Genomic DNA, 43,501 nt, shown 5'->3' with positions numbered 1-43,501 from the left:
CCCCTCGGGCACCAGGGCTATTCCTGTTGCTGCTATCTCATGTGCCTCTTTCGTGTCGACCCGCTCGCCATCGAGATAGATTTCGCCGCTCCGTATCCGCTCAAGTCCGGAGATAGCCTTCATAAGGGTTGTCTTTCCGGATCCGTTCGGGCAGAGAACAATAGTGGTCTGTTTGGACTTGACCTCGAGGGAGACATTGGAGAGCGCCTTAAACTCACCATAGAAAACACTGACATTCTGAACGCTTAACACGGTAGCTTCCTTCCTTCTTTAGTCTTAGCCAAGGTATGCCTCCAGTACACTCGCATCATTTGCTATCGATTGAGGTGTCCCGTCTGCAATCAGGCGTCCGTAATCAAAGACCACCACCCGATCCACGAGACTCATGAGAACGGAGAGTATATGCTCGACCCAGATGATGGTGATGCCCATCTCTTCCCTTATTTTTTTAAGGACGGTTGATGCCTCTCCCAGTTCGTCATGGTTCAGTCCGCTTAAGATTTCGTCGGCCAGAAGGAGTCTCGGCTTTGTAGCCAAGGCCTTTGCCAGTTCGAGCTTTCTGAGGTCGACGGCGGTAAGTTTGTCCGGCATGGCATCTTTGTCGAGCTTTAGTCCTACGAAGTTGATCAGTTTCTCTGCTTCATCCTTCATGGCTTCATGGGCATGTTTCTTGGGTCGCTCGGCATTGCCAAAGACGAGACCCAGGAGCACGTTGTCCAGAATGCTCATGCCCTTGATGGGTCGAGGAATTTGGAAGGTGCGGGTTATCCCCGCGTGACATATGCGATCAGGGGTAAGGACAGTCATGTCATGGCCTTCGAATATCACGTGCCCGGACGTAGGTTTATATGCTCCGGATATGATGTTAAAAAGGGTGGTCTTGCCTGAACCGTTGGGTCCGATGAGGCCTACAAATTCGCCTTTCTCCACCCCAAAGGAGACATCACTTAACGCCCGTACACCGCCAAAGTTTTTCACAATCTCTTTAATTTGCAGCATTAACGGACCTCTCGTTAAAATCCGGAGGGCGGGTTTTACCTCGCCCTCCGGTTCCACCTACACTATTTTACCGCATATGGAGAATCTGCGGGTATCGGGAGCTTGGGTTCGGCTGTCCGCAAGGTTGCCGGCCATACGATCTCCACCTTGCCATTGACCCACTGGCTTACCACGGGATAAGACCTCAGGTTCTGCCCGGCAAACTTGTGTTCGGGGGGTGCAAATTTAACCCCGTAGCCGCTTGGTGTTCCACCCTCAGGTATATCGAGATCGAGGGCTGCCTGCCGTATCGTATCCGGTGTGATCTTTCCATATTTCTCCAGTGCCACAGGCATAACATTGTTGAGGAGAACCCATGTATGCGAGAAACCTTGCGTAGCATGGGTTTCCGGGTCGGATTCTTTATATTTTTCCTTGTATCTCTTCAGGAATTCACCAATCAAATCACCTATGCCAGGTTTAAGCTTTTTTAAATCAAGGAGTTGCGCAGGGGCAGGGTCTACATTGCATACATAGTTTACCATGGACCTCCCCAGGGATTTTTCCATTTCACGAAAATTGGCGTAACCCGCACCGTGGCCTATGAGGCCTTTCCACTTAAGACCGAGCTCTCTTGACTGCCGGAGGAAGAGTACCACATCGGGGAAGTAGCCGGTATGGAGCACCACATCAGGTTTGGCCCTTTTTACCTTAAGGATCAAAGATGAGAGATCTTTCGCAGTATGGGTGTAAGCCTCGGTAAGGCCGACAGACATCTGATATTTCTTTGCCCTGTCGAGGTTTGCCTTCGATACGATCGTTCCATACGGTCCATCCTCATAAGCAACAGCCAATTTTACCTGGTTCGGATTGCTGTAACCAAATTTTCCGTAAATCTCGGACAGCATATCAACGGAGGAGTTACCCCACTGGGAACCCATTGGCTGGATACGAAAAACATATTTCAGGTGTCTGTCTTCAAGGACTTTATCGGAAATGGCGATGGTGATCCAGAAGATGGTCTTATTCTTATCGGCAATCGGAGCCAGAGGCACTGCAATGGAACTTGAAAAAACCCCGACAATAACAGGTACTTTTTCAACAGATATAAGCCTCTCCGCTTCACGGATCGCTACTTCCGGGTTGCTCTGGGCATCGGCCTCTACAGCCTTTACCTTATATTTCCCTGCCACCCCTCCTCTTGCATTTATCATGTCGATTGCGACCAAAGAGCCTCTCTGTCCGGAAAGACCACCGGCCGGAGCGAATGGCCCTGTCAGGGAGTGTAAAACCCCAAGCTTAATATCTTCCGCTGCGAACGATACGGCAAAAGTCGACAATAATACCAGACTAAAAACAAAAAGCAACACTGAACACCTCTTCATAAAACCCTCCTTAAGTTTATTTAATAGGTTGGTGGGCTAATTACCCACAGTATCTCTGCCACTTCCTCTCCATTGTTGACGAACCCGTGAGGCCGGCTTGAGTTAAAATAAAAACTGTCACCCTTCCTCAAGGTGTCAACATTCTCCTCAATCATTAAATCGAATTCTCCCGAAAGCACATATCCGAATTCCTGACTGCCGTTGTGGGAATATAGGCCGTCACTGCCTTCCTTCGGTTTCAGTATCTTTATCAGCGGTTCCATAAACTTACCATCAAGGTGCTTGACAAGAAGATAGATGGACGAATCCCCTCGCGGGTATCGTATTTCGTACCCATGACCGTTTCTTACAATAACATCATCTTCTTGTTGGTCATCAGTGAGAAACAGGTCTACGAGGCGAACCCCGAGGGCGTTGGCAATATTTTTTAGGACCGATATAGATGGACTTACCAGACCCCGCTCAATCTGCGAGATATAGGCGCTTGTACATGATGAATGCTCGGAAAGATCGGAAAGTTTAAGTTTCCTGCTGAGCCGAAAGGTTTTGATCTTACTCCCAAGAATCTGCAACTCCCGAATATTGTCTCTCATTACTAACCCCTGAGAAAAAGTATGGTGGAGCTAAAATGAAATGTCAAGAAAAAAATTAAAACATACTTTATCAATTTAACTACCACTTTATTTTTTAATGAGTTTTGCTAACATAATTGTGTAAATTTCTTATAGAGGGGCAAATTAGGACGGAAATTCATTTCTTGCTTTTCTATTTCTTTTAAATGTTATAAAAATGCAACAAATTTTTGTCGGTTACCAAATATAACATTAATTTACTTGTAAATTTGCGTTAAGCATATTTACACATCGGTGTGTAAATCTTATTCCCTCACCGACCTCAGAGGGTAATTCAAGCAAATCGAACAACGCCGTTCAAAATAGTCAACAGCGTATGATTTATCAGTCCCTAAGACCTTTCAGGAGGGTAGATATGGACAAAACAATTTTAATTGTAAAACATATAGCGCAAGAAGGCCCAGGACTCATCGGTCAGTTTTTCAGAGATGACGGTTGGGAACTCCGCACCATAGAACTAGGTAACGGCGAAAAATTGCCTGATTCCCTCCATGATGTTTCGGCTGTCGTTATCCTTGGCGGACCGATGAACGTTGACGAAGAGGAAAACTATCCTTTTCTGAAAGAAGAGGAAAAGCTCATAAGAAAAGCACTGATAGAAGAAATTCCCATGCTGGGCATATGTCTTGGCGCTCAACTGATAGCAAAAACATGCAGCGCAGCCGTTACAAAAGCATCCGAAAAAGAGATAGGCTGGTACCACGTAACACTTACAAAGGAAGGACAGAAGGATTCACTGTTCCGGGGGTTGCCAAAAAATATCCCTGTTTTTCAATGGCATGAAGATACATTTGAATTACCTGCCAACGGCATGCTTTTAGCGCAATCAAAGAAATGCAGGAACCAGGCATTCAGGATTGAAAATAATGTTTACGGCCTTCAATTCCATATAGAAGTTACAAATGATATGATAGAGGCATGGATGAAAGACGAGGCGGGGAAGGTCGATATTGAGAAGATAATGAGGGATACGGAGAAGATGAGGGATGATTTTGAACAACAGGCAAAACAGATTTTTCTCAATTTCAAGGGTCTCGTTGAATCGGCACTCCGGATAAAAAGGGTCATGAAATTGTTCGTTGAGGATGAAAAGAATGCTAAAAAGAAGAAGCTTCTATGGTGGAGCATAAAAGAACACGCCTTTATGTCAGCAAAATATGTCTGATCTTGTTTTATTGGCTGTTAACCGCAAATAATATTTGATTGACAGATTTTGTAGAAAAATGTTAAAGGAATACCTCGACACAACGAGGTGTCTAAGAAAGAACTGACAGAGGCGTCCAAAAGGACGCTTTTTTTGTCCCTGAAAGAAGGATATACAAAGGATATACAGAGGATTAAATATTATGGATCAAAAAAGTGCGGGACTGAACATTACGATTTTTTTCTGCCAGCAACTCGATGCGAACCAGGACGCAAACCGTCGTGTCCTCGAAAGAGAGCTTGGCTCAAGGATTAAATTTTTCCCTCTTCCCTGCAGCGGCCGCATTGAACCGCTTCATCTGCTGCGTGCCCTCGAAACAGGTGCAGACAAGGTATACCTCATCATTTGTCCTGAAGGTGCATGCCGCTACCACGAAGGGAATCTCCGTGCCAGGAAACGCCTTGCCTTTGCTCAGGGATTAATCGAGGAAATAGGGCTTGAACCTCAGCGGCTTGAGTTGATTCAGGCGATACAGGGTGATCAGTTGACCATCAACGAGAGGGCACGTGAATTCCTTGCACGCGAAACTGATTTTGGCCCAAACCCGGCAAAAAACAGCGTAGAGCGTATAGCGGATAGCGTTCAGAAGGCATAAGGACTCTACGCCTGTTCCTGTCCTCACGCAGTGGGGGCTCGCAGAGCGGGGGCTAAACGCTCCATGCTCCACGCTAATACTAAAGGAGTAAACGTATGATTACAGCGGAAAGAAAACCTTTATCTGAAATCAAGGAAATGATTGCACCTTACAAGAAGATTCTTGTGGCCGGCTGCGGAAGCTGCGTGGCCGAGTGTGCTTCCGGCGGTGAAAAGGAAGTGGGGCTTCTTGCTTCGGCGCTCCGCATGGACGCAAAGATGGAAGGGCGAAGGATAGAGGTTAATGAGATTACGTTAGACCGCCAGTGCGTCTATGAATTTATTGACCAGTTGACCGGCCTTGTCGGCCAGTTCGATGCAATCCTCTCACTTGGATGCGGTGCAGGTGTTCAGGCTTTGGCCGATGTATTCGCGGGTGTAATTATTCTTCCTGCACTGAATACCACCTTTATCGGTCAGACAAAAGAAGCAGGGCTCTGGATAGAGAATTGCCGTGCCTGTGGCGACTGTAAACTTGGTTATTTTGCTGCGGTCTGCCCCATTACCCGCTGCGCCAAAGGGTTATTTAACGGCCCCTGCGGTGGTTCGAAAGACGGCAAATGCGAGACAGATCCCGATGCCCCCTGCGCATGGCAGCTCATCATTGAACGTCTTGATAAGGCAGGCAGGCTTGACCTTCTGCAAAACGTCTATCCTCCTGCAGACTGGTCAAAGCAGCAGGGCAAGGGACCCAGGAAAATCCACAGGGAGGACCAGAGCATATGAAAACCGATAGTCGTCTCAAAAGGGTTTTAGAAAAAGGGCATTTTGCTGTTACCGCAGAGTGCGGCCCTCCCAAGGGAGCTGATCCGAAGGTCATAAAGTCCAAGGGAAAGATTCTGAAGGGTTTTGTTGACAGCGTAAATGTAACAGACAACCAGACTGGTGTTGTGCGCTTAAGCAGTCTTGCCGCCTGTGTGCTCCTGAAAAAGGAAGGGCTTGACCCTGTGCTCCAGATGACAACACGGGACCGTAACCGTATTGCACTCCAGTCTGATATACTTGGCGCTTCTGCACTCGGTATCCGCAATGTCCTCTGTTTGAGCGGCGACCACCAGTCTTTCGGCAATCAACCCCAGGCAAAAGGGGTATTTGATGTAGATTCTGTCCAGTTAATACAGCTTGTCCGGCAGATGAGGGATAATGGTGTAATACTCGGAGGAGACAAGCTTTCAGAGCCGCCACGCCTTTTTATCGGAGCTGTTGCAAACCCCTTTGCCGATCCTTTTGCGTACAGGGCAATCCGCCTTGGCAAAAAGGTGGCGGCCGGTGCAGAGTTTATCCAGACACAGTGCATATACAATCTCACACGCTTCAATGAGTGGATGGATAAGGTCAGAGACCTTGGCCTTGACGAAAAGGTGTATATATTGGGCGGTATCACGCCGTTAAAATCTGCCCGTATGGCAGAATTTATGAGTAAACAGGTGGCAGGCATGGATGTCCCCGATGAGATAATCAACCGGATGAAATCCATACCGGCCAGGGAACAGCGTCAGGAGGGGCTTAAGATAGCTATTGAGACCATCCAGGCATTGAAAGAGGCCCAGGGCGTTCACGGGGTCCATATCATGGCGATCGAGTGGGAAGAAGCGGTTCCACAATTAATAGAAGCGGCCAAACTTTTTCCACGGCCCCAAGTGTAAGAGGAGTGACGATATGCCTCCAAAATACAATATCCATACATCACCGGTACCTAACAGATTCCAGGCTATTACAAAATCCGGTGTAATAGCCTGGGAGGAAGGATGTCTTAGATGTGCCCGGTGCGTAAAGAAAGAGTGCGTTTATAAAGTCTATGAAAAACGGAACCTCGATACCCGACAGATGCTCGATACCCTTGACAGTGAGTGTCAGGACTGTTTCAGGTGCGTGCAAAACTGTCCTAACAGGCTGATTCAGAAGGGCCTTAACCCCACCTATAAGGTTTTAGGGGATCATTACTGGACGCCGGAGATTATCTCAAGCCTCTGGTTTCAAGCAGAGACAGGCCGAATACCGGTCTCAGGGGGCGGCTATGGTGGTCCGTTCTCCGGTCCAGGATTTGACGCCATGTGGACAGATATGTCCGAGATTGTTCGGCCCACACGGGACGGCATCCACGGACGCGAATATATCAGCACAAACGTTGACCTGGGTCGTAAGCTCATGTTCCTTGAGTTCGGGCCTGACGGATCGATTGTTTCTCCTGCTCCGCCCCTTGTAGAGATACCATTGCCGGTCATTTTTGACATATTGCCATGGTCTCCTCCACGCGAAAAGATAAACCTTTCACTCCTTGAGTGCGCACAATCATTGGGCACTTTTACCGTGGTCAGGCAGTCAGACCTCACCCCTGATTTGGAAAAATATCTCCCGCATATCATTGTTCATGTTGATGGGAAGCCGGAAAATCTTCCCCCTGAACTGATTAAAAGACTCCGTATGATTGAGATACCGGACAGTGAGAACGCTATGGCTGTCCAGGCCATGCTGAAAGAGGAAAATCCGCAGCTCGTGGTTATTATTAGAATGCCATTAAACTCAAAGGCATCAGAACGGGCGCTTCAACTTACCGGACAGGAAGGGGCCGAGGTCCTTCATCTTTATGCCGATGAATACGGTCTTGAAGAGGTCGATCAACCGCTCTTTATAAAAGAACGCGTGAAGGAAATCCACCTTCGCTTAGTGGAGGAAGGGGTACGTGATCAGATCACACTCATCGCAAGCGGAGGTATTGCCATGGCAGAGCATATGGCGAAACTGATTATATGTGGAGCCGATGCGCTTACAATAGATATACCGCTTCTCGTAGCAATGGAGTGCAGGGTTTGCCGCCGTTGTAAAGAAGGTATTGCATGTCCCGTAGAAATTGACCAGGTTGATCCTGCCTGGGGTTCCGCGAGAATAAGGAACCTTATGGCAGGGTGGCATAACCAGCTTCTTGAAATTTTGGGCGCTATGGGAATGCGCGAGGTGCGGCGCTTACGGGGCGAGATGGGTCGTGCCATGTTTTTTGAAGACCTCGAAAAAGAAATCTTCGCCACTATGGGCAAAAGGGGTTGAGCTAATGTCATTCGAACCGCAGAAATTTGATTTTCCAAGTGTAAAGGAAATCCCGAGCCGCTTCAGGAATGCCCTTGGCAGATACCGCATTGCAATAAACAGATCCTGTAACAACTGCGGGTTATGTATTGAGCTCTGCCCTTATGGTGTCTATAAAAAAGGTGCAAAATGGCCGAAGGCGGCCTGTGACCATTTCTGTACCGGGTTTACGTGCAGCACAAACGAATTCTATTGCGTAAACAGGTGTCCTGAAAAGGCCATCACCGTGACGGTCAATCCTGCCTTTGAGATACTGGGTGACAGACGGTGGACTGGCGACCTCCTTGCCAGCACCTGGCATATGGCAGAGACCGGCGAGATTCCGCATCAGGACTTGAATTACAAAACGGGTGATTCAGAGGGCGGCTTTGATAAACTCCGTTTCATATTCCCAAAGGAAAACAGGGGGAACGAGGAGGGATTTGAGGACGTATCGACAGCAATCGAGTTGAACCGTTCGGACGATTCCCGCCCAAAGATAACGATTCCCGTGCCCTTTTATTTGGGGGGCATGTCTTTCGGCTCGGTAAGTATCATAACGATGCTTTCCCGTGTCAGGGCTGCCGTAGCGCTGGGCACCTTCTGCTGCACTGGTGAAGGGGGCTACCCTGAAGAGCTCATGGACTACGACGACCACATCATTACACAGGTAGCAACCGGACTTTTTGGTGTACGGGAAGAAACGATCAAAAGGGTCCGTATTGTGGAGTTCAAATATGCCCAGGGTGCAAAACCCGGTCTCGGCGGACACCTGCTGGGAGATAAAGTGACCCCCCGTGTTGCACAGATGCGCGAGGCCGTACAAGGCAGTGCGCTCTTTTCCCCTTTTCCGTTCCACAGCGTTTACTCGGTTGAAGATCACAAGAAACATGTGGACTGGATTAAGGAGACCAATTCCAAGGCCCTCGTGTCGGTGAAGGTATCGACACCTACCGATGTGGATATGGTAACCGTGGGAAGCTACTATGCCGGAGCTCATATTGTTCAACTCGACGGAAGCTACGGCGGGACAGGCGCTGCCCCCGATATAGCAAAAAAGAATATCGCCATGCCCATTGAGTACGCACTTCCCAAGGTTCACAAATTCCTCCTGACAGAAGGGATCAGGGACAAGATAACGATTATAGCAAGCGGTGGCATTCGCACGGCCTATGACATGGCAAAGGCTATTGCCATGGGCGCCGATGGAGTTTGCCTCGGTACTGCCGATCTTGTTGCCCTTGAGTGCATCCGCTGTCACCACTGTGAATCGGGCCGGGGTTGCGCACGGGGCATTGCCACAACGGACGAAGAACTTACGGGCCTTATGGAACTTGAATGGGGTAGCCAGCGCATCATCAATATGTATATGGCATGGCGCCATCAGCTTATTGCTATACTGAAGAAGCTTGGCATGAAGAGCGTATCAGAGCTGGTGGGGCGTTTCGATGTTCTCGCCCACCTTGATTATATAAAACAGGAAGAGATTGAAGGAGAACTTGAGAGGTTTTGACATGAGACATAAAAACATAGCTCAGGCAATGATTGATGCACGTTACCATCTCCGGGATGCCGGGAACCTTGTGAAACAGGGTGGCATAGAGGCAGAGGAAGGCGGTTGCGGCGTCACGGGGTTTGCCTGCAGCATACCGGTGAGCGGGCGGCATATATATGAGCCTTCGGTGCAGATGCACAATCGTGGTAACGGAAAGGGCGGCGGTCTTGCCGCTGTAGGTTTAACCCCGGACAAACTCGGTGTAAGCCAGGAGATACTGGATAATGATTTTCTCCTTCAGATTGCCCTTCTCGATGAATCGGTATTACCCGAGATGGAAGCACGCTTTATCCGTCCCCACTTCCGTGTCGACCATGAATCGTTCCTGGACACCATTGACGATTACAGGGATATGCCGGGACTTGAGGTAAAGCCTCCTCAGGTGAAACGGTACTTTGTGCGCGTGAAGCCCGAAGTTCTCGCCCATTTTCGGAAAGAACGCAATCTGGAGATGCTGCCGGCAGATAAGGCAGAAGAGGAATTTATCTATCAGAATACTTACCGGCTTAACCTTGCCCTTTACAGCTCCCTTGGTGAGAAGAGGGCCTTTGTCCTCTCCCACGGCAGGAATATGATGATACTGAAGATCGTAGGATACGCTGAACAGGTGGCCCGGTACTACAAACTCGACAATTTTGATGCGCATATATGGATTGCCCACCAGCGCTACCCCACGAAAGGTCGTGTATGGCATCCCGGTGGTGCCCATCCCTTTATCGGGCTGGATGAGGCGCTTGTGCACAATGGTGACTTTGCCAATTACTACTCTGTCTCCGAATATCTGAAACAGAGAAATATTTACCCCTTGTTCCTCACCGATACAGAGGTTTCCGTACAGGTCTTTGACCTCCTGAACAGGGTATACGGATATCCCCTCGAGTATATCATCGAGGCCTTAGCGCCCACCTCAGAAATGGACTTTGATAAGCTTTCCGTTGAAAAGCAGCGTATATACAGACAGATTCAGGCTGCGCATATTCACGGTTCGCCTGATGGTCCATGGTTTTTTATCATTGCCCGCACCGATGTCCGCAACAAACAGTTTCAGCTTATTGGTATCACAGATACAGCAATGCTGCGGCCCCAGGTCTTTGCTTTGCAGAAAGGAGATGTGGAAATCGGTCTTATCTGCTCTGAGAAACAGGCCATTGATGCAACGCTCGAAAGCCTTGCAAAGGAAGACCCGCGGTTCGGAACGGTGGCCGACCAGTACTGGAATGCCCGCGGCGGCAGCTATACGGATGGCGGTTCTTTTATATTTACCATTAAAGAATCCTCACCAGGGCATATGGACCTTACGTGCACCGATAAGTTCGGACGGGTTATTGATGTGCCGAAAAAGCAAGTCCCTTGTGATTTTACAAAGGAACAGCCTCTTTCAATCATTGACATTGATCTGGTTGGCGAGGTTGAGAAAAAACTTTCTCAAGGCAAAACCGCTGAACTCTTTATATCACTCAAAAAGAATATTGTATCGTGGGATTATGGGGATATGCTTACTATGCTCAACCACCTTACTGTTCTGGCAGAAAATGAACGCATTAAAGGCCCTGTTATTGAACTCCTTACCCTGTTGCTTGACCGTCGATACTCAACGGGTAGCAAAAGACGCCGCTCGATCTTACAGATGATTCTCAATTCCCTTGATACGACCTTCCGGTCGGTGCCCCTTCTGAATGGAGCACCGGCAGGGCGTTATGCACGGATAGATTTTGCATCCCGCGAGAAACTTCGTGCACCGGTGCCAGGCGAAGAGGTGCTCGTGGCAGATGCAGGCCTATTCCAGCCTGAAGGTGATGATTCCTTTGCGCGCATTATATCTGATGCATACCGGCTCGGCTGGAGGCAATTCATCTGTTTCGGTCACCGCGGTCAGCGCTTCCTCGGATGCGGTTTCGGTCCCCAGACAAAAGGTGTGCGCATTGATGTCTATAACTCCAGCGGTGACTACTTTGCATCCGGCATAGACGGGCTTGAAATGTACGTTCACGGCAACGCCCAGGACCAACTGGGGCAGATTTTAAAATCAGGTAAGCTCGTTGTGTACGGCGATGTCGGGCAGACCTTCATGTATGGTGCAAAAGGCGGCGAGGTCTATGTTATGGGAAATGCCGCAGGCCGTCCGCTCATCAATGCAGTGGGAAAACCGAGGGTTATCATCAACGGCACAGCGCTTGATTTCCTTGCAGAATCCTTCATGGCAGGAGACCCTTACAGCGGCGGCGGCTTTGTCATCCTGAATGCATTAACCTTCGACATTGACGGAAATGTGATTCCACAGGAGACACCCTACTCCGGATCAAACATCTTTTCATTAGCATCCGGTGGAGCCATCTTTGTCCGTGACCCCTATGGCAGGATTGTTCCAGAGCAATTAAACGGCGGGCAGATTCTTCCTTTCAACGGGCGTGACTGGGAGCTTATCCTCCCCTATCTTAAAGAAAATGAGAGACTTTTTGGCATATCTATTGATGAGCACCTGCTCACGGTGGATGGGAAAAGGCGTCAGCCGGAAGAGGTATACCGTACCATCGGCGCTGTAAAGCTTTCCGTACTTTCCAGCAGTGCAGCAACGCTTACGATGAACGAGGAGTGGACGACAGGGGATTATGTCTTGTCTTCCATTCTACCACGCACTGCATTATAATACATTCATGAGGTTTTTTTAAGGTTACATGGACAACCTGGAATTTTTGCATGAAACAGAGGAGGCATCGGGAGAGAGCATATCAACATGCTACCAGTGCTATAAGTGCACAAATGGCTGCCCTGTGGCAGCCGAAATGGATGTACTCCCACACAGGATCATACGACACATCATACTTGGCAACAGGGAGAAGGTTCTCGCATCGAAAACCATCTGGACATGCCTGCAATGCGTAACATGCAGTGTCAGATGCCCCAATGATATAGATGTTGCCCATGTCTTTGACGCGTTGCGGAAAATATCGGTAAAAGAGCATCGTGAAGCAGACAAAGACACGTGGCTCTTTGACAGTTTCTTTCTGGACAGCGTGAGAAAGCACGGAAAACTCCATGAACTGGAGGCGATCATGCGCTACAAGCTGGCAAAGAGAGACCTTTTCAGTGATACAAAGATGGGTATAGGCATGTTTTTAAAAGGGAGGATGGGCATCCTCCCGCATAACGTGAAGGACAGGAAGCAGTTGAGGGAGATATTCGAGAAGATAGAAGGTGGGAAGGTGAAAGGTAAAAGGTAAAATGCGGATTGCGGATTGCGGATTGCGGATTGCGGATTTTAAAACGCAGAACATCGGTAAGTTTTCTGTTGGGGTGTTTAACTCAAAACTCAAAACTCAAAACTCAAAACCTTGACTATGGCAACGCTGACCTACTACCCCGGATGTTCATTAAAAACATCGAGTAAATTCTACGAAGCATCGATCAAAGAGGTATTCTCTTTTTACGGGATCGGGTTGAAGGAATTGGGCGATTGGTCCTGTTGCGGGGCCTCTGCTGCGCACACAGTGGATGAAATGCTTGCGCACGCCCTTGCTGCGAGGAATATAGCCATGGCGGAAGCCGACGGCAACCATTTCTTTGCGCCTTGTTCAGCCTGCTACAATAGGTCCAGGATTACCAATGAGAAGATGCTCAAAGATAAAGAACTGAGAGAAGAAGTCAACAAACTGATATCCCCCCTTCAGTGTCTCGGTACGATAGAGATAAAAAATATCATTGAAGTATTTCACGATTATGTCGGGATTGAGCGAATCGCCAGGGGGATACAACACAACCTTTCTGCCATAAAGGTTGTCCCCTATTACGGGTGCGTCCTGACAAGGATCCCAGGTGTGAAGGCCTTCGATGATGTTGAAGACCCCGTGAGCATGGATACCCTCCTCTGGGCAGTGGGGACAGAACTTGTAAAATGGCCTTTTAAAATGGAATGCTGTGGTGCAAGCAAAACCCTCACAAACAAAGACACTACGTTAAGATTATCGAGTAAGATTATGGATATGGCCCGTGCAGTCGGGGCAGACATGATTGTAACCTCTTGTCCGCTTTGCCAGATGAACCTTGACCTCTTGCCCTATCTCGGGACGGCTGAGGATAATCTGCCCGTCCTGTTTTTGTCCGAGGTTTTTGAACTTGCCCTCTTTGGAAAGCTTTCCGGCAGCGGGTCGCACATCATACCGGTGGATGGAGTGGTGAAGAAGGTGAAAAGAGCGAATACATGATGGATGAACTGAAAGAAATTACAGAGAAAATAACATTTATCAGGGCATATGATCCTGACGGAGCGGCGCGACTTGAGCGGCTCATAGGAAAGAAGGATGCCCTGAAAGAAGGAAACGTATATGGTGAACGTTTTACTGACAGGCAGTTCTCGCTCGTTTTTAACCCCCTGCTCGATACTACATTTGAGAGGGCGCGTATACTTGAGGTGTTATCACAGAGTGCGGGTACAGTATCAGGTCTTTCTGAAAAACTGGGCATTGAAAAAGACAGGGTGTTTACCCATATAAAGGAAATGATGAGAAAAAACCTGGTGGAGATAGCCGGACACGATGGAAGAGACCCGAAGTTTCGGAGGAAAATATCTTGATACATTTTACAGAACTCGCACGTATTCAACGGCAGGTTTAAGATATGGCGGATAAGATAGGCAAGGTCCTTGTTATCGGTGGCGGCATTGGCGGGATGGAGGCATCCCTTAATCTTGTTGAGTCAGGTTTCCGGGTTTACCTTGCCGATGAAAAACCGAATATTGGCGGGAATATGTCTCAGCTCGACAAGACCTTCCCAACCAATGACTGTTCCATGTGTATCATGGCCCCGAAACTTGTGGAGGTTGGAAGGAATCCCAACATAGAGCTTCTCATGAATACCGAGGTGGTGGGTCTTGAGGGTGCGGCCGGTAACTTCACGGTAACATTAAAGAGAAGGCCGCGGCGGGTATTGCCTGAAAAATGTACATCCTGTGCACTCTGCGCACAAAGCTGTCCGTTGGAAGTAGATAGCAACTATAACGAAGGGTTGTCAATAAGGAGTGCGGCATTTATCAATTTCCCGCAGGCAATCCCTTCCACATATATGATAGACAGGGAGATCGCACCCTGCGTGAATCATTGTCCTGTAAACCTCAATGCACGTGATTATGTGGGCCTCATTGCCGAGGGCAAGTTCCTCGAAGCCCTTGACCTCATAAGAGAAAGGCTGCCGTTCCCCGGTATTATCGGGCGTATTTGCGCCCACCCCTGCGAGGAGGTATGCCTGCGGGGCCGGAAGGCAGACCAGCCTATTGCAATTTGCGCCTTGAAACGGTTTGTGGCCGATTACGAAAAGGATAAAAGGGAGATACCTGTTCCGGAAACAGGCCCCGATAAGGATAAAAGGGTGGCGATCATTGGCGGAGGGCCGGCAGGTCTGGCCTGTGCAATTGACCTCAGGAAGGCCGGGTATGCGGTTACGATCTTTGAAGCCCACGACAAATTGGGTGGTATGCTCTATCTTGGTATCCCCGCCTACAGGCTCCCCAAAGAAGAGCTTGCCAGGGAAGTTTCCATTGTGGAAAAGATGGGCATCGAGGTTACATACAATACGAGGGTCGGGAAAGATATCCCCGCAGACGAGATCTTTGATACCTTTGATGCCACATTTATCGGGCTTGGCGCCCACGGCAGCAGAGTCCTCGGCATTGAAAATGAAAACGCAGAAGGTGTCATTGGTGGCATAGACTTTTTAAGGGCTGTGAATAAGGGTGAGCCTGTACAGACCGGAAAAATAGTTTTGGTCATCGGCGGCGGTAATGTGGCTATAGATGTGGCATTAACTGCCAAAAGAATTGGAGCGAATGAAGTTCACATGGCTTGCCTTGAGAAATGGGACGAGATGCCGGCGCACACGTGGGAGATTGACCAGGCTGTTGAAGAAGGCATTAAAATCCACACCACATGGGGGCCAAAGCGGATTATCACGTCGAACGGCATCGTATCAGGGGTAGAATGTAAACGGTGCAGTGACGTGTTTGACGAAGGGGGAAGGTTCAGCCCCTGTTATGATGAGTTTACAACACAAAGCTTTCATGCCGATACAGTGATTCTCGCCATCGGGCAAGCCATGGATACGGGGTTTTTAAAAGGCCCGGCCAATATAGAGCTTCTCCGGGACGGCAGGATCAAGACTGACCCGGTGACACTGGAAACCACAGTAAAAGGTGTTTTTGCGGGCGGGGACGCAGTTACAGGACCGAAAGCGGCAATAGATGCGGTCCATCAGGGACAGACTGCGGCAGAATCCATCAAGCGGTTCCTTGAAGGCAAAGGTTTAAAGGAAGGCAGACTTGCGCAGGAAGACAAGCTTGTGGAAGATGTCCCGGCCTTTATAGAAAAGAAGGCGCGGGCTGTCATACCGGAAATACCGGCAGATAAGCGAAAAGGCTTCGACGAAGTGTACCTTGCTTTGAGCGAGAAGGATGCCATGGAAGAGGCAGAAAGGTGCCTCAATTGCAGGAAGTGCCTGGGATGCAGGATCTGTGAAGAGTTCTGCAAGCCTGAAGCAATCGATTACCTCGAAGGACCATCTGAAGAAATAGTTCAGGTGGGAAGCATCATCATTGCAAGCGGCTTCGATGAATATGATGCCCATGCAAAAAAAGAACTCGGCTACGGTATATATCAAAATGTCGTTACCAGTGTCGAATTTGAAAGAATCCTCTCTGCCACGGGACCTACCGGAAGCGTGGTAATGAGGCCTTCCGACGGGAAAATACCCAAAAAGATCGCCTTTATCCAGTGCGTGGGCAGCAGGGACAAGGTGAACGAATACTGTTCTTCTGTATGCTGTATGTATGCAACGAAAGAGGCCATTATTGCCAGAGAGCATCAGAACGATATTGAACCGACCATCTTTTACATGGACATCAGGGCATACGGGAAGGGCTTCGACCAGTACTATGAGCGGGCAAGAAAGGAATACGGGGTAAGGTATGTTAAATCCCTCGTATCGAGGGTGCTTGAAGACCGCCAGACAAAGGATGTTGAGATTGCCTATATTGACGAGGATGGAGAGCTCAAATCGGAAATATTCGACCTGATTGTCCTCTCTGTGGGATTGAGGCCCTCAAAGAACCTTGCGCGCCTTGCAGCAACAATAGGTGTTGAGCTTAACGGGTACGGATTCATCAAGACCAACCCTAAAAATGTACTTCTCGCCTCCAGGGAGGGAATTTTTGTATGTGGCGCCTGTGAATCCCCGAAAGATATTCCTGAGACGGTCATGCAGGCAAGCGCCGCCGCATGTGAGGCGGGATCCGTCATAGCTGATATGCGTGGCAAAGACCTTATTATTAAAGAACTGCCTGACGAGAAGGACGTGGATGCTGAAGAACCAAGGATTGGTGTTTTTGTCTGTAACTGCGGTATCAATATCGGGGGCGTGGTAAATGTCCCGGAGGTACAGCGTTACGCAAGTACCCTTCCCAATGTGGTGCTGTCCGACGAGAACCTTTTCACCTGTTCTCAGGACACGCAGGACAAGATGAAAAAGATGATCGACGAATACAGGCTAAACAGGGTTGTTGTTGCCTCCTGTTCGCCGCGGACACACGAGCCGCTCTTCAGGGCAACGATCCGCGAGGCAGGGCTTAACAAATACCTCTTTGACATGGCCAACATACGGGATCAATGTTCATGGGTGCATATGCACGAAAAAGAGGATGCCACAGAGAAGGCAAAGACCCTCGTGAGAATGGCCGTTATGAACACCAATTTTATAAAGCCCCTCAAAGAGGTAACAATTGACGTGAATAAAAGGGCGCTTGTTGTGGGCGGCGGCGTTGCCGGTATGACTGCTGCATTAAAACTTGCCAACCAGAACTTTGAGGTTTTCCTTATAGAAAAAGAGAATAAGCTTGGAGGTAATCTGCAGCATATTTACCATACCCTCGACGGCACAGACATACAGGAATTTCTGAGAGAAACCGTTGAAAAGGTGACAAGTCATCCGCTCATTCATGTGAAAATGAACGCCACTGTCGTGGAGCATTCGGGTTTCAAGGGGAATTTTAAAACAGTAGTAGGTTCCCACAGGCAAGTTCCTATAGAACATCTAACCAGCGAGCACTGCGAGCTTGAGGGGGAGGCTCCACGAGCTTTGCTTGTGGAGGGGGCGACCCCCTTACGGGGACAGGCGCAAGCCCCGGTAACGATAGAGCATGGTATTATTGTCGTTGCTACAGGTGGACAAGAATTCAAGCCAATGGGTAAGTACTTATACGGCGAAGACAGGAGAATTTTAACACAGGCAGAGCTTGAAAAACAGATCATAGAAGAACGACTTCCCCTGTTCAAACGCTGCACAATGATCCAGTGCGTGGGTTCAAGGGACGAAGAAAGGCCTTATTGCAGCAGGGTCTGCTGCTCGACTGCCATAAAAAATGCAATAACACTGAAGGAGAGAAACCCCGACGGTGATGTGGTGATCCTATACAGAGACATCAGGACTTACGGGTTTCTCGAAAAGTATTACCTCCACGCAAGGCGACTTGGTGTAAGGTTTATCAGATATGACATAGAAAACCCTCCGACCCTTGAACTCAAGGACGGTTTGTTATATATGACCTGCCATGACCCATCGATTATGGAACAGATTATCTTCGAAACCGACCTTGTTGCACTGAGCAGCGCCATTGTCCCTGGAGATAATCAGGGGCTGGCAACGCTCCTCAAGGTCCCGAGAACGAATGAAGGCTTCTTCCTTGAAGCCCATATGAAACTGAGGCCTGTAGATTTTGCCTCGGATGGCATGTTCCTGTGCGGTCTTGCCCATTCCCCCAAGAATATACAGGAAAGTATCACCCAGGCAGAGGGAGCGGTGGCACGGGCAATCACGATCCTCTCAAAAGAGAAGATGGCCGTCGGCGGGGTTGTTGCACACGTGGAAGGTGAAAAGTGTGCTGCATGCCTCACCTGTGTAAGGGTATGCCCCTACTCTGTACCTGTTATTAATACAAAAGGCGAGGCAGAGATTGATATAAGCAAATGCAAGGGGTGCGGCTCCTGTGCTGCAGAGTGTCCTGCAAAGGCAATCGATCTTATGCACTATACGGATGTCCAGTTGACAGAGAAGGTGAAGGCACTGTGTGTGGGAATATAGCGTGGAGCGTAGAGCGTTTGATGGAACATTTTGAACCGGATATTATAGCTTTTTGCTGCGAATACTGAGGGTATACCGCAGCGGACCTGGCAGGTTCGATGAGACTCTCGTATCCGGCAAGCATTAAGATAGTGAAGGTGCCCTGTACGGGCAGGGTGGACATTGTTCTCATCCTGAAGGCCTTTGAAAATGGCGCCGATGGAGTCTGTCTTGTAGGCTGTCTTGAGGGTGACTGCCATTTTCTGACCGGAAACCTGAGGGCAAGAAAACGTGTAGAATACGTAAAACAACTGCTTGATGAAACCGGTATCGGCGGCAACAGGGTGGTAATGTACAACCTGTCGGCGGCAGAGGGTCGGCGTTTTGCAGAAGCGGCGCGTGAGATGACGGAGAAGATAAGGGCCTTGGGGCCGAATCCGGCAAAATTACAGGGGTCGAGGGGCCAAGGGGTCGAGGGGCCAAGCGAACAACACTCGAACCCTTAACATTTACTAAGGAGTACATTATGATAGTAGCGAACCGAAAACCCTTTGAAGAGATCATGGATATGGTAAAACCATATACGAAGATACTGCTTCTCGGCTGCAACGAATGTGTTACGGTCTGCTCTGCAGGCGGGGCGAAAGAGGTAGCGGTCCTTGCATCGGAGATACGACTTGTGAGGGCAAAGGACGGCATCCCTGTTGAGGTGAAGGAACACACACTGGAGAGGCAATGTGACCCTGAATATACAGTAGAGGCAAAATCCTTTGTGGATGAATGTGATGTGGTGATCTCCATGGCTTGCGGGTGCGGCATACAGTCTATGGCCGAAGCATACAGAAACAAGTATGTAGTTCCTGCCGTTAATACCACTTTCATGGGAAGTTCCGAGGAACAGGGGGTCTGGAAAGAAAGATGTCAGGGGTGCGGAAACTGCATACTCGATAAGACCCTTGGTATCTGCCCTGTTTCACGATGTGCAAAGAGTATATTCAATGGTCCCTGCGGCGGCTCCCAGGGGGGTTTCTGCGAGATAAATAAAGATGTGCCCTGCGCATGGCAGCTCATCGTGGACAGGCTGAAAGAGATGAATATGATGGAGAAATATCTTGAGATACAACCGACCAAAGACTGGTCGGCAAGCAGGGATGGCGGTCCGAGAAAGAGGGTAAGGGAGGATTTAAGGATATGAGTACGGGAAGCAATTTGGAAAAGGTGTTGGCAAGCGGCGCCTTTGCCGTCACCTCAGAATGCGGTCCTCCACGGGGCGCTGACCCGGAAGCAGTAAAGAAGAAAGGTGCTTTCCTGAAAGGCTATGTTGACAGCGTGAATGTTACTGATAATCAGACAAGCGTTGTCAGGATGAGCAGTTTTTCGGCCTCCCTCATACTGAAAGAGATGGGCTTTGATCCTGTGATGCAGATGGTTTGCAGGGACCGAAACAGGATTGCTATTCAGAGCGATATCCTGGGGGCGGCAGCATGGGGCATCAATAATCTTCTTTGTCTCTCAGGCGACCACCAGAGCTTCGGCGACCACCCAACAGCAAAAAATGTCTTTGATATCGATTCCATTCAGCTCATCCAGACCGTAAAGCGGATGAGGGATGAGGGGAAATTTATAAGCGGGGAAGAAGTGAAGGGAAGGCCTAACCTGTTTATCGGTTGTGCAGAGAACCCCTTTGCAGACCCGTTCGAGATAAGGGCTATGAGACTCGCAAAAAAGGCGGCAGCCGGCGCCCAGTTTGTTCAGACTCAGTGTGTCTTTAATGTGGAAAAGTTCGAAAAATGGATGGAGATGGTACGCGACCTCGGTGTCCACGAAAAGATGTATATTCTTGCAGGAATCACCCCATTCAAATCGGTCGGCATGGCTCGTTACATGAAGGCATCGGTTCCGGGTATGGACGTACCGGAGGAGATGATTGACCGGTTAAAAGGTGTCTCCAAGGAAAAGGCAGCCGATGAAGGCATCAATATCTGCGTTGAACTCATCGAGAGGGTCCGCGCGATAAAGGGTGTTGCCGGTATCCACATCATGGCTATCGAATGGGAGCAGAAAGTCCCTCAGATTGTTGAAGAAGCGGGACTGTATCCAAGACCGGTAATACATTAGCAACAAAAGAGGTGCTTCAGAAAAAAACGCATGCCCTTGGGGAGAGGGTCAAGGAGCTCAATTGCCTTTATGCAATGTCCATCCCTGTCAGGTTGCCTACTCTACTGCATGGATACGGCGTAATGACAATAAGAAAAGATTATAAGAATTTCCTGATTCTGTCCTCCATTTCTTCAAAACGAAAGAGCCTCTTAAAGTCGATGAGTCCGGCAAGGGCCCGGGAGTATGCCCGTACACCCGTCTCTTCAAGGATGGAGACGGGATTCAGTCCGCCGATTACGATGGCTCCTATCCTGCCTTCGCTTACAGGGATGTCAAAGAGACTCTGGCCCGGCATGCCCACTTTTACAAGCCCTCCGAGCCCTATCCTGTCCAGCATCCCGGCAAGATGTATAACGGTATCCCTGCTCTCTGCTGGAAATTCCCTGAAACTTGCCCCTATCTTGCCGTTACCCGTTCTTATGGCACCCATATAATCAGTCATCCCGCTCCGTATGAATACTTCGAGCGGGTCTATGCTTGTCCCGTCATACATGATGATCTCGACAAATCTGACCGGTTTTTTGTCCTTGAGTTCCAGAAGGCCACCGAAGCGTGAAACAGTAGGAATGCCGTGTTTTAATAATACACCATTAAGGGTAATTGAGCATACAGTGCCTATGCCTATCATTTTTTCCGGTATATTGATGTGCCCCAGGGATTCCCCGGGTTTCAGGAAGGTCATCAGATGGCCCATGGCATACCCGTCTGCATAAACTTTAACGATGTCGGGGATTTTTTTTGCAAACTGGCCTGGCTCCACCAGAGTTACGTTTATAACAACCGTGCCGGAGGTTGTATTCAGGTCAAAATTCATCTGGTACGTCATCCGGTCAATTTTTGCCGATAAAAAGCCTACTCTTTCGATAATTTTTGAAGATTCCAACTCTGTTAAACCAAATTGCGTTATCTGGTGCCCCCTTTTCCCATTGCTTACGGTAAATCCATCCCGATCCAGTTGCTGAAGATACAACCGAACCGTCCTCTCGCTCATCTCGTGGCCAAGCGCTGACAGTTCATCGGCTATCCTCGGGCTGGAAAGGGGGGATTCTGTGTTCTTTAAGACGTTTAATATCAACAACTCTTTCCGTTTCTTTCTCTCAACCATATTTCATTGTCCTTTCGTTATGAACGATGCCACAGTATATCAACCCAAAAGAATAATATCATCCATAATACATGTAAATTAGCGGCAACATCTATTATATATATTGGCAACATTGCCGCTAACTATAGTATAATAAAACATATAAAATATGGCAACATAAATCAATAAATTCTATGAATACAATATATACTTGACAATAAATATTTATTTTGATAAATAAAATAATAGTAATACATTATTTATATGGCAATGTAATGCCGTTAGAATGGCAATATGCTACCAAATAGAAAAAATCAGGAGGAGACACATGATCGAATGGCCAAAATCAAATGATGCGATTGGGACGGTTAACCGTGGCAATCCCGCAGAATCGGGATTATGTACATTATGCCGCGCTGACTGCAAGGGAAGATGCGAAACCTGGATTTCCAGCTTGAAGGGAAGGAAAGTCCTTTACCCGAGAGATTTTGGATATATTACTGCAGGGAGTGCAAACACATGTCACATTGGTGTTTCCTATAACTCATTGAGGATTCAGGGGTACAATTATGGCGTACACGGTCTGCCTAACGGACTATCGAGTTCAGCAGATGACTGCATATTCCCTAATGTAAGCCTGGAAACAGAATTTGGAAACGAAGAGAAGACAAAGTGCCGGATCCCCATTATGACGGGTGCATTAGGCTCAACCTTTATTGCAGCGAAGTACTGGGATTCTTTTGCCATTGGCGCAGCCCTCGTAGGAATACCCATCGTTATCGGCGAAAACGTTGTCGGTATAGATAGAGAGGCCGTAATAAAAAATGGCAAAATCGAAAAGGCACCCGAACTGGACAGAAGGATTGACACATATCTCAAATATTTCGACGGATACGGGGCAATTATTGTCCAGATGAACGTGGAAGACACAAGAAACGGTGTTGCAGAATACGTTATCGGCAAGTACGGCGAAAAAGTAATTATTGAACTTAAATGGGGCCAGGGGGCCAAGGACATCGGCGGCGAGATACAGGTTGACAGTCTCGGGTATGCCCTCTTCCTGAAAGACAGAGGATATGTTGTTGACCCTGATCCGACAAGACCGGAAGTCCAGAAGGCCTTTGAACATGGCGCTATTAAAGCCTTTGCACGGCACAGCAGGCTTGGATATACAGACCTTTCTTCGCCTGATAAAGTACAGGAAAATTTTATGCAGTCCGTTGAGTACCTCAGGAAGATAGGATTCAAGAGAATCTCATTAAAGACAGGTTCTTATGGTATGGAAGCCCTTGCCATGTCGATAAAGTTTGCAACCGATGCAGGGCTTGACCTCCTTACAGTGGATGGTTCCGGCGGAGGCACAGGAATGAGTCCGTGGAATATGATGGAAACCTGGGGCGTACCTTCGATCCTCCTCCACTCAAAGACATATGAATACGCATCAATGCTCGCAGCAAAAGGTGAAAAGGTTGTTGATATTGCCTTTGCCGGCGGCCTCGCACGGGAAGACCATATATTCAAGGCACTTGCCCTCGGCGCACCGTTTACAAAACTTATATGCATGGGAAGAGGCGCAATGATACCGGGGTTCGTGGGTTCGAATATCGAAGGCGTACTGAAACCGGAACGGAAGAAAGCAGTGAACGGTAACTGGGATGATCTTGCCCCAGCCGTAAAAGAACTCGGTTCAACCCCTGAAGAGATATTCGCCGGTTACTATGACGTTCAGAAAAGGGTCGGGGAAGAGGGAATGAAAGATATTCCCTTTGGTGCAATTGCCATGTGGACACTTGCCGATAAACTTGCTGCAGGGCTTCAGCAGTTAATGGCCGGTGCACGCAAATTCAGCCTTCCTGAAATTTCCCGTAATGATGTCTTCTCCGGAAACAGGGAAACCGAAAAAGAAACAAAGATTCCATTCATAACCGATGTTATGGATGAAAGCGCCAAAAGAATCCTCAATACAGATTACAAGGTTTTTGCGAAAAAATCAGGTGCCCGCCCATAACACATATTTTACCCGGGGTCTACCGCGGTAGACCCCATTAAACTATTTCCCAAACAACCTACAAAACGTTCCTACCTTCATACACTATTGCTTGCTGTCTTTGCTCTGCTCATCATGACCATGTTTTTGAACGCAGCCCAGGATAGAAAGTAAAAGTGGACGAATCTAATCGATTGAAAAACTATAAGCTTAAAGCGGTTTAATTTTTTTTCATTTTGACTGTTTTTCATTTATAATACTTTTGAGAGAATAATGGAACAGAAATATATTTCAGAAATATTAAAGAAATTTCAATCAGGGTATGCCCTTCCGTCGCTTTCAGTGATAGCGGTGAAGCTTGTTGAGATTGCATCAGACGACTCGAGTTCTTTGAATGAATTAACCGGCCTAATCGAGAAAGACCCTTCTCTTGCTGTTCGCGTCCTCAAAATGGCAAACAGCGCATTTTTTAAATCCCTTTACCCTGCCTCAACCCTCAAGCAGGCAATTATGAGAATCGGCTTTCACCATCTGCGCGTTTTAGCCCTCTCGTTATCGTTGAAAGATACCTTTCCCATGGGCAAGGTTGGTCAGATAGACTACGGCCAATTCTGGCGGGTTTCCCTCTACCGCGGTCTTCTCGCGAAATCCCTTGCCCAGGAACTAAAGGCTTGTGAACCTGAAGAGGCCTTTGTAGCAGGTCTTACCCTTGAAGTAGGTTTTCTCATCTATTACGATTTTTTTTTGAAAGGAAAAAATGAGACGGTAGACACTGGCGCTTACCCCCTGGAGCTACTTCTCGATACGGAGAAAAAAAGTCAGGGGTTAAACCACAGGGAGATCGGTGAAATTGCACTCAGATACTGGAAGTTTCCGGAACAGATTGTTGAATGCCAACGTTACTATGGATATGAAGATGGCAGCCTTGAAGCGTCGATGTTGTCGAGGATCTGCAGAATTGCCGGTAAGCTCTCGGCCCTTATATGTTACGCAAAGGTCGATTTTCAGGATGTCTTTGCTGCGGCGGCGTCATTGCTGAGGGTACCGAATGGGAATAATCCCCCATGGAGCTTTTCAGACGAAACAATGTACGATGTTGTCATTGGTGCACTGAAAGAGGCTGATGGAATAGCCAGGATCTTCGAAGTAGAAATCGAAAGCGAAAAGGATTTATTGGGGCTCATGGAAAAGGCAAACCGTGCCCTGAGCAGGCTTTCGGAACAGGTGCTGCAAAATCAGCATGGAGAGATAGCCCAGGGACCGCCGTCTTTTGAAGGACTGCGCGCAAGAGGAGACAGGAGTGAGGAGGTAGAGTATACGCTCCAGGCTGTGGCTCACGAAATCCGTAATCCCTTGACGGTAGTTGGCGGTTTTGCGAGAAGGCTTGCCAAAACGATGGATCCTTCTTCGGAGGGATGGCGGTATGTTGAGATAATACTAAATGAAACAAAAAGGCTTGAGGATGCATTGAATGAGGCAACAAAAGACCTTCAGGGCTAACAATGAAAACAGCACTTTAAGCCCAGTGCCAAAAAGTGGATTAAGAATTGATTGTGGGTTTACGTATGTGCTTTTTATCCGCTATGGGCTCGGGCTTTCCTTATAAATTTTTACAATCTTCTTCCAGTGTTTGTAAATTTTGCTTTTTGATGTAATCAATTACGATATTGTGCGATAATATATTTACGAAGGTTGACAGTCTTTTTTGTGGATTTTAACATGAAAATCATCATCTTGCTTTCATCGATTATCGCTGTTGTTCTCATCATAATACTTTTCCGTAAAAACCGGAAAACAGCTTCTCACAAAGACAAAGAGAGGCTTCATGAGCCACCCGGGAAATCCAATGAAAACGAAACGAAAGAGATTGTTCAAAAACAAACATCCGGCCATGATAGCCCATTAAATAGGACCCCCTCAGAATCACACCCTGACCTCAAAGAGATAAACTATTTCATTCCTGCCGAGAACACCTTTCCCACAACCCTTCAAGATCTCGAGGAAAAGACCAGGAAAATTATTGAGGAAAGGCTTTCGGTTCTTCCGCCCATACCCACAACATCCATAAAACTTTTGGATCTTCTGAGAAAGCCGGAGTCAAACCCTGAAAAGATTACGGCATTGGTCTCAACAAACCCTGTATTTTCCGGGAAAATCCTGCAAACCATCAATTCCTCATATTTTGAACTCCCGGGGAAGATCACTTCCGTTGGAAGGGCTATTACCCTGTTGGGATACAACAATGTAAGGACGATTGTCTTTCAGGAGACCATTAAGAATGTAGTTCCGAAACATTTGGATATGGAACCTGACCTGTATATTAAAACATGGGTGCACTCTGCCATCGTATCAACATGCGCAGGGTATATCGGTAAAAAACTCTTTAAATTCTCTGAGTATGACCTTGCTACGATTGGTCTTCTCCACGATATCGGTAAATATTTCCTTGTTACACTGGAAAGCTATTTTGAAATAATTTCCGATATCCCCGCCCTTATTAAGGAAGAACACCAGTATGGCATCAACCATGCAGTTGCAGGAGGCCTTATTGCCAATAAATGGAAGCTACCGCATGTAATCGTTCATGGCATTGAATACCACCACTATCCCTCATTTTTTCTGCCTGAGGCTATTCCGGAGCAATATCGCACACAATGCTTCACGATCTGTCTTGCAGACCTTATAGCAAAGGTCCTCGGTTATCATGGACAGAACGAACAGACGCTGCCCATCAGAGATGAATATTTTGAGATGTATGGAATAAACAAAGATATCCGGGGAATCATAACAACAGATCTCGTCAGAGACGTCGAAAAATCCCGCCTTACGGTCGAGTCCTATACCAATGCAACGTAAATCGTGCTTTGTGCCAGGTTTACCCCCCCCTTCAGCTTGCCTTTATCCAATGTTATCCGTGTTAAATGAAGGTTTTTCATTTGCTATCAACTATAAACTGTTTCTAAGATCGGGGCATTCGAGGTTCGCTGCAAAGAGATACCCCTGAGAAACAGGGAGATTTCCTGCCCGGATCACTGCCTGAATTTCAGGAGAATTTTTTAAAAGTGAAAACCCGTTGTACAGCGTCTTTGCTGTCTTTCCAGAGATTTCCAGAGTCATAGAAACTGTTTCTATTTAATACCTGAAAGTATCGTATGCTAATTTTATAATCAGCCCTGAAACCACGATAAGAAAAAATACCCTTACAAAACGGCTGCCCTTTAAGATTGCAAGTCTCGTCCCCACAAGGGACCCGAGTATGTTGCATACTGCCATGGGTAAGGCAATTTTATAGAGGATATTGTCAGTAAACGCAAAATAGAGCACGGCAGAGAGATTTGTTGCAAAATTTATGACCTTTGAGGATGCAGATGCAGAGAGAAAATTAAATCCAAAGATGCTTATAAAGACAAAGATAAGAAAACTACCTGTCCCTGGACCAAAAAACCCGTCGTAAAAACCGATTACCGTACCGGTAATAATGCTGAATAAAAATTGTCCTCTATGACCCAGTTTTGGTATATGCACCGTGCCAAAGTCTTTTCTGATAAAAGTATAGGCTGCAATTGCAACGAGCAGAAAAAGGATGACCGGCCGCATAGTACCCGGGTTTAACATGCTTACGGTTCTTGCCCCCAGAAATGAAAATATGAGCGCTGCAATTGTGGCCGGGAGTGTTGCCTTCCAGCTTATATCCACATGCATTGCATACTGGAGGGAGGCAATTGATGTGCCGGCAATCGAGGAGAGTTTGTTTGTTCCCAGAAGGAGCGCCACAGGGAGATTGGGAAGAATAATAAAGAGGGCGGGAAGCTGGATAAGGCCGCCTCCCCCCGCCACAGAATCAATCAATCCGGCAAGGAACGAAAATCCACAAAGTAATGTTATTTCAAGCACAATGCCCTTTCAATCGAATATCTTTCGTATAAGACCGGGCCTTTATATGATTCCTGCTGTATAGAGACCTGAAACGATATTGATACCCATCAATAGTATAATGACTCTTCCTGACCAGCGATGGAGAGGCCTTATTTTTGATGCTATCCCGTATATTTTTATCTGCACTAACCCCATCGCAGGCGTAATCAGAGACAGCACAACAACGAGAATACCGAAGTAGGCATGGGCCACGTTAAAATGCCCGGCACTGATAAGGGAAAGGTGGATGGATTCAAAACAAACACCTGCCAACACACAGCATGCACCTGAAATGCCAAGAATCCTGTGTAATTTTAGCCACCATATTTTTTTCTTCAGAAATCTTGCTGTAATAAAACCGGCTGCCATGAAGATAAAACCGGCTGCCATGAAAGATGCATGAACATATGTCAGTAACACTTCAATACCTCCCTGAAGGGCTTAGTCTTTCCTTCCGAAAGACACGAAGGCATTCAAATGTGCAAAATGCGGCAAAACATCCGTGCACCGGAACTTTTATGCGAACCGGATAGGATGCCCGAGCCATAGACTGTCATGATTTTTTAAAAGATCATCTGCTTGAAGTTGAAGTTGTAAGCGTCCTCGTCGAGAAATTCTTCGTAGCTAACCTCTTTGGCAACCATGCTGCTCCCGCATTCAGGGCAGAAAATATTCAACTTCTCTCCGGAAAGGAACATAAACCCACACATATTGCATATATATTCGTCAGGTAATCTCACCTTTTTTCCTCCTCTTTTCAGCGCAGTCAGGGTTTTCCTTACAAAGAGTGTGTATAACACACCGTGTTCTATATTGACAATAATCGTTTGGATGCGGACAAGGTTTTTTATTGATATCTATACGCTCTTTATATTTTTCGCAAAAAAATGTTATATCATCCAATATTTATTTCAAAATCATTATATGCATGGTTTGCCAGAAAGTCAACAACGCATATCATGCTGACATTACTCAAAAAATTCGCCGAGAATTACACTGAAATTTTTATGAATAGCCTTTTCTCCTCTTACGATTTCACCATGTCCGGGAATGAGGTATTCAACAGAGAGTTTTGAAAGCTCCTTAATGCTCCGGGATAGTTCTTCAATGTCCCCGCCCGGCAGGTCGGTCCTTCCAACCCCCATATAAAAGATCGTGTCTCCCGAAATAAGAACCTTCTCCTCTTCCCAGTAAAGACAGACCGAACCCGGTGAGTGCCCGGGGGTAGGGATAACCCTGAATGTCTTGTCGCCCAGCTTTATATTGCCCGGCTTGAGAAAAATCTTAAAGGGCATTCTTGTTACCTGACAGCCGGTAGCGATGAAGAGCTCCTTGCCGCCATTGTTCAAATACTCATATTCAACCCTGCTGATGCCTTTCAAAACACCGCTGTTAAATCTGTCTACAGCCTCGATATGGTCAGGGTGGCCGTGGGTGCACAAAAGGCATTTTACACTATCAATCGGTTTACCATCCCTCGCCATCCCCTCAACGACATGGTTAAAGAGGTGCACATGCCCGGGATCAACGATTATCGGGATTTCACCGTCAATAAAAATCGTATTGCAATTATTTTCCTGAAAAGATGTCCATGGATATACATAAAGATCATCCAATAATCTCATAAGGCCTCCTGAAAATGCGAATCTTGGATCTTGAAACTCGAAACTTGAAACAGCAATACAAGACAGGGGCAGAAATCAAATTTTCAAATCAGTTACATTCATATCAGTTTTGTTTGCAATCCGTTTCTCTATCTGTCCATTGTGCAGCTCAATAGCTATCGTGGGGGATTCGTTTTTTCCATAATGTCCGATTATATTGGCTGCGATGCCAATAGTTTCATCATTAAGTATTCCTTTTAGAAGACCGAAAGGCCCTTTGAAGCCTACAGGGTAACATAGCACATATGGTGATTGCCGCTGAGATTCCAGTTTTTCATTCTCATTTTTATCCCTTCCGATTATCAGTTTAGTCTCTGCCCCCAACCTGAAATGTCTGCCAACGCTGAGAAGCTCAATGTCTTGCATGGTAAATACTTTATCATGCAAGAAAAGGTCCCGTAACTTATGAGAAAAAATAGGGTCTGTAAGCAGACAACCGCCGCCGGGGCATCCGTATTCTTTCAAATTAAACCGCTCTACAAGCCGGTATTGCATCTCCCTTGATCTGCCGACAATATCCAGAAGTTTTGACCTGTCTATGGTGTTTTCCGTCTCGGGGATGGAAGGCGAGAAATGCATGGCAGAAAGAGGTCTTACTATGAGACCTGTGAGCCCGCTTTTCTTCTCTATGATATTAATCGTATCCCTCCGCTGTGACATGGGCCTCTGACCGAGGACTTCCCCTGTAATAACAAAGCTTGCACCTTCGCTGGCCATGACCTCTTTAGTTTTTTTGAGCATGAATATCCTGCAATCGATACAGGGATTCATATTTTTACCGTAACCATGTTCCGGCGCTTTTACAACATCGAGATATTCCGGCCCTTTATACATGAGGATCAGCCTGATCCCCAGTTCCTGAGCTGTTCTCTCTGCCTGCAACCCCCCCTCTTTTTCCCTTTTGCTGCTGAAGGGAGAGGTAAAATGAAGCGCAACAACCTCTATTCCCTGGTCAATAATGAGCTTTGTTGCAAGGGTACTGTCGAGACCGCCGGAAAGCAGTGAAATAGCTTTTTTGTTCATCATACCTCTTTTTTTACACTCAAATGTTCTGTGCGACTTATGTTAATGAGCCGGCGAATCGGCGAAAATGGATTTAGAATCTTTACTTCCCCGATATTCCGCTTCCCCGTTTCTCCGATTCGGTTCTTCCTCAGACAACTCCCGGCACATTCTCCTCCAGTGTATTCAGCCTGATTCCTGAATCCACACCGGGGAGTGGTGTTACGGGGTTTGTAAGGAGAAATGCCCCGGAATGTATCCAGTCTTTGAGGATAGTTGCAATCTCCCGTGCCTTCGAGTAACTCGATATGGGGTAAGTGGGAACTTCTGTGCCGTTTATTGTGACCTTGCCCGATTTCAGCTGGGCATAATTAACTTCGCAAATACTTTTTGGCACCCTGTTCGGGTAATCGTTTCCGTAATCAACGACCTGCGCCCAGAAATCTTCATCGCTCCTTGATGTAAAGTAGGCCATTTCTTCATCGAGAACAGGTATGGGTATGCCGAGACCCACAAACATTGTTACGCCATAACCGACAAAGCTTGCCCCCTTGAGATAATCACCACTCATCTTCTTGGCATCCCCTATAACGGCAATTGTGCCAGCGCCAGCCCTGGGGAGACCATCCGGGCTCCGGAGCGCATCAGGGTTATGTTGTGTTCCGTTCCATGCCACATACCCTACACCGCCTCCGAGGAATATCCTCGTACCGATACCGATAGTTCTGTATTTCGGGTCTTTCAGGAGGGGGGAAAGCTGACCTGCGCTGCAGTAATTTGCACTGAGCATGTGTGGTTTGACTATCCCCATATAGGTGTAAATAATCTTTTTTGAAAGATTCACTGCCACATTGTAGTTCTGGTAGGCATTTCTTGGATTGTAAAGGTATGCCTCATTTACCGTATCCTTATTGATATAGGTCTCTATATGCTTCCTCGGATAACAGTCGGTACCGTAGGCTGTTGCTACAAGCCGTATGTCTTTTCCATTCACAAATTCCTCTATCACATGGGCGCCACCGTATTTAAAGGTCCCCGGATACACCATATTCCTTGGATCATCGTCCGGAATTGCTGTAGCCCCCAAGTATATGTCTACAGCGGCAACTCCGGTATATGCCGGCACATCGTTGAGAAGGCATTTGCCCCCGCCGATCTTTATTCTTGGCTTAGAGTGACCCACATTCATAAACATACCACTGCTGCACATAGGGCCAAAGGTCCCTGTTGTTACAACATCCACATACCCGGCGGCTTTCTTTGTACCCTTATCTTTTGTTATCTCTACCATCTCTTCGGCAGTCACAACGACAGCCTTGCCGTTTTTTATCTTTTCGTTTATCTCATCAATTGTCTTCAATGCAACCTCCTTTCGCCTATAAATTATACACTAAAACAGGCATCTTTTTAAACCTTTTCAGGGTAATTCAGGTCAGCGTGACATTGAATTTGATTTCTGCTTCGGATTTTCTTCCGTAGATGGGTACTATGGTGCCACCCGTGTCTGGTGATAACCTTTTCAGGCCTTCTCTGATGAGGGCCTCACCGGAAACCCTCGTAAAGCTGTCTTTTATAAACGTTATCCCACCATCCATGCGGGGCAGATAGGCTTCGCAGAGATGGACGCCTGTCCCGAAGCATATGCACGGGGTTTTAACGATTCCCTTGATATCTCCAGGTTTTGCAGCCATGTACCCTTCAAGCCTTTCAATTTCACCATGAGACACATAATAGAGCGAGTAGAAGACCTCACCCTTTTTCGCATCTATCAATGGACAGAGGAAGTGTCCCTCCATGAATGCAAAGGGCGATGCGAGCACATCGAGGGTCGGTATCCCGATAAGCGGGATATTTTTACCGGAAGAAATGCCTTTGCAGAATGCAAGGGCTACCCTTATACCCGTAAAAGAGCCCGGGCCAAGCGTGACCACCATGTAATGAACATCATCAATTGTATACCCGTTAGCAGATAGCAGATGGGACACTTCCACGGGAATAATACCGGAAGGTACCCGCTTGTTCCCGATGTTTCTCTCCTCAATGAGTTTATCCCCAGCGGAGATGGCGATATTCAAGAAGTCCAGGGAATTATCGATGCCGAGGATAACCCTATTTTCCATAGAATATACGCATGAGGTCATTGAAAAAGGCAAGCACCATGATTGCTATAAGTATCCCCATGCCTGCTTTTTGTGCAATATCAATGAATCTCTGTGAAATCTTCCTCCTTATGACAATCTCTATCAAATGAAACATGATATGACCCCCGTCAAGGATCGGTATGGGGAGGAGGTTAATAACAGCGAGGTTAATACTGATAATAGCAATAAAGTATATAAGGTTTTTTGTCCCTTCCCTTGCTTGTTTCCCTGCAACCTCAAGGATAAGAAGGGGGCCACCGACCTGTTTCGGCGATATGCTTCCCTCTACCAACTTCACAATACCCATAATAGTTATTTTTGTGAGGTTGTAGGTCTGAAAACCTGCTTTGCCGAAAGCGCCTGACAATGTCTCCTTTTTTGTCAAAAACTCATTCGATGCCGTAACACCGATGACCTTTCTTTTTATCGTTTCTCCAAAGATATTTTTACTTTCGATCTCTTTCGGGGTTATCTGGTAATCTATTAAATCCCCGCCTCTTTTGACGGTAAACTTCAAAGTCCTTTCTTTTGCCCTGGACATGACATCCATTAATTCTCCCCACTCTGAGATGTTCTGCCCGTTAATACTTGCTATAGTGTCTCCTTCCCTGATGCCGGCCTCGTAGGCAGGGTATCCGTTCTCAACGCTTCCCACCTTGGTGGACAGGACGTTGTACCCGCTGAGAAACACGCAATAGAAAAGGAAAAAGGCAAAGATGATATTGAAAAAAGGACCTGCAAAGGCGATCATGATTCTTACAAAAGGCGGTTTATGTGAATACGACCTGTTGATTTCCTCCTCTTTGACCTCATCGTCAGGAGATTCGCCGAGCAGCTTTACATATCCGCCGAGGGGAATAGCTGATATGGCGTATTCGGTCTCGCCTTTTTTGAAATTGATAAGCTTTTTCCCGAATCCGAGGGAAAAGGCCAGTACCTTTACATTCGCAAGCCGTGCAACAAGGTAATGGCCAAACTCATGAACCAGGATGAGAAGGCTCAAAGCAATAAATCCGTAAATTACGTTCATGACAATACTAGGCATATGACTCCTTTAACATTTCTTCTGTATATCTTTTAGCCCATTCATGGATTTCCCAGACAGTCCCGATGTCTTCAATAACAGAAAACCCTTCATGGCGCTCTAACGTCTTCTCGATAAAGAAAGGAATATCCGTAAACTTTATCTTCCCTTCTATGAAGGCATCTGAAGCAACCTCGTTTGATGCGTTTAATACTACCTGTGCCCCATCTCCGGCATGGAGGGCATTGAAGGCGAGTTTCAGAGCGGGGAACTTATTTGTATCGGGAGAATAGAAACTTAATTTCTGCAATTCTTCCAATTTTAATTGAGCAAAGGACAGGGGCTGTACCATTCCCTGGTTTATGGCAAAAGAGATGGGTATTTTCATATCAGGGGAAGCCATATACACAAAAAAGGCGCCATCTACCAACTCAACCATCCCGTGGACTATGCTTTCAGGGTGAATGAGCACCTTTATCCTTTCAGGCTCTATGTCAAAGAGCCATCGCGCCTCGATTACCTCAAGGCCTTTGTTCATCATTGTTGCAGAATCCAGAGTAACCTTCCTCCCCATCTTCCATGTTGGGTGGTCGAGGGCTTCCTCCGGTTTCACAAGGTGTAACGCCTCCTTCATGTGCTTTCTGAAGGGACCGCCAGAGGCGGTTATTGTAATATTTTTTATTTTAGCCGGTCCGATATTTTTCAGTAACTGAAAAATCGCAGAGTGCTCACTGTCTACCGGGAAAAGCTTCGATTCATACGTATCCAGCAACCTTGACACGATCCTTCCTGCCATAACAAGGCTTTCTTTGTTTGCAAGGGCAAGTATCTTATTTAATTTTAATGTCTCAATTGTAGGTTCAAGACCGGCACTTCCCGGCAGCGCATTGACTACAATTTCTCCATCCATGCGCACCATCTCTTTTATACCTTCAACACCAGCAAGGAGCCGTGTTTTATCAAAATGAACTTTACCCCTCATATGCCCCTCATATACACAGACATATTTCGGTTTAAACTTCCCGATCTGTTTGTTCAGGAGTTCCACATTCCCCTTGCAGGCAAGGCCCACCACTTCGAAGGCATCGTTCTGGTTTTCGATTACTTCCAGTGTTGCCTTCCCGATGGAACCGGTAGAACCCAAAACTATTATTCCTTTTCTCATATTTTTACGCCTGCCAGGTAATGGTACAAAAATGGTGCCGTAAATATAAAACTATCCATTCTATCAAGGATGCCCCCGTGGCCGGGGATAAGACGAGAGGAGTCCTTTGTTGCGCAGACCCTTTTCCCGGCAGATTCAAGTATGTCCCCCATCTGTGCAAGGATACCGATTGTGGCGCCGACAATGACTGTTTCCAATATTCCCATGCCCAGGACTTTTCCTGAAAGCACAATAACGACCGTACTGCCCGCCATGGCACCCAACAAACCTTCATAGGTTTTTTTCGGGCTTATATATGGCACAAGTTTTCTCTTCCCGAATCTTTTTCCAAAGAGGTATGCGCAGGTGTCACTTGCCCACATGGTCAGAAGAAGTATAAAAGGGAGTGAGCAACCTGTCTCCTTCAGCAAAGAAAGATAATAAAGGGGTATAATAACAAAAATCTCGCAGAGGAATATGACATATATCCCTTTCAGAATATCTTCATTGATCCCCTCTTTTTTGCTTTCACCCCTCAAAATTTTATATCCCATAAAGATGAATGGCGCAAAAAGGAGACATCCTGTATAGACAAAAAACGATTTGTAATACAACGGGATGATACACAAAATTGCGAGAAGGAGAAGCAAGTATCTTTCCCTGACGCCTGACATGGTAATCAACTCAAGCAAGGCAATGATCGAAACGAGCATGAGCAAGACAAAAAACCATTTTGCAGGCAAAAAATAAAAAGCTGATGCAATAACAGGGGCAATACACAGAGAAGCAACTACCCTTTTTTTAAGCTCTCCCACTTAAGTTTTCCTTCACGCTCCCGAATCGTCTTTCTCTTTTCGCGTATTCCTTTAATGCTTCCGTATAGGCATCTTCCCTGAAATCAGGCCAAAGCGTATCCGTCACATATATCTCGGTATATGCAATCTGCCAGAGCAAAAAGTTGCTTACCCTCATCTCCCCGCTCGTCCGTATGAGCAAATCGGGGTCCGGTATGTCTCTGGTATAGAGATAACTTTGAAAAACCTTTTCATCAATGTACGTTATGTGCCCTTTGTCCATGTCCTTCAGAAGCAGCCTCACTGCGTTCAGGATCTCCTCCCTGCCGCTGTAACTCAATGCGATGTTAAGAGAGAGGGTTTTATTCCCTGCTGTTTTTTGCATCGCAGCATTTAACTGATGCTGTAATTTTTTGGGGAAATCCTTAATGTCGCCCACCACACGAAACCGTATATCCTCATCCATCATCAACGGCAACTCATTCTCAAGGAAAATCCCCAGAAGTTCAAGGAGCCTCCTTACCTCTGCCCTTGGCCTTGACCAGTTTTCCTTTGAAAATGCATAGAGCGTGAGATAGGGGATACGTAGCTCCCTTGTTATGGTGACAATGTTCCGCACAGACTCAAGGCCCTGCGCGTGCCCCTCAACCCGGGGAAGATTCCTCATTTTTGCCCATCTTCCATTTCCATCCATTATGATTGCAACATGTGCGGGGAGTTTAGATTGATCGAGTTTAGACATGGAAGGTCAGATCTCCAGGATTTCCTTTTCCTTGTCGGTGTATATCTTTTCTGCCATCTGGATATACCTGTCCGTCAGTTTCTGGACATCTTCCTGGTTTTTGTGCAAGTCGTCCTTGGAGAGGAGCTTATCCTTTTCCATCTTTTTTAGTTTTTCGTTCATATCCCTTCTGACATTCCGCATGGCCACCTTTATGTTTTCGAGCATTTTGCTCCCCAACTTTGTAAGCTCCCTCCTTCTCTCCTCGGTGAGCTTTGGAAAGACGAGCCTGATTACTTTTCCGTCAGACATGGGGTTTACACCGAGGTCTGATTTCTGGATGGCCTTCTCAATTTCACCTATCACGGCATTATCCCAGGGTTGAATGGTAATGGTTCTGCTGTCCAATACTCCTATCGTGGCAACCTGATTCAATGGAGTGGGCTGGTTATAGTACGCAACCTTTATATCTTCGAGGAGTGAAACAGATGCAATACCTGTTCTCAGCTTTGACAGGTCTTTCTGGAGCATTACGGTTGTTTTTTTTAGTTTGTCTTCGAGTTCATCAACTATTTCGTTCTTCATGATACCCTACCCCCTTCACAACAGTCCCGACACGTTCTCCCAGGACTGCCTTTTTCATGTTGTCTTTTTCTTTTATATTCAAAACAATGATAGGAAGATTGTTATCCATGCAGAGGCTTATGGCAGTGCCATCCATAACTCTCAAACCTTTCTTCAGGACATCCATATAGGAGATTTCAGGGAAAAATATCGCATCATCACAGACCTCGGGGTCTTTGTCGTAGACTCCGTCCACCCTTGTTGCCTTTAAAAGCACATCGGCCCCTACCTCAAGGGCACGCAGGGCTGCAGCGGTATCTGTGGTAAAGAAGGGGTTTCCTGTCCCGCAGGCAAATATGACAACCCTGCCTTTTTCAAGGTGCTTGATGGCCTTTCTCTTCAGGAAAGGCTCCGCCACCTTTTCTATCTGGAGGGCGCTCTGGACCCTTGCAGGGACCCCGATCTTTTCAAGGGCATCCTGAATAACAAGGGCATTCATCAGTGTTGCGAGCATGCCCATATAATCGCCCGTTACCCTGTCTATGCCCTGCTTTTCTGCTCTCATGCCCCTGTATATGTTCCCTCCGCCAATCACAATGGCAATCTCAACGCCAAGCTCCTTCACATCCCTGATTTGAAACGCAGTTTCCCTTACGATTTCCGGATCAATACCATAGCCCTCTTTTCCCATGAGGACTTCACCGCTTAATTTTAAAAGGATTCTGTTGAATCTCATCTTATTCTTCGGCAGTTTCTCCAAGCTGGAAACGTACAAAGCGCCTGATAATAACATTTTCACCGATTTTGACAACAAGATCCTCGAGAAGCCCTTTCATCGTAATATCAGGATTCTTGATAAAAGATTGCTCCATGAGACATACTTCCTGGTAAAATTTCTCCATTTTCCCTTCGGCAATCTTGTCGATTATCTTTTCCGGCTTGCCGGAATCAAGGGCCTGTCTCCGGTATAAATCCTTCTCTTTTACCCTTATTTCCTCAGGGATATCCTCCCTTTTAACATAGAGCGGGCTCGCTGCAGTAACCTGCATGGCCACATCCTTTGTGAATTCCTGAAAATCTTTTGAATTTGCGGCAAAATCGGTTTCACAGTTCACTTCTACCATGACACCCACCTTTCCGCCGGTATGTATGTACGATGCGATTACACCCTCGGATGCTGCCCTGCCAGACCTTTTCTGCAATTTTGCAAGACCTTTTTCCCTCAGGTAATCGATTGCCTTTTCCATGTCACCGCTGGCGTGTTTTAGTGCCTCCTTGCAATCCATCAGGCCAACGCCTGTTTTCTCTCTCAATTTCTTAACAAGTCCTGCAGATATCTCCATCATTATCCTCCTAAACTAACGATCCTGCTAACGATCGAAAAATTCCTCGTACTTCTCTTCTTCAAGCAGACTTTCGTCTACAAAAGGTTTGGGTTCTTCGGTCGGCTCGTCTTTGCCCTGGAATTCTTCAATATAGAGTGCTTTTCCTTCGAGAACGGCGTCTGCAATTTTCATGGTAATAAGTTTGATAGCCCTTATTGCATCATCATTGCCCGGTATGATGTAATCTATATCATCGGGGTCACAATTCGAATCCACAATGCCTACAGTGGGGATGCCGAGTTTTTTGGCTTCCTTCACAGCAATGTATTCCTTCTTCGGGTCAACTATATAGATAGCGCCCGGCAAACGATCCATGCTCTTTATACCGCCGATGTTCCTTTCGAGTTTTGCAATTTCTTTGTCTATTCCAATAGCTTCCTTCTTGGGGAGCGCCTTGAAGATATCGCTGCCTTTCAGCTCTTCGTATTTCCGGAATCTGTCGATTGTTTTTTCAATCGTCTGGAAGTTCGTCATTGTGCCACCAAGCCATCTGACGTTCACGTAAAAGGCGCCGCACCTTTTTGCCTCTTCCCGGATACCCTCCTGGGCTTGTTTTTTGGTGCCCACAAACAGGATATATTCGTTCCGTGACGCAACTTCTCTTACGAAATTGTAGGCCTCTTTGAACATTTTCAATGTCCTTTGCAGGTCAATGATGTATATGCCGTTCCGTGCACCGAAAATGTAAGGTTTCATCTTGGGATTCCACCTTTTTGTCTGGTGTCCGAAATGCACACCTGCTTCGAGTAATTGTTTAATTGTTAAATTAGACATCGATCCTCCTGGTTTTTTTAACTTCCGCCTTTCGCATTTCAGCAACAGACAGATTTACTGCACCCTGCTGCCGATTGAAAGACGTGCGAATTAACTGCGTGGTTTAAATACCATATGATTTCAAATATTTCAAGATAAAATGGAAGAAAATAGTATCCCCTCATCAGTTATTAGACTGGAAAATATCTCTTCCGTTCGCCAACTCAGCATTATTACCCTTTCTATGACTCAAACTCACTCGATGGGCAAGGGCGGAGGCTGCCTGAAGTGGGCTCATCCCTGCCCATCGTCCCTATGGGAACGTTCATTCTCGTCATGATGGGTTACCCGATAATGCTTCGATGCTTACTCCAGAGACAATTTTTCTGACAATATCTCACAAGACTGAGGGCTTACGGAAAACATCCAGCCTCAGAGTTTGGCCTTCAATAACGTGGCTAAAAAGGAATCCCTCCTCCGAGGCTTCCACGATTAGCGGGAGAGATGGCCCTGGTGCACTGTCCTATTGAGTCATCATCGCATTTTTTCCCATCTTCCCAGGTGGTGCCCGAAAGATTGGCACCAGAAAAGTTTGCATCTGACAGGTCGGCATCTGACAGGTTGGCGTTGTTCAACCTTGCTTTTGACAGGTCGGCGCCTGACAGGTCGGCGTTGTGCAGTTTGGCGCCGCGCAAGTATGCGCCGGACAGATTAGCATTGTGGAGGTTAGCGCCGGACATCACAGCACCGGAAAGGTTGGCATCTGACAGGTCGGCGCCGGATAGGTTTGCGCCTGACAGGTTGGCATTGGCGATTTGCGCACCGGAGAGCTGCGCATCAGAGAGGTCAGCGTTTCGCAGGTCGCACCATTGGCACTGTTTTGTTGCCAGGAGTTTATCCAGGTCTGTCTGTTTGAAGGCATACGCCATATCCGGGATAATGAATAATATGATAACAGTGCAGACAATACAAACTATAGTGTTTCTTTTTGTGTCACCAGTTCTTCTCAATGGATTTGCTTCATTAATGGTCAATCAGACTCTCGCCTTGTTTTTTTGGGTATATAGAATTTTTTATCATAAGGAAATGTGGTAATCAACAGCTATTTCATTTTCCGCTCAGTAACCCATTAAGAATTGATGGCTGAAGGGGTAAAGGTTAGAAGATAACAGCCTGTTGCCCAAATATGATATCCGCAGGAACACAGTTTCGCTCCCTGCTCATATTCTATATTATTGGTTATATGTATATTTGGGCAACAAATCATCAACTATCAGCTTTCCCCTTTCATCTTTTACTATCCACTATTTACTATCCACTGCCTTCATTTCGGATTGCCATCTGAATCTCGTCAGAATTTATCAAAAGTTAAACCACGTTAAACATTGTCCGTATTGACTTTCCAGAGATTTTAGCGATGACGGACACCGTGTCCGTCACTTCCTTTGGATAGGTCCTCCGGTCTCCCCTTTACCTGTCATCGCGAGCGACCTCCAGGAAGTGTGGCAATCTCAAAGAATGGTATTTCCGGCGGCAGTGTTGACTTTACAGAGATTTATGATGTTGTTGACACCGTGTCAACAACATCCTCCGGCAGGTCCTCAATGTAATAAAAAGTAAATATTTCAAATTACTATACGTAATAACTGCACCTACAAAGCGTGGGCTTCGCGGTTTCCTAAAAACAAGGATTACCGAGAGAAAGAGAGGGCTATTACTTCCCAAAGTTATTTCTTTCCTTAAGAATATCTCTGCTTCTAACGTGTTCGAAAGGAACGTCAAGCTGTTTCTTGTTTTTTAAAGGATGTCTCCTTAGAACATAAAAGTCTTGTCTGCTCCTATCATAGATTAACTATGTAGATTTCCTTTCAGAGTTACTTTTTTCTGCATTTTTAAGTTTATTTAGTCTATTTTTCAATCTCTTTATATCATGCTTTTCGGTGACCTCTAAGTAATGATCTGCATGTTTTGTTTCTATCTGAAACCTGCCGGTTTGTAATAAGCGCCCATGCTGATAAGACTCTACCAAATAAACGGTCGCTATTGTACCATCAAGTGAGTCACAATAGTAATAAAACCCCAAATTATTAATATAAAATTTCCCCGGTTGCAGAGTCGTATCAATTCCAATTCTGAGTTTACTTCCCTCTACCTCTATCTTTGTTCCTTTGAGAACATCTTTATATTCATAATTGGTAAATAATTTACGTGCGACATGTAAATCAAGGTTCTGATTGCTTTTCAGAGGGCGTCCTATAATCAACTTGTATTTTAATGTAATCTTAGATAGTTGAGCATTGTCTATAATAGTAGGGATACTGACCCTACACGGCAAATCAACAGCTATATGCAAGATCTGCTCTACTTGTTTCGGTATGGCAACATTTTTTCTTAATTCTTTTTCAATGAGTGCTTGTATAGAACAAGTCTTTTCTCCTTGGTAAATAACAGAGTTGTATATAAAATATGTGAATTTGTTGCTTTCTTTAGGAAGTTTTACTTTTTTCCCCTTACTTAGCGTAAGCTCAACATCATAAATATTTAAGGCCGGGGTTAGCTGAGAGCTTAGGAGCTTATCAGGAATTTTGCTTATCTCGTTTAATGTGTAGAGTTCAACATTGTGTATTTTGGCAACATTAAAACAGCCTTCTTGAAAGCCTGACGAAGAAACAACTATTGCTTTATCGGCATTTGCATCTTGGCTTTTTGTGACAAATGCCTCTACTTTTTCTACCGATATTGGGTTGGCATAATTTTTACATTCTATAACCGTGAGATATTCATAAAAGCCATGCTTAAATTTTATGACAACATCAAATTGGCGACCATTTATTTTCTTATCCCAGAAAACTTCTGCGCCCCGACCTTCAGCAACATGAATAGCTGTTACAAGCTTTTCAAATAATTTCCACTTGTGTTCTTTTGAGTTATCCATGTTCCTTTTCTATTTTCTCTAAATCTTTGATAGTATGCAAGTGAAAATCTAATTTATTACCGTCTGAAAGATTTAACATTAAAAGAAAATGGCAAACTATCGACTTCAGGAAGGAGTGCTCAACAGCAATAAAACAGAGCTTCCTTTATTTTGGGGTGCCTTATATCGATTCGCGGTTTTGCTCTCCCCTTCCACGCAGGCTGAAGTCTGCGTCTACCCGCTCTCCGCTCCATTTAAAACTCGTAATTCGTAATTGGTTTGACTAATCACGATTCACGAATCACGGCCCTTTTCACACCTGTGGTGGCTTTTTCTTCTCCGGCGGAGGTTCCGGGGCAATCGGTATCCGCAGTTCCACTAAAGCACAGAAAACATGCAGCTCATCAAGAAGTGTCACAAGGTCAGTTCTCGTGTATGTTGCGAAGCCCATCTCAATGCGTGATTCAAAGGATCGTAAGCCGGCAATCTGCTTCTTCATGGGTAGTGGCTTTGCAACACCCGGGACTGGTTTGACTTTTTTGTATGCTGTGAGCAGATTGTTCAGGACGGGGTTGGTCACTGGTGTCTTCATGATGTCGGTGAATATCTTCGCACGGTCGGGACATTCGAGGTTGGCTGCGAAGAGATATCCCTGGGAAACTTGGAGTGTCCCCTCCGAAATCGCTGCCTGAATCTCAGGGGAAAGTTTTAAAAGTGAAATCGTGCGAGACAGCGTCCGTATTGACTTTCCTACTATTTGAGAAATGACAGACACCGTGTCTGTCATTTCAGGCGATACGGAGTCAGGCTTAAGGTCGTAGCTCACCAACTCACTCATTACCCCATCCACATCATACCCCTTATCAGGATGTCTTGCCTGTATATATGCCAATATCCCCTTTGCCTGATCCATAGGGTTTAAATCTTCTCGCTGGAGGTTCTCTGTGAGTTGAAGGGCTATGGTCTCACCTGATTCCTTACCTGCTTCTATGATCCGCACCGGTACTAATTCAAGTTCGAGCTGCCGGGCTGCTTCAAGACGCCTCTCCCCGCAGATAAGCGTGTATGAGTCGCCATCTCCTCTTGTTACAAGGAGAGGCTCTAAGATGCCTTTGTCTTTAATGGATTGTACAAGAGCTTTGAATGAATCTGATTCAATGTTGACATTCGATCTGACCTGTTCCAACACAACGATATTCCCTATGGGAACATAGAGAAACTCCGGGTTTGTTTCCTGTACGGTACTATTCTTCTTCGTCGCCATATTGCCCCTCTGTGTTTTTTGTTGAAATTCTAACCCTGCAATACGGAAAATTCAAATATATTCTTGTGTTCTACCATCTTAAAGATAAAAATGAACTCTTCGACGGAACAGTGAATATCGATATGGCATGATAGATAAGGATACAATGAATTGCGTTATGGCCGGAAGAACTTTTTGCGAGTCGCGACTTCAAGCATGCCTTGGTGGCCACCCGCAAAAGTTCATGCGGGTTCCCGGCTGGAGGTTAAGCCTGCGGCCAGTGCCGTGTCTGGGCCGGCCTGATTTGTCCGAAGCCGGGTAGAACCTGTGAAATAATCCCCTCATCCGTAACTATTCCGTGGATTAAGTGTGCCGTATATGGTATAATTAACCAGTAAATACAATATGTTGGGGGTATCGGTGGATAATGTGGAGGGACTTTTTCCGGAATATGATT

General features: G+C 46.5%; 41 protein-coding genes. 17 read left to right on the top strand and 24 right to left on the bottom strand.

Annotated features, from left to right (window positions below; translation table 11 throughout):
- The 4 genes from NTX75_17110 to NTX75_17095 form a co-directional block, all read right to left on the bottom strand.
- Positions 1-252, bottom strand: a 252-nt coding sequence (locus NTX75_17110; GenBank protein ID MCX5817935.1) for an ATP-binding cassette domain-containing protein, incomplete at its 3' end; no start/stop codon positions are given.
- 24 nt (positions 253-276) lie between these two features.
- Positions 277-999: an ABC transporter ATP-binding protein gene (locus NTX75_17105; protein ID MCX5817934.1), complete on the bottom strand. Its 723-nt coding sequence runs from the start codon at positions 997-999 to the stop codon at positions 277-279.
- 62 nt (positions 1,000-1,061) lie between these two features.
- On the bottom strand, positions 1,062-2,363 hold the full coding sequence (locus tag NTX75_17100; protein ID MCX5817933.1) for an ABC transporter substrate-binding protein: 1,302 nt from the start codon (positions 2,361-2,363) through the stop codon (positions 1,062-1,064).
- A gap of 20 nt (positions 2,364-2,383) precedes the next feature.
- Entirely contained in the window at positions 2,384-2,956 is a 573-nt protein-coding gene (locus NTX75_17095) for an XRE family transcriptional regulator (protein ID MCX5817932.1), read from the bottom strand.
- Between the two features lie 394 nt (positions 2,957-3,350).
- On the opposite strand from NTX75_17095, the gene NTX75_17090 reads away from it, so the two are divergent.
- The 14 genes from NTX75_17090 (at position 3,351) to NTX75_17025 (ending at position 20,667) form a co-directional block, all read left to right on the top strand.
- Entirely contained in the window at positions 3,351-4,160 is an 810-nt protein-coding gene (locus NTX75_17090) for a type 1 glutamine amidotransferase (protein ID MCX5817931.1), read from the top strand.
- Between the two features lie 181 nt (positions 4,161-4,341).
- Complete coding sequence (locus NTX75_17085; protein MCX5817930.1) at positions 4,342-4,794, top strand: hydrogenase iron-sulfur subunit; 453 nt, start codon at positions 4,342-4,344, stop codon at positions 4,792-4,794.
- A 95-nt stretch (positions 4,795-4,889) separates the two neighbouring features.
- The gene (locus NTX75_17080) at positions 4,890-5,558 is read left to right on the top strand and encodes a methylenetetrahydrofolate reductase C-terminal domain-containing protein (protein MCX5817929.1); all 669 of its coding nucleotides are present in this window, start codon (positions 4,890-4,892) and stop codon (positions 5,556-5,558) included.
- On the top strand, positions 5,555-6,478 hold the full coding sequence (locus NTX75_17075; GenBank protein MCX5817928.1) for a methylenetetrahydrofolate reductase: 924 nt from the start codon (positions 5,555-5,557) through the stop codon (positions 6,476-6,478). Before NTX75_17080 ends, NTX75_17075 begins: the two co-directional genes overlap by 4 nt.
- 13 nt (positions 6,479-6,491) lie before the next feature.
- Positions 6,492-7,877: a glutamate synthase-related protein gene (locus tag NTX75_17070; protein ID MCX5817927.1), complete on the top strand. Its 1,386-nt coding sequence runs from the start codon at positions 6,492-6,494 to the stop codon at positions 7,875-7,877.
- Between the two features lie 4 nt (positions 7,878-7,881).
- On the top strand, positions 7,882-9,408 hold the full coding sequence (locus NTX75_17065) for a glutamate synthase-related protein (protein ID MCX5817926.1): 1,527 nt from the start codon (positions 7,882-7,884) through the stop codon (positions 9,406-9,408).
- A gap of 1 nt (position 9,409) precedes the next feature.
- Entirely contained in the window at positions 9,410-12,097 is a 2,688-nt protein-coding gene (locus NTX75_17060; protein ID MCX5817925.1) for a glutamate synthase, read from the top strand.
- A gap of 28 nt (positions 12,098-12,125) precedes the next feature.
- The gene (locus tag NTX75_17055; GenBank protein ID MCX5817924.1) at positions 12,126-12,671 is read left to right on the top strand and encodes a 4Fe-4S dicluster domain-containing protein; all 546 of its coding nucleotides are present in this window, start codon (positions 12,126-12,128) and stop codon (positions 12,669-12,671) included.
- A 117-nt stretch (positions 12,672-12,788) separates the two neighbouring features.
- A complete protein-coding gene (locus NTX75_17050; protein MCX5817923.1) occupies positions 12,789-13,652 on the top strand; it encodes a CoB--CoM heterodisulfide reductase iron-sulfur subunit B family protein in 864 nt (287 codons plus the stop codon).
- Complete coding sequence (locus tag NTX75_17045; protein ID MCX5817922.1) at positions 13,649-14,020, top strand: helix-turn-helix domain-containing protein; 372 nt, start codon at positions 13,649-13,651, stop codon at positions 14,018-14,020. The genes NTX75_17050 and NTX75_17045 overlap by 4 nt, the downstream gene beginning before the upstream one ends.
- Before the next feature lie 44 nt (positions 14,021-14,064).
- Complete coding sequence (locus NTX75_17040; GenBank protein ID MCX5817921.1) at positions 14,065-18,570, top strand: FAD-dependent oxidoreductase; 4,506 nt, start codon at positions 14,065-14,067, stop codon at positions 18,568-18,570.
- 20 nt (positions 18,571-18,590) lie between these two features.
- Positions 18,591-19,055: a hydrogenase iron-sulfur subunit gene (locus NTX75_17035; protein ID MCX5817920.1), complete on the top strand. Its 465-nt coding sequence runs from the start codon at positions 18,591-18,593 to the stop codon at positions 19,053-19,055.
- Positions 19,056-19,075: 20 nt separating this feature from the next.
- Positions 19,076-19,744, top strand: coding sequence for a methylenetetrahydrofolate reductase C-terminal domain-containing protein (locus NTX75_17030; GenBank protein ID MCX5817919.1), 669 nt, complete (start codon positions 19,076-19,078; stop codon positions 19,742-19,744).
- Positions 19,741-20,667: a methylenetetrahydrofolate reductase gene (locus NTX75_17025; GenBank protein ID MCX5817918.1), complete on the top strand. Its 927-nt coding sequence runs from the start codon at positions 19,741-19,743 to the stop codon at positions 20,665-20,667. Before NTX75_17030 ends, NTX75_17025 begins: the two co-directional genes overlap by 4 nt.
- Before the next feature lie 139 nt (positions 20,668-20,806).
- Here NTX75_17025 and NTX75_17020 read toward each other — a convergent pair whose 3' ends face one another.
- Positions 20,807-21,814, bottom strand: coding sequence for an NrpR regulatory domain-containing protein (locus NTX75_17020; GenBank protein MCX5817917.1), 1,008 nt, complete (start codon positions 21,812-21,814; stop codon positions 20,807-20,809).
- 307 nt (positions 21,815-22,121) lie between these two features.
- Here NTX75_17020 and NTX75_17015 point away from each other — a divergent pair, with 307 nt between their 5' ends.
- The 3 genes from NTX75_17015 to NTX75_17005 all read left to right on the top strand — a co-directional run bounded on the left by NTX75_17015 (position 22,122) and on the right by NTX75_17005 (position 26,636).
- Positions 22,122-23,801, top strand: coding sequence for a glutamate synthase-related protein (locus tag NTX75_17015; protein MCX5817916.1), 1,680 nt, complete (start codon positions 22,122-22,124; stop codon positions 23,799-23,801).
- A 252-nt stretch (positions 23,802-24,053) separates the two neighbouring features.
- Complete coding sequence (locus tag NTX75_17010; protein ID MCX5817915.1) at positions 24,054-25,280, top strand: HDOD domain-containing protein; 1,227 nt, start codon at positions 24,054-24,056, stop codon at positions 25,278-25,280.
- A gap of 219 nt (positions 25,281-25,499) precedes the next feature.
- The gene (locus NTX75_17005; GenBank protein ID MCX5817914.1) at positions 25,500-26,636 is read left to right on the top strand and encodes an HDOD domain-containing protein; all 1,137 of its coding nucleotides are present in this window, start codon (positions 25,500-25,502) and stop codon (positions 26,634-26,636) included.
- 90 nt (positions 26,637-26,726) lie between these two features.
- Here NTX75_17005 and NTX75_17000 read toward each other — a convergent pair whose 3' ends face one another.
- The 19 genes from NTX75_17000 to NTX75_16910 all read right to left on the bottom strand — a co-directional run bounded on the left by NTX75_17000 (position 26,727) and on the right by NTX75_16910 (position 43,065).
- Positions 26,727-26,897 carry a hypothetical protein gene (locus tag NTX75_17000; GenBank protein ID MCX5817913.1) on the bottom strand — a complete coding sequence of 57 codons (171 nt, stop codon included), beginning with the start codon at positions 26,895-26,897 and terminating at the stop codon, positions 26,727-26,729.
- Between the two features lie 15 nt (positions 26,898-26,912).
- Positions 26,913-27,674, bottom strand: coding sequence for a TSUP family transporter (locus tag NTX75_16995; protein ID MCX5817912.1), 762 nt, complete (start codon positions 27,672-27,674; stop codon positions 26,913-26,915).
- A gap of 42 nt (positions 27,675-27,716) precedes the next feature.
- Positions 27,717-28,115 carry a hypothetical protein gene (locus NTX75_16990; GenBank protein ID MCX5817911.1) on the bottom strand — a complete coding sequence of 133 codons (399 nt, stop codon included), beginning with the start codon at positions 28,113-28,115 and terminating at the stop codon, positions 27,717-27,719.
- 143 nt (positions 28,116-28,258) lie between these two features.
- Complete coding sequence (locus NTX75_16985; protein MCX5817910.1) at positions 28,259-28,435, bottom strand: hypothetical protein; 177 nt, start codon at positions 28,433-28,435, stop codon at positions 28,259-28,261.
- 228 nt (positions 28,436-28,663) lie between these two features.
- Entirely contained in the window at positions 28,664-29,320 is a 657-nt protein-coding gene (locus NTX75_16980; protein ID MCX5817909.1) for an MBL fold metallo-hydrolase, read from the bottom strand.
- Between the two features lie 75 nt (positions 29,321-29,395).
- Entirely contained in the window at positions 29,396-30,385 is a 990-nt protein-coding gene (locus tag NTX75_16975; protein ID MCX5817908.1) for a 7-cyano-7-deazaguanine synthase, read from the bottom strand.
- Between the two features lie 127 nt (positions 30,386-30,512).
- Complete coding sequence (locus NTX75_16970; protein MCX5817907.1) at positions 30,513-31,721, bottom strand: homocysteine biosynthesis protein; 1,209 nt, start codon at positions 31,719-31,721, stop codon at positions 30,513-30,515.
- Between the two features lie 67 nt (positions 31,722-31,788).
- Positions 31,789-32,481, bottom strand: a complete 693-nt coding sequence (tsaB, locus tag NTX75_16965; protein ID MCX5817906.1) for a tRNA (adenosine(37)-N6)-threonylcarbamoyltransferase complex dimerization subunit type 1 TsaB — start codon at positions 32,479-32,481, stop codon at positions 31,789-31,791.
- Positions 32,471-33,547 (bottom strand): RIP metalloprotease RseP, encoded by a 1,077-nt coding sequence (rseP, locus tag NTX75_16960; protein MCX5817905.1) that lies wholly within the window; start codon positions 33,545-33,547, stop codon positions 32,471-32,473. Before rseP ends, tsaB begins: the two co-directional genes overlap by 11 nt.
- The gene (gene dxr / locus NTX75_16955; GenBank protein MCX5817904.1) at positions 33,540-34,691 is read right to left on the bottom strand and encodes a 1-deoxy-D-xylulose-5-phosphate reductoisomerase; all 1,152 of its coding nucleotides are present in this window, start codon (positions 34,689-34,691) and stop codon (positions 33,540-33,542) included. The genes rseP and dxr overlap by 8 nt, the downstream gene beginning before the upstream one ends.
- Positions 34,688-35,485, bottom strand: coding sequence for a phosphatidate cytidylyltransferase (locus tag NTX75_16950; GenBank protein ID MCX5817903.1), 798 nt, complete (start codon positions 35,483-35,485; stop codon positions 34,688-34,690). Before NTX75_16950 ends, dxr begins: the two co-directional genes overlap by 4 nt.
- The gene (locus tag NTX75_16945; GenBank protein ID MCX5817902.1) at positions 35,472-36,206 is read right to left on the bottom strand and encodes an isoprenyl transferase; all 735 of its coding nucleotides are present in this window, start codon (positions 36,204-36,206) and stop codon (positions 35,472-35,474) included. Before NTX75_16945 ends, NTX75_16950 begins: the two co-directional genes overlap by 14 nt.
- A gap of 6 nt (positions 36,207-36,212) precedes the next feature.
- Entirely contained in the window at positions 36,213-36,770 is a 558-nt protein-coding gene (frr, locus tag NTX75_16940) for a ribosome recycling factor (GenBank protein ID MCX5817901.1), read from the bottom strand.
- Positions 36,751-37,485 carry a UMP kinase gene (pyrH, locus tag NTX75_16935; protein MCX5817900.1) on the bottom strand — a complete coding sequence of 245 codons (735 nt, stop codon included), beginning with the start codon at positions 37,483-37,485 and terminating at the stop codon, positions 36,751-36,753. Before pyrH ends, frr begins: the two co-directional genes overlap by 20 nt.
- A 1-nt stretch (position 37,486) precedes the next feature.
- On the bottom strand, positions 37,487-38,095 hold the full coding sequence (gene tsf / locus NTX75_16930) for a translation elongation factor Ts (protein ID MCX5817899.1): 609 nt from the start codon (positions 38,093-38,095) through the stop codon (positions 37,487-37,489).
- A 24-nt stretch (positions 38,096-38,119) separates the two neighbouring features.
- Positions 38,120-38,908, bottom strand: coding sequence for a 30S ribosomal protein S2 (rpsB, locus tag NTX75_16925; protein MCX5817898.1), 789 nt, complete (start codon positions 38,906-38,908; stop codon positions 38,120-38,122).
- A gap of 437 nt (positions 38,909-39,345) precedes the next feature.
- Complete coding sequence (locus tag NTX75_16920; GenBank protein ID MCX5817897.1) at positions 39,346-39,921, bottom strand: pentapeptide repeat-containing protein; 576 nt, start codon at positions 39,919-39,921, stop codon at positions 39,346-39,348.
- 818 nt (positions 39,922-40,739) lie between these two features.
- Positions 40,740-41,822, bottom strand: a complete 1,083-nt coding sequence (locus NTX75_16915) for a restriction endonuclease (protein ID MCX5817896.1) — start codon at positions 41,820-41,822, stop codon at positions 40,740-40,742.
- Between the two features lie 292 nt (positions 41,823-42,114).
- The gene (locus tag NTX75_16910) at positions 42,115-43,065 is read right to left on the bottom strand and encodes a ParB/RepB/Spo0J family partition protein (GenBank protein ID MCX5817895.1); all 951 of its coding nucleotides are present in this window, start codon (positions 43,063-43,065) and stop codon (positions 42,115-42,117) included.
- Between the last annotated feature and the right edge of the window lie 436 nt (positions 43,066-43,501).

This window comes from Pseudomonadota bacterium (assembly GCA_026388315.1).
Taxonomy (GTDB): domain Bacteria; phylum Desulfobacterota; class Syntrophorhabdia; order Syntrophorhabdales; family Syntrophorhabdaceae; genus MWEV01.
This window is presented reverse-complemented; position numbering and strand designations above follow the sequence as displayed.

What these genes read in the sequence shown, in the direction of transcription:
- NTX75_16980 (MCX5817909.1), bottom strand. Translation starts at nt 29,320, where the DNA reads ATGAGATTATTGGATGATCTTTATGTATATCCATGGACATCTTTTCAG.
- NTX75_17070 (MCX5817927.1), top strand. Translation starts at nt 6,492, where the DNA reads ATGCCTCCAAAATACAATATCCATACATCACCGGTACCTAACAGATTC.
- rpsB (MCX5817898.1), bottom strand. Translation starts at nt 38,908, where the DNA reads ATGTCTAATTTAACAATTAAACAATTACTCGAAGCAGGTGTGCATTTC.
- NTX75_16975 (MCX5817908.1), bottom strand. Translation starts at nt 30,385, where the DNA reads ATGATGAACAAAAAAGCTATTTCACTGCTTTCCGGCGGTCTCGACAGT.
- NTX75_17090 (MCX5817931.1), top strand. Translation starts at nt 3,351, where the DNA reads ATGGACAAAACAATTTTAATTGTAAAACATATAGCGCAAGAAGGCCCA.
- NTX75_17065 (MCX5817926.1), top strand. Translation starts at nt 7,882, where the DNA reads ATGTCATTCGAACCGCAGAAATTTGATTTTCCAAGTGTAAAGGAAATC.
- tsaB (MCX5817906.1), bottom strand. Translation starts at nt 32,481, where the DNA reads ATGGAAAATAGGGTTATCCTCGGCATCGATAATTCCCTGGACTTCTTG.
- NTX75_17010 (MCX5817915.1), top strand. Translation starts at nt 24,054, where the DNA reads ATGGAACAGAAATATATTTCAGAAATATTAAAGAAATTTCAATCAGGG.
- NTX75_17055 (MCX5817924.1), top strand. Translation starts at nt 12,126, where the DNA reads ATGGACAACCTGGAATTTTTGCATGAAACAGAGGAGGCATCGGGAGAG.
- NTX75_17105 (MCX5817934.1), bottom strand. Translation starts at nt 999, where the DNA reads ATGCTGCAAATTAAAGAGATTGTGAAAAACTTTGGCGGTGTACGGGCG.
- NTX75_16945 (MCX5817902.1), bottom strand. Translation starts at nt 36,206, where the DNA reads ATGTCTAAACTCGATCAATCTAAACTCCCCGCACATGTTGCAATCATA.
- dxr (MCX5817904.1), bottom strand. Translation starts at nt 34,691, where the DNA reads ATGAGAAAAGGAATAATAGTTTTGGGTTCTACCGGTTCCATCGGGAAG.
- NTX75_17060 (MCX5817925.1), top strand. Translation starts at nt 9,410, where the DNA reads ATGAGACATAAAAACATAGCTCAGGCAATGATTGATGCACGTTACCAT.
- NTX75_16910 (MCX5817895.1), bottom strand. Translation starts at nt 43,065, where the DNA reads ATGGCGACGAAGAAGAATAGTACCGTACAGGAAACAAACCCGGAGTTT.
- NTX75_16915 (MCX5817896.1), bottom strand. Translation starts at nt 41,822, where the DNA reads ATGGATAACTCAAAAGAACACAAGTGGAAATTATTTGAAAAGCTTGTA.
- NTX75_17025 (MCX5817918.1), top strand. Translation starts at nt 19,741, where the DNA reads ATGAGTACGGGAAGCAATTTGGAAAAGGTGTTGGCAAGCGGCGCCTTT.
- NTX75_17075 (MCX5817928.1), top strand. Translation starts at nt 5,555, where the DNA reads ATGAAAACCGATAGTCGTCTCAAAAGGGTTTTAGAAAAAGGGCATTTT.
- NTX75_17030 (MCX5817919.1), top strand. Translation starts at nt 19,076, where the DNA reads ATGATAGTAGCGAACCGAAAACCCTTTGAAGAGATCATGGATATGGTA.
- frr (MCX5817901.1), bottom strand. Translation starts at nt 36,770, where the DNA reads ATGAAGAACGAAATAGTTGATGAACTCGAAGACAAACTAAAAAAAACA.
- NTX75_17095 (MCX5817932.1), bottom strand. Translation starts at nt 2,956, where the DNA reads ATGAGAGACAATATTCGGGAGTTGCAGATTCTTGGGAGTAAGATCAAA.
- rseP (MCX5817905.1), bottom strand. Translation starts at nt 33,547, where the DNA reads ATGCCTAGTATTGTCATGAACGTAATTTACGGATTTATTGCTTTGAGC.
- NTX75_17045 (MCX5817922.1), top strand. Translation starts at nt 13,649, where the DNA reads ATGATGGATGAACTGAAAGAAATTACAGAGAAAATAACATTTATCAGG.
- NTX75_17040 (MCX5817921.1), top strand. Translation starts at nt 14,065, where the DNA reads ATGGCGGATAAGATAGGCAAGGTCCTTGTTATCGGTGGCGGCATTGGC.
- NTX75_17050 (MCX5817923.1), top strand. Translation starts at nt 12,789, where the DNA reads ATGGCAACGCTGACCTACTACCCCGGATGTTCATTAAAAACATCGAGT.
- tsf (MCX5817899.1), bottom strand. Translation starts at nt 38,095, where the DNA reads ATGATGGAGATATCTGCAGGACTTGTTAAGAAATTGAGAGAGAAAACA.
- NTX75_17000 (MCX5817913.1), bottom strand. Translation starts at nt 26,897, where the DNA reads ATGACTCTGGAAATCTCTGGAAAGACAGCAAAGACGCTGTACAACGGG.
- NTX75_17015 (MCX5817916.1), top strand. Translation starts at nt 22,122, where the DNA reads ATGATCGAATGGCCAAAATCAAATGATGCGATTGGGACGGTTAACCGT.
- pyrH (MCX5817900.1), bottom strand. Translation starts at nt 37,485, where the DNA reads ATGAGATTCAACAGAATCCTTTTAAAATTAAGCGGTGAAGTCCTCATG.
- NTX75_17100 (MCX5817933.1), bottom strand. Translation starts at nt 2,363, where the DNA reads ATGAAGAGGTGTTCAGTGTTGCTTTTTGTTTTTAGTCTGGTATTATTG.
- NTX75_17080 (MCX5817929.1), top strand. Translation starts at nt 4,890, where the DNA reads ATGATTACAGCGGAAAGAAAACCTTTATCTGAAATCAAGGAAATGATT.
- NTX75_17005 (MCX5817914.1), top strand. Translation starts at nt 25,500, where the DNA reads ATGAAAATCATCATCTTGCTTTCATCGATTATCGCTGTTGTTCTCATC.
- NTX75_17085 (MCX5817930.1), top strand. Translation starts at nt 4,342, where the DNA reads ATGGATCAAAAAAGTGCGGGACTGAACATTACGATTTTTTTCTGCCAG.
- NTX75_17020 (MCX5817917.1), bottom strand. Translation starts at nt 21,814, where the DNA reads ATGGTTGAGAGAAAGAAACGGAAAGAGTTGTTGATATTAAACGTCTTA.